The 56,719-nt window shown below is 67.2% G+C and carries 59 protein-coding genes, 2 tRNA genes and 1 pseudogene (1 of these 62 cut by a window edge); 37 read left to right on the top strand and 25 right to left on the bottom strand.

Annotation, left to right across the window (positions count from 1 at the left end; translation table 11 throughout):
• Positions 1-87 carry the 3' end of a hypothetical protein gene (locus ABD209_RS06160; protein WP_344063601.1) on the top strand. Its footprint begins 720 nt before the window's first position, so the window shows 87 of its 807 coding nt (coding positions 721-807); the start codon falls outside the window, past its left edge; its stop codon occupies positions 85-87.
• A gap of 24 nt (positions 88-111) precedes the next feature.
• On the opposite strand, the gene ABD209_RS06155 is transcribed toward ABD209_RS06160, so the two are convergent.
• The 7 genes from ABD209_RS06155 to ABD209_RS06125 form a co-directional block, all read right to left on the bottom strand.
• Positions 112-2,256, bottom strand: coding sequence for a M23 family metallopeptidase (locus tag ABD209_RS06155; RefSeq protein ID WP_344063599.1), 2,145 nt, complete (start codon positions 2,254-2,256; stop codon positions 112-114).
• 135 nt (positions 2,257-2,391) lie between these two features.
• Positions 2,392-2,703 carry a hypothetical protein gene (locus ABD209_RS06150; RefSeq protein WP_344063596.1) on the bottom strand — a complete coding sequence of 104 codons (312 nt, stop codon included), beginning with the start codon at positions 2,701-2,703 and terminating at the stop codon, positions 2,392-2,394.
• Positions 2,666-3,850, bottom strand: coding sequence for a hypothetical protein (locus ABD209_RS06145; RefSeq protein WP_344063593.1), 1,185 nt, complete (start codon positions 3,848-3,850; stop codon positions 2,666-2,668). The genes ABD209_RS06150 and ABD209_RS06145 overlap by 38 nt, the downstream gene beginning before the upstream one ends.
• Before the next feature lie 136 nt (positions 3,851-3,986).
• Positions 3,987-6,329, bottom strand: coding sequence for a type IV secretory system conjugative DNA transfer family protein (locus tag ABD209_RS06140; protein WP_344063590.1), 2,343 nt, complete (start codon positions 6,327-6,329; stop codon positions 3,987-3,989).
• A 966-nt stretch (positions 6,330-7,295) separates the two neighbouring features.
• Positions 7,296-8,165: a hypothetical protein gene (locus ABD209_RS06135; protein ID WP_344063587.1), complete on the bottom strand. Its 870-nt coding sequence runs from the start codon at positions 8,163-8,165 to the stop codon at positions 7,296-7,298.
• Positions 8,155-8,619, bottom strand: a complete 465-nt coding sequence (locus ABD209_RS06130) for a hypothetical protein (protein ID WP_344063584.1) — start codon at positions 8,617-8,619, stop codon at positions 8,155-8,157. The genes ABD209_RS06135 and ABD209_RS06130 overlap by 11 nt, the downstream gene beginning before the upstream one ends.
• Before the next feature lie 262 nt (positions 8,620-8,881).
• Positions 8,882-11,890 (bottom strand): hypothetical protein, encoded by a 3,009-nt coding sequence (locus ABD209_RS06125; RefSeq protein ID WP_344063580.1) that lies wholly within the window; start codon positions 11,888-11,890, stop codon positions 8,882-8,884.
• 1,836 nt (positions 11,891-13,726) lie between these two features.
• Here ABD209_RS06125 and ABD209_RS06120 point away from each other — a divergent pair.
• The 11 genes from ABD209_RS06120 (at position 13,727) to ABD209_RS06070 (ending at position 20,225) form a co-directional block, all read left to right on the top strand.
• Entirely contained in the window at positions 13,727-14,584 is an 858-nt protein-coding gene (locus ABD209_RS06120) for a hypothetical protein (RefSeq protein WP_344063576.1), read from the top strand.
• A 23-nt stretch (positions 14,585-14,607) separates the two neighbouring features.
• Entirely contained in the window at positions 14,608-15,117 is a 510-nt protein-coding gene (locus ABD209_RS06115) for a hypothetical protein (RefSeq protein WP_344063573.1), read from the top strand.
• Complete coding sequence (locus ABD209_RS06110; protein WP_344063570.1) at positions 15,117-15,428, top strand: hypothetical protein; 312 nt, start codon at positions 15,117-15,119, stop codon at positions 15,426-15,428. Before ABD209_RS06115 ends, ABD209_RS06110 begins: the two co-directional genes overlap by 1 nt.
• A gap of 22 nt (positions 15,429-15,450) precedes the next feature.
• The gene (locus ABD209_RS06105) at positions 15,451-15,987 is read left to right on the top strand and encodes a hypothetical protein (protein WP_344063567.1); all 537 of its coding nucleotides are present in this window, start codon (positions 15,451-15,453) and stop codon (positions 15,985-15,987) included.
• Positions 15,988-16,010: 23 nt separating this feature from the next.
• Entirely contained in the window at positions 16,011-16,952 is a 942-nt protein-coding gene (locus ABD209_RS06100; protein ID WP_344063564.1) for a hypothetical protein, read from the top strand.
• A gap of 134 nt (positions 16,953-17,086) precedes the next feature.
• Positions 17,087-17,278 carry a hypothetical protein gene (locus tag ABD209_RS06095; protein ID WP_344063562.1) on the top strand — a complete coding sequence of 64 codons (192 nt, stop codon included), beginning with the start codon at positions 17,087-17,089 and terminating at the stop codon, positions 17,276-17,278.
• A gap of 124 nt (positions 17,279-17,402) precedes the next feature.
• Positions 17,403-17,723 (top strand): hypothetical protein, encoded by a 321-nt coding sequence (locus tag ABD209_RS06090; protein WP_344063559.1) that lies wholly within the window; start codon positions 17,403-17,405, stop codon positions 17,721-17,723.
• A gap of 10 nt (positions 17,724-17,733) precedes the next feature.
• On the top strand, positions 17,734-18,111 hold the full coding sequence (locus ABD209_RS06085) for a hypothetical protein (protein WP_344063556.1): 378 nt from the start codon (positions 17,734-17,736) through the stop codon (positions 18,109-18,111).
• On the top strand, positions 18,111-19,190 hold the full coding sequence (locus ABD209_RS06080) for a DNA-methyltransferase (RefSeq protein WP_344063553.1): 1,080 nt from the start codon (positions 18,111-18,113) through the stop codon (positions 19,188-19,190). The genes ABD209_RS06085 and ABD209_RS06080 overlap by 1 nt, the downstream gene beginning before the upstream one ends.
• A 223-nt stretch (positions 19,191-19,413) precedes the next feature.
• Positions 19,414-19,716, top strand: a complete 303-nt coding sequence (locus tag ABD209_RS06075; RefSeq protein WP_344063550.1) for a hypothetical protein — start codon at positions 19,414-19,416, stop codon at positions 19,714-19,716.
• Entirely contained in the window at positions 19,713-20,225 is a 513-nt protein-coding gene (locus ABD209_RS06070) for a DNA methyltransferase family protein (RefSeq protein ID WP_344063547.1), read from the top strand. The genes ABD209_RS06075 and ABD209_RS06070 overlap by 4 nt, the downstream gene beginning before the upstream one ends.
• Here the strand turns inward: ABD209_RS06070 and ABD209_RS06065 are convergent.
• A complete protein-coding gene (locus ABD209_RS06065) occupies positions 20,222-21,130 on the bottom strand; it encodes a TolB family protein (RefSeq protein ID WP_344063544.1) in 909 nt (302 codons plus the stop codon). The two genes, ABD209_RS06070 and ABD209_RS06065, sit on opposite strands and share 4 nt — an antisense overlap.
• 139 nt (positions 21,131-21,269) lie before the next feature.
• Here ABD209_RS06065 and ABD209_RS06060 point away from each other — a divergent pair, with 139 nt between their 5' ends.
• The 12 genes from ABD209_RS06060 to ABD209_RS06005 all read left to right on the top strand — a co-directional run bounded on the left by ABD209_RS06060 (position 21,270) and on the right by ABD209_RS06005 (position 31,186).
• Positions 21,270-22,295, top strand: a complete 1,026-nt coding sequence (locus tag ABD209_RS06060) for an Eco57I restriction-modification methylase domain-containing protein (protein WP_344063542.1) — start codon at positions 21,270-21,272, stop codon at positions 22,293-22,295.
• 32 nt (positions 22,296-22,327) lie between these two features.
• Entirely contained in the window at positions 22,328-22,750 is a 423-nt protein-coding gene (locus tag ABD209_RS06055; protein WP_344063540.1) for a hypothetical protein, read from the top strand.
• Positions 22,751-22,798: 48 nt separating this feature from the next.
• Complete coding sequence (locus ABD209_RS06050; RefSeq protein ID WP_344063538.1) at positions 22,799-22,987, top strand: hypothetical protein; 189 nt, start codon at positions 22,799-22,801, stop codon at positions 22,985-22,987.
• The gene (locus ABD209_RS06045) at positions 22,984-23,838 is read left to right on the top strand and encodes a DUF5131 family protein (RefSeq protein ID WP_486348460.1); all 855 of its coding nucleotides are present in this window, start codon (positions 22,984-22,986) and stop codon (positions 23,836-23,838) included. The genes ABD209_RS06050 and ABD209_RS06045 overlap by 4 nt, the downstream gene beginning before the upstream one ends.
• Positions 23,835-24,350, top strand: a complete 516-nt coding sequence (locus ABD209_RS06040) for a hypothetical protein (protein WP_344063534.1) — start codon at positions 23,835-23,837, stop codon at positions 24,348-24,350. Before ABD209_RS06045 ends, ABD209_RS06040 begins: the two co-directional genes overlap by 4 nt.
• Positions 24,347-25,027, top strand: coding sequence for a nucleotidyltransferase domain-containing protein (locus ABD209_RS06035; protein ID WP_344063532.1), 681 nt, complete (start codon positions 24,347-24,349; stop codon positions 25,025-25,027). The genes ABD209_RS06040 and ABD209_RS06035 overlap by 4 nt, the downstream gene beginning before the upstream one ends.
• A 201-nt stretch (positions 25,028-25,228) precedes the next feature.
• Entirely contained in the window at positions 25,229-26,494 is a 1,266-nt protein-coding gene (locus ABD209_RS06030; RefSeq protein ID WP_344063530.1) for a hypothetical protein, read from the top strand.
• A gap of 92 nt (positions 26,495-26,586) precedes the next feature.
• Positions 26,587-27,012: a helix-turn-helix domain-containing protein gene (locus ABD209_RS06025; protein WP_344063528.1), complete on the top strand. Its 426-nt coding sequence runs from the start codon at positions 26,587-26,589 to the stop codon at positions 27,010-27,012.
• On the top strand, positions 27,000-27,974 hold the full coding sequence (locus ABD209_RS06020) for a tyrosine-type recombinase/integrase (RefSeq protein WP_344063526.1): 975 nt from the start codon (positions 27,000-27,002) through the stop codon (positions 27,972-27,974). Before ABD209_RS06025 ends, ABD209_RS06020 begins: the two co-directional genes overlap by 13 nt.
• On the top strand, positions 27,971-28,672 hold the full coding sequence (locus ABD209_RS06015; RefSeq protein ID WP_344063523.1) for a hypothetical protein: 702 nt from the start codon (positions 27,971-27,973) through the stop codon (positions 28,670-28,672). The genes ABD209_RS06020 and ABD209_RS06015 overlap by 4 nt, the downstream gene beginning before the upstream one ends.
• An 18-nt stretch (positions 28,673-28,690) precedes the next feature.
• Positions 28,691-30,268, top strand: a complete 1,578-nt coding sequence (locus ABD209_RS06010) for a DUF7007 domain-containing protein (RefSeq protein ID WP_344063521.1) — start codon at positions 28,691-28,693, stop codon at positions 30,266-30,268.
• Between the two features lie 216 nt (positions 30,269-30,484).
• Positions 30,485-31,186, top strand: coding sequence for a hypothetical protein (locus ABD209_RS06005; protein ID WP_344063518.1), 702 nt, complete (start codon positions 30,485-30,487; stop codon positions 31,184-31,186).
• Here ABD209_RS06005 and ABD209_RS06000 read toward each other — a convergent pair.
• Together ABD209_RS06000 and ABD209_RS05995 are read right to left on the bottom strand one after the other, a co-directional pair.
• Positions 31,183-31,494, bottom strand: coding sequence for a hypothetical protein (locus tag ABD209_RS06000; protein WP_344063515.1), 312 nt, complete (start codon positions 31,492-31,494; stop codon positions 31,183-31,185). The two genes, ABD209_RS06005 and ABD209_RS06000, sit on opposite strands and share 4 nt — an antisense overlap.
• Entirely contained in the window at positions 31,478-31,801 is a 324-nt protein-coding gene (locus ABD209_RS05995; RefSeq protein ID WP_344063512.1) for a hypothetical protein, read from the bottom strand. Before ABD209_RS05995 ends, ABD209_RS06000 begins: the two co-directional genes overlap by 17 nt.
• Positions 31,802-31,848: 47 nt before the next feature.
• Here ABD209_RS05995 and ABD209_RS05990 point away from each other — a divergent pair, with 47 nt between their 5' ends.
• Entirely contained in the window at positions 31,849-32,331 is a 483-nt protein-coding gene (locus tag ABD209_RS05990) for a hypothetical protein (protein ID WP_344063510.1), read from the top strand.
• Here ABD209_RS05990 and ABD209_RS19755 read toward each other — a convergent pair.
• The 4 genes and pseudogenes from ABD209_RS19755 to ABD209_RS05975 all read right to left on the bottom strand — a co-directional run bounded on the left by ABD209_RS19755 (position 32,328) and on the right by ABD209_RS05975 (position 34,060).
• Entirely contained in the window at positions 32,328-32,777 is a 450-nt protein-coding gene (locus tag ABD209_RS19755) for a tyrosine-type recombinase/integrase (protein ID WP_425564584.1), read from the bottom strand. The genes ABD209_RS05990 and ABD209_RS19755 overlap by 4 nt on opposite strands.
• Before the next feature lie 373 nt (positions 32,778-33,150).
• Positions 33,151-33,297: pseudogene (locus ABD209_RS19750) on the bottom strand (tyrosine-type recombinase/integrase); the annotation flags it as partial.
• A 200-nt stretch (positions 33,298-33,497) separates the two neighbouring features.
• Positions 33,498-33,854, bottom strand: a complete 357-nt coding sequence (locus ABD209_RS05980; protein WP_344063505.1) for a helix-turn-helix domain-containing protein — start codon at positions 33,852-33,854, stop codon at positions 33,498-33,500.
• A 132-nt stretch (positions 33,855-33,986) separates the two neighbouring features.
• Positions 33,987-34,060, bottom strand: a tRNA-Ile gene (locus ABD209_RS05975).
• 283 nt (positions 34,061-34,343) lie between these two features.
• Here ABD209_RS05975 and ABD209_RS05970 point away from each other — a divergent pair.
• The 3 genes from ABD209_RS05970 to ABD209_RS05960 all read left to right on the top strand — a co-directional run bounded on the left by ABD209_RS05970 (position 34,344) and on the right by ABD209_RS05960 (position 36,232).
• Complete coding sequence (locus ABD209_RS05970) at positions 34,344-34,904, top strand: LysM peptidoglycan-binding domain-containing protein (RefSeq protein ID WP_344063502.1); 561 nt, start codon at positions 34,344-34,346, stop codon at positions 34,902-34,904.
• 156 nt (positions 34,905-35,060) lie between these two features.
• Positions 35,061-35,882, top strand: a complete 822-nt coding sequence (locus ABD209_RS05965) for a transporter substrate-binding domain-containing protein (protein ID WP_344063499.1) — start codon at positions 35,061-35,063, stop codon at positions 35,880-35,882.
• A gap of 277 nt (positions 35,883-36,159) precedes the next feature.
• Positions 36,160-36,232: transfer RNA gene (locus ABD209_RS05960), tRNA-Asn, on the top strand.
• A gap of 120 nt (positions 36,233-36,352) precedes the next feature.
• Here the strand turns inward: ABD209_RS05960 and ABD209_RS05955 are convergent.
• The 5 genes from ABD209_RS05955 to dusB all read right to left on the bottom strand — a co-directional run bounded on the left by ABD209_RS05955 (position 36,353) and on the right by dusB (position 42,488).
• Entirely contained in the window at positions 36,353-36,874 is a 522-nt protein-coding gene (locus ABD209_RS05955; RefSeq protein WP_344063496.1) for a hypothetical protein, read from the bottom strand.
• Positions 36,874-38,778: a DNA primase gene (gene dnaG, locus ABD209_RS05950; RefSeq protein WP_344063493.1), complete on the bottom strand. Its 1,905-nt coding sequence runs from the start codon at positions 38,776-38,778 to the stop codon at positions 36,874-36,876. Before dnaG ends, ABD209_RS05955 begins: the two co-directional genes overlap by 1 nt.
• A 112-nt stretch (positions 38,779-38,890) precedes the next feature.
• Complete coding sequence (locus ABD209_RS05945) at positions 38,891-40,171, bottom strand: deoxyguanosinetriphosphate triphosphohydrolase (protein WP_425564583.1); 1,281 nt, start codon at positions 40,169-40,171, stop codon at positions 38,891-38,893.
• The gene (locus tag ABD209_RS05940) at positions 40,171-41,106 is read right to left on the bottom strand and encodes a YdeI/OmpD-associated family protein (RefSeq protein WP_344063490.1); all 936 of its coding nucleotides are present in this window, start codon (positions 41,104-41,106) and stop codon (positions 40,171-40,173) included. The genes ABD209_RS05945 and ABD209_RS05940 overlap by 1 nt, the downstream gene beginning before the upstream one ends.
• Positions 41,107-41,252: 146 nt before the next feature.
• Entirely contained in the window at positions 41,253-42,488 is a 1,236-nt protein-coding gene (dusB, locus tag ABD209_RS05935) for a tRNA dihydrouridine synthase DusB (RefSeq protein ID WP_344063488.1), read from the bottom strand.
• Between the two features lie 292 nt (positions 42,489-42,780).
• On the opposite strand from dusB, the gene ABD209_RS05930 reads away from it, so the two are divergent.
• From ABD209_RS05930 to ABD209_RS05920, 3 genes are all read left to right on the top strand, one after another.
• Positions 42,781-43,470, top strand: a complete 690-nt coding sequence (locus tag ABD209_RS05930) for a sugar-binding protein (protein ID WP_344063486.1) — start codon at positions 42,781-42,783, stop codon at positions 43,468-43,470.
• A 12-nt stretch (positions 43,471-43,482) separates the two neighbouring features.
• Positions 43,483-44,322, top strand: coding sequence for a sulfurtransferase (locus tag ABD209_RS05925; RefSeq protein ID WP_344063483.1), 840 nt, complete (start codon positions 43,483-43,485; stop codon positions 44,320-44,322).
• Positions 44,323-44,413: 91 nt separating this feature from the next.
• Entirely contained in the window at positions 44,414-44,704 is a 291-nt protein-coding gene (locus ABD209_RS05920; protein WP_344063480.1) for a DUF6703 family protein, read from the top strand.
• Between the two features lie 12 nt (positions 44,705-44,716).
• Here ABD209_RS05920 and ABD209_RS05915 read toward each other — a convergent pair whose 3' ends face one another.
• From ABD209_RS05915 to ABD209_RS05905, 3 genes are all read right to left on the bottom strand, one after another.
• Positions 44,717-46,078, bottom strand: coding sequence for a WD40 repeat domain-containing protein (locus tag ABD209_RS05915; protein ID WP_344063477.1), 1,362 nt, complete (start codon positions 46,076-46,078; stop codon positions 44,717-44,719).
• Complete coding sequence (locus tag ABD209_RS05910; RefSeq protein WP_344063474.1) at positions 46,075-46,605, bottom strand: SigE family RNA polymerase sigma factor; 531 nt, start codon at positions 46,603-46,605, stop codon at positions 46,075-46,077. The genes ABD209_RS05915 and ABD209_RS05910 overlap by 4 nt, the downstream gene beginning before the upstream one ends.
• Before the next feature lie 87 nt (positions 46,606-46,692).
• Positions 46,693-47,502: an esterase/lipase family protein gene (locus ABD209_RS05905; RefSeq protein ID WP_324385671.1), complete on the bottom strand. Its 810-nt coding sequence runs from the start codon at positions 47,500-47,502 to the stop codon at positions 46,693-46,695.
• 181 nt (positions 47,503-47,683) lie between these two features.
• Here ABD209_RS05905 and ABD209_RS05900 point away from each other — a divergent pair, with 181 nt between their 5' ends.
• The 4 genes from ABD209_RS05900 to ABD209_RS05885 are packed head-to-tail and all read left to right on the top strand — an operon-like array spanning position 47,684 to position 50,928.
• On the top strand, positions 47,684-48,655 hold the full coding sequence (locus tag ABD209_RS05900; RefSeq protein WP_344063469.1) for a metal ABC transporter substrate-binding protein: 972 nt from the start codon (positions 47,684-47,686) through the stop codon (positions 48,653-48,655).
• Positions 48,652-49,461, top strand: a complete 810-nt coding sequence (locus ABD209_RS05895; RefSeq protein ID WP_344063465.1) for a metal ABC transporter ATP-binding protein — start codon at positions 48,652-48,654, stop codon at positions 49,459-49,461. The genes ABD209_RS05900 and ABD209_RS05895 overlap by 4 nt, the downstream gene beginning before the upstream one ends.
• A complete protein-coding gene (locus ABD209_RS05890) occupies positions 49,454-50,530 on the top strand; it encodes a metal ABC transporter permease (protein ID WP_344063462.1) in 1,077 nt (358 codons plus the stop codon). Before ABD209_RS05895 ends, ABD209_RS05890 begins: the two co-directional genes overlap by 8 nt.
• Positions 50,527-50,928 (top strand): Fur family transcriptional regulator, encoded by a 402-nt coding sequence (locus tag ABD209_RS05885; protein WP_344063458.1) that lies wholly within the window; start codon positions 50,527-50,529, stop codon positions 50,926-50,928. The genes ABD209_RS05890 and ABD209_RS05885 overlap by 4 nt, the downstream gene beginning before the upstream one ends.
• Here ABD209_RS05885 and ABD209_RS05880 read toward each other — a convergent pair.
• The gene (locus ABD209_RS05880; protein ID WP_344063455.1) at positions 50,918-51,688 is read right to left on the bottom strand and encodes an isoprenyl transferase; all 771 of its coding nucleotides are present in this window, start codon (positions 51,686-51,688) and stop codon (positions 50,918-50,920) included. The genes ABD209_RS05885 and ABD209_RS05880 overlap by 11 nt on opposite strands.
• Before the next feature lie 42 nt (positions 51,689-51,730).
• Positions 51,731-52,498 carry a DNA repair protein RecO gene (recO, locus tag ABD209_RS05875; RefSeq protein ID WP_344063452.1) on the bottom strand — a complete coding sequence of 256 codons (768 nt, stop codon included), beginning with the start codon at positions 52,496-52,498 and terminating at the stop codon, positions 51,731-51,733.
• Positions 52,499-52,656: 158 nt separating this feature from the next.
• Here recO and ABD209_RS05870 point away from each other — a divergent pair, with 158 nt between their 5' ends.
• Positions 52,657-53,286: an alpha-ketoglutarate-dependent dioxygenase AlkB gene (locus ABD209_RS05870; protein WP_344063449.1), complete on the top strand. Its 630-nt coding sequence runs from the start codon at positions 52,657-52,659 to the stop codon at positions 53,284-53,286.
• A gap of 83 nt (positions 53,287-53,369) precedes the next feature.
• Entirely contained in the window at positions 53,370-54,380 is a 1,011-nt protein-coding gene (locus tag ABD209_RS05865; protein WP_344063446.1) for a DUF2157 domain-containing protein, read from the top strand.
• An 84-nt stretch (positions 54,381-54,464) separates the two neighbouring features.
• Here ABD209_RS05865 and leuA read toward each other — a convergent pair whose 3' ends face one another.
• A complete protein-coding gene (leuA, locus tag ABD209_RS05860; RefSeq protein ID WP_344063443.1) occupies positions 54,465-56,249 on the bottom strand; it encodes a 2-isopropylmalate synthase in 1,785 nt (594 codons plus the stop codon).
• Positions 56,250-56,719 lie beyond the last annotated feature (470 nt).

Below are 56,719 nucleotides of genomic sequence, written 5' to 3'. Positions count from 1 at the left end.
TTGATTCTCGTTTTATCCACCTTGGGCAACGCGACACCCATCTCAACTTCTCCTTCTGTCCGCGGTCGACGGCCTCGGGCAGACTAGGTGAAGTTGCCGCCTAACGGGAAGCTATTTGGGAGAGATCGTGAACGTGGTCTTTGGCCCAAGCTGACCCGTATGCCAGGCTCCCGCAGCGTCTTGCCAGTCAGGCCAGACCGTGTAGGTCCCAGCGAGCGTCCAGGCCGTTGACGAGGCGCACGCCTTCGCCTGGCCGGCGGCGAGCGTGATCGCCTTCGCGCACACCTTGTTGACCGTCTTCCCGGCCGGATCGGTGACTCGTAGCGCCAGCAACTTCACGGCGATCCCGGCGGACGTCACGTTCTTAGCCGTGAACGACTGCGTGATGGCGACGCCGGTGTACCAGCCGTTTGGCGCAGTCGTCCGGTTCGCGGCCGAGGCGACAATCGGCGGCGCGGCGGCCAACGTGAAGGTCTGGTTCGGCCCCAAATCACCCGTATGCCAGTTCCCGGCACCGTTGTAGTCCTGCCAGTCAGGCCACAGCGTGTACGTCCCCACCGAACCCCACGGCGTCGACGACGAACACGTCTTCGTCTCCCCCGGCTGCAACGTCAACCCGGTCGCACACACCTGGTCATAGTTCTGACCCCACGGATCCCGCAACGCCAACGTCAAGACCTTAATCGACATCGCCGCGCCGGAGAAGTTCTTCACCGTGAACGACTGCTTGATCGGCACCTGCGTAAACCACCCCGAAGGAGCCGTAGTGACGTTCGCCGAGACCGCCCCCAACGCTGGGACCGCTGCCAACGTGAAGGTCTGCTTCGGCCCCAAATCACCCGTATGCCAGTTCCCCGCACCGTTGTAATCCTGCCAGTCAGGCCACAGCGTGTACGTGCCCACTGACCCCCAGGGCGTCGACGACGAGCACGTCTTCGACTCCCCCGGCTGCAACGTCAACCCCGTCGCGCACACCTGGTCATAGTTGACACCCCACGGATCCCGCAACGCCAAAGTCAGGACTTTGATCGACATCGCCGCGCCGGACAAATTCTTCACCGTGAACGACTGCTTGATCGGCACCTGGGTGAACCACCCGGAAGGGGCCGTAGTGACGTTCGCCGAGATCGCCGCCAGAGCCGGAACCGCCGCCAGCGTGAAAGTCTGCTTTGGCCCCAAATCACCCGTATGCCATTTACCGGCACCGTTGTAGTCCTGCCAGTCAGGCCAGATCGTGTACGTCCCTACCGACCCCCACGGCGTCGACGACGAACACGTCTTCGACTCTCCCGGCTGCAACGTCAACCCGGTCGCGCACAACTGGTCATAGTTGACACCCCACGGATCCCGCAACGCTAACGTCAAAGACTGGATCGACAACGCGCCGGAACTGACGTTCTTGACGGTGAACGACTGCTTGATCGGCACCTGGGTGAAGAGCCCGGAAGGCGCGGTCGTGAGCAATGGCTGGGACGCCACCAGAGGCCCTGACGGCGGCGGAGACCCTGGGAGTGTCGAACTGACGATGCAGCAGGCAGCAGCACCGCTGTTCGTGACTACCCGATTGCCGCTCAGATCGTTCCAGTAGCCGTAGTAGTCGGAGCCCGAGCTGTACACCCGGTAGTTGCCGAACTGCAGCCCTGACACCGCCGACGCAGCCCCGTCCGCCAGGATCGTCAAGTGCACGTGGTTAAAGGTCGCGCTGCCACCACAGGGTGTCGCTGTCCCGGCGTCCCCCAAGTAGGTGCCCGCCTCGACCCGCTGACCCACTAGACCACCCTGCTGATTCGTCAAGTGGTAGTACGTCGACCGCCACCCATTCCCGTGGTCAATCCCCAGGTAGAAGCCACCCGAACACGTGACCTTGTACACAGTCCCTGCCGCGACAGCAACCACCCGCGAGTTAGCCCCCGCTACCGGACCGAAGTCGATCGACCCACGGACACCAACGTTGTTCCCGTTCGACGTGTGCGGGGCACCGGCCTGCCAACGCTGCCCATTCTCAAACGGCAACTGCCACAACGGCGTCGCCCCAGCCCTTGGCGCGACTCCGCCAACCTTGGCGCTTGCCGTGGCCTGCGTCCCGTTCGGGGTCGACGATGGGCCGGCCACCAGCGTCGACGACAACCGGGCCTGGTTGGCCTGCACCGGTCTCGCGCTCGCACTTGACGACCCGGTGAACACCAAGGCCACCAGCACGAGCAACGTCGACACGAAAGTCGCCCAAGACCGTAAAACGCGCACAACGAACTCCATCGCTCACCTGGCGTCGAAAAGGCCGACCGCCATCCGGCACGAACCTAGAACCGCCAGTGTGTCCCGTCAACGACCACATGACGTGGCACCTGTCCCCCAATCGGGGGACAGGTGCCTGCCTGCGGCTGTCTAGGATCAGACGCCGGCGGACCAGGCCAAGATGACGTCTCTGACGTCGATGCACCGGTCCGGCAACCCTTCCAGCGCTTCGCTGACCTCATGCGGACCCGGCAGACCGAGCGGCCAGCCGGTCGACGGGAGCGAACCGACCCGCATGAAGCCGCACCCCGCTCCGGTGCACTGCTGGATGACGATGTCCCGCTCCCCCTGATGTTGCAGCGCAGCCCACAACTTCATGTCGTGCCGGTGCACTCGGACGTTCTCGTGACCGGACGGTGCTGTCGTCGCGTCAACGGTCGTGCTGCTGGTCGTCAACACGTTCGGCATTGCCTCCGAACCTTTCCCGCCGGTACCGGCGTAGCTCCGAACGCCCCCGACGGACATGCGGGGCGACCGGTGGTGTATCGAAGCCGGCGTGACGCAACAGCCATTGCGTCACATCCGGTTTCGGTCCGTCACCAAGCCAATGCGGCAAGCCGTAAAGAAGACGGGCGTTCCCGATGATCGCTTGTGCTGTCTTCGGGTCTTTCGGGCCGGCCACCTCGAACGGGTCCGTGACTGACGCCCACTCCCAGCGGTTGTCGTTCGGGCCGGTCGGGCGTTGCACATCAAACGTCAGGAACTCCGGTGCCGCATGGTGCGGGCCGGGAAACCAGTCGTCCCAGCGGACAATCGCCATCCGTTCGTCGACGCCTGCAGTGACCCGGTCCATGCTTTTGAACGCGGCGCGGCTGATCGACTTCTTCATCGACCGGTGAATCACCTGACCGAGCCGGTCATGGGACCGGTCGGGGCGGCGAGCGTCAACGAAAACCACCATCGTCGCCTTGGTCTTGTCTTGCGCGAGAAACTGCGCCCACCGGTCCGCCTTCTCCGCGAACGGCACCCCCGCCGACGCCGACACTTCGACGACAACCCGCAACCCGTCAGCGCGCACCAGGAGCAGATCCCCCGCCCAGTTCCGGCCCGCCGGCACCTTGTCGTCACCGAACAACTGGTTGAACTGGGCCATGCTTTCCCCGAGCACACACGGCCAGCCGCCGTACTCGGCGCACCGCAGGCCGAGCTCGGAGGCGAGAATGTTGTGCCGGTCCGCCTGAGGGCCGTTGCGCCACGGGACTCCCGCGGTCAGCGCGAGCCACTGCTGGTACGTCACCTGCGTTTCGATGTCGCCGAGCGGTGCCGTCCACGCCGTCCGGTACAGCGGCGGCAACCGCAACCCGGTGATCCCGGTCAACAGTCGTCCCCGCGCGAGCAGCCCGGCGCTGAACAGTATGTCGTCGGACAACTTCCCGAAAACCTCACCCGTGAAGGCGGCGATCTGCTGTCCGCTGATCGTGCGCCACATGCCGGTCACCCCGAGCGCCCTCAGCAGCCCAGGACGTTCCACCAACATCGCTCTCGCCACGTCATCGGCAAACCGGATCTCAGAACGGACCGGGCGCACCAGCCGCGCATGCCGGGTCAACTCCACGTCCCGCCGACCCACCCAGACTGCTGAATGGTGGGTGTCCCAGATGCCCGTCCAGTACGGGTCGAACCGGTGCGGAGCCGCGTATCTCGTCACCGGGTTCCGGCATGGCAGGGACGCCAGCGGCATCCCGAGACCGTCATCCATGACCCGGACTGAATCCTTGGTCGCGCAGGAACTGCCCGGTGTCTTCCGGCCAGAACCCGCCCTTGCACGCCACCGGCGGAACCGGCTGCTGACCAACGCTCGCCCGCACAATCAGGTGGAACCGCTCCAAGTTCCGCAAGTCCGCGCCCGTCCACGCCGAACCGTCCATCGTCAGGTCGTCAACGGCCTGCCGGATGATGTCCGGGTTGTTCTGCGCCATCCAGAACATCGTCCCGAAACCGAGAACTGTGGAACGGACTTCCGCCGGCAACTGCTCCGGGAACTGCGAGGCGAACGTGTCGACAACACCGTGCGCGCGGCCCTGGTTGCGCGTCCACGCGATCACCCGTGCGCTACTACCGGAGAGCAGCGACAGCTCGTCCGAATACAGCCGGACTTCCCGGCCTTGCGTCTGCCAGTCACGGCACCGGGACCGGATTGCGTGGTACAGGCCGTACATGAGCATCGCCGACAAGCACTCCGTCATCACCTCGTCCGGGGCCTCCCCACCGCGTGACGCCGGGCCGGTGTTGATGACGAGAACCTCATGCTTGTCCAGGACTCGGGCGAACGTCACCTTCTGCCGGTCCGGGGAGAAAAACCCGGACGCCGACAACAGCGGGGCGAACTTGCTCAACGGGGCCTCCTGCAAGGTTGCGCGCTGAGCCCTGGTCACCTTGTCGCCGTACAGCAACGCCAGCCGGGAAACGGCATCGACAAGCTCCGGATCCCTGGTGGTGTTCGCCCGCTGCGCCAACGCCGCCGCCAACGCGACCCCAGAGTCGTCGCCGCGACCGCCGAGCAGGATCGCCGACGCCTCCACCCACGACATCCGGGTCGGAAGCTCCGCTGTGTCCGCGTCCTCATCGGTGACGAGAACCGCCGCCGGAAGCAGCGCCTTCAACGTGTTCTGCGACCGGGCCGCGATCGCATCCTCGCCCCAGTAGTAGACGAGCGCCGACACGAGAAACTCGGCCTGCTTCACCGCGCTCGTGTTCGGCAACAACTCGATGGCCCTGGTGTTGTTGTCCGCAACTTCGACCAGGTGGCCTCGCATCCTGAAACGGCGCATCCAGTACCGGTACGCGACAAACCCGTCGCCCTTGTTCTCGAACGCGATCATCGACATCCGCTTGCCCCGTTCGCGCTGGCACAGGTCGTACGCGAACAAGTTCTGCACCAGCACCGACTTCCCGGAACCGGGCAGACCGAACGCGCACACCCCGGCCCAGCGGTCCCCCTCACTGATGTGCACCGCCTGCTGACCGACCCAGCCGATCACCGGACCGATCGGTCCGCGCAACGCCGGAGGAACCTCCCGCACCGCTGTCACCGACTGCGCCGAACCGGAGCCGTGATGCGGGGAAACCACCCCGGTGACCATGCCCGCGTTCACGAGGAAAACGTCCTCAGCCAGCGGGTAACCACCGGAACGGCCCGGCTGCACCTGACCGTTGATCGTCCGCTCCCGCGTCGGTTTCCCGGGCGGAACCCGGCGCACCTGCGGCCTCGGAACCACGCCGGAGGCGAGAGATCGGACCAGCACGTCACGACGTGACCCGCGCAAACCTGTCCCCGCGACGAGGGCGACCGCCGCGCCAGGGACAGCAGCAGCCGCCGCCGCCAACCCCGGAGAGTGCAGCAGCATGTCGACGGCGGTCGCCGGCGCAGCACCGATCACCAACCCCGCCGCAGTCAACACCGCCCGGCCCGGCACGGACTTGCCCACCGCGTCCACGTCGAAACCTGGCAACGCCGATGTCAACGATTCGACCACACCTTGCGCGACCGACGCGTCGTCACCGCCGGCGAACACGGACGCGACCAACGCTTCTGGCTCCCGGCTGTAATGAACCGCCCGAGTCACATCCTGGTGGTCGAACCACTTCCGCGCCCACGACAACTCGCTCCGTTTCGGAGCCCGCAGACTGACCGCCACCCAGTAGCCGACCGGCAGGCCACCGCGCGCCAGAAACTCCGCGACCGCCGCCGGGTTGCCACCTGCCTGAGTCGCGCGGCCACCGCCGTTCGGGCGGGCCACCAGGCGCGCATACCCGCCCCGGATCAGTGACGGAACATCATCGACGAGCTCCAACTTCGCGCCCAGCGAGTCATTCATGTTCGCGGCCAGCAGGCGCGTCGCCTGACCTCGGTCCGGGCAGAGGACGAAACAGGAGAAACCATCCTCCTCACGCATCGCCAGCAGGGTCGCCGACCCCACCTGGATGATCGACTTCCCGACAGAGCGGACGCGTTCCGCCACCCACGTCGGGTCAGGTGCGCCCGACCCGATACGGGTCACCGAGTACACGACCTGACCTGGAGATTCCTTCATGTCTAGCCCCATGCGGCAACCGGGGATTATTAGCGGCCGAAACAGGTGGCGGAAACCCGCCATTTCTGCAGATCCCCGGTGAACCGTGCCGCCAGCGCCGCGCCAGACAGTTCCCGACGGGACCATTGGAAGGTCGGGTTGAGCGCATGTTTGGGGTTGTTGTGGTTCAGGTGATGCTGTTTGGTGCGGTTTGGTGGTGAATGAAGTTGCTGGGGTTGGGGTGCGCTGAACGGGTGACTTTGCGGGTGGTTGAGGGTGTCGGGGGTCGGAACTGGGTTGCGTAGTGAAGGGTGCTTTGGGTGGGGCCGGGGTTGAGCGTGGGTGTGCCGGAGTTGAGTGACGCTGGGAGGTGAAAGGTGAGGCGACGGTGCGGGCAGTTGTGGAACGGTTGGGAGCGGAGAAGGAGGCTGAATCTGGGTGACGGTGTGCCGGGGTTGAGGTGACGTGAACGCCTTGTGGTGACGATGTGACGGAAACCCGCCAACGCTGTGCGTCGAGAGTGACGGGAAACCGCCAGATGCGCAGCGAAACTGGGTCAAACGACAGGAACGTGAGCGCAGGAAAACCCAGTTAATCGTGACGGATAACCGTCAGGACGAAACCGGAGCCACAGCGAAGCCAAGCAAACGGATCGAACCAGAACGAGACAAGCCGGCAAACGAACCGGACCGTAACGGGACCACGAAACCGGCAGCCAAAAGAGCGACCCGTGAACAGTGCGACCAAGACCCGTAGGGTCAGAAACGCAACGACCACACAGGTAACACGACGAAACAAACCAGGCCACAAACAAGACCCCGAAGGGGTCCACAACGAACACCCCGAAACCTGTCAGGAACACCGCCGACGGCAAGGCCCGAAGGGCCGCGCCGGAGGCGTCTTCACTGCGCCGGCAGTAACCGCCATTCGCGCCAAGCCAACCCGCTGCGGCTACCGCCGGACCCGCCCCCGCCGCTACCGCGCCGGTCAGAACTCGGGAACCTCGCCAGTCTCGCGAAGCCGGGCGACGATCTCGACGTACTCGGGCTCGGGGAACGGAGCACCGCGCAGCCACCACTCGCGGGTTCCGTCGGCCCGCTCAATCGCTGGCCCGTCGAGACGGTGTCGTTCGCCATCCACCCACCACTCGCGAAAGCCGTCCGCAAGCTCGATCGCTGGCCCGTCGAGGCGGTGCTGTTTACCGTCGGCCCACCACTCGCGGCCTCCGTTCGCCCGCTCGATTGCTGGTCCATCAAGACGATGCCGCTTGTCCTCGACCCACCACTCCCGGGAGCCGTCTGCCCACTCAACGGCTGGACCGTCCAGACGGTGCAGCTTGCCGTCCGTCCACCATTCGAGGAAGCCGTCCGTCCACTCAACGGCTGGCCCGTCGAGACGATGCCGCTTGCCGTCGACCCACCACTCGCGGAAGCCGTCCGGCCGTTCGATTGCTGGCCCGTCAAGACGGTGCCGCTTGCCGTCGACCCACCACTGGCGGTCTCCGTTCGCCAGCTCGGTTGCTGGTCCGTCAAGGCGGTGTAGCTTCCCGTCGACCCGCCACTGGCGAGTCCCGTCCGCCAGCTCGACTGCTGGTCCGTCAAGGCGGTGTACCTTCCCGTCGACCAACCACTGGCGGAAGCCGTCAATCCCCATCATCGCCGGCCCGTCGATACGGTGCCGGATGCCGTGGACCAACCACTCGAACGTACCTTCGTCCAGCAATTCGACGGCCTCCGGGTCGAGTCCCGGGATCAGGTCCAAAGCGGGACCATCGGTCCGGTGCAGCCGCCCGTCAGCGTCGTAGTAGCGACGCCACGGGTAGGTGTCGCTGAATGTGCACCATGGATCACCGGTCATGGTCGTGATGATGCCGGTACGCCGATGTCGACACGCGAAAACGGCGGCTTTCCGTCACCCGCCCGGCGGTAGCCGCACCGACAGCCAGCCAGCCAGCCAGCCGATGCCGGGCCAGCGCGCCAATCCGAAACCGCCAGGAAGCCTCGACTGCTGGCCCGTCAAGACGATGCCGCTTACCGTCGACCCACCACTGCCTAGTGCCGTTCGCCAACTCGACTGCTGGCCCGTCGAGACGGTGTAGCTGACCGTTGAACCACCATTCGCGAGAGCCGTCCGCCCACTCGGCCGCAGGCCCGTCGAGGCGATGCTTGCGTCCGGCTACGTCGACATACCTGGTCCTGTGTGGACGACGTTCCACTCGGACATAGCCGCCAGCCGGATGCGGTGTTACGCCGTCCTCGGCCCAGCCGGTGCCGTCCATGCCGGTCATGTGTCCGGTCGGAATCGTCGTCACGCTGTGAGTCCGTCTCCCCTCGACCACGTTGACTGCCCGATGCCCGCGAAATGCGAGCGTCCGTACCCCGTTTCGTCCCCTCCCCAGGGGTGTCTGCTGGCACGGATTCAAGAGCGGCAGGCTGAGGAAGCACCCGCCGGTTGGTCTGCTCTCGTACAGTCAACATAGATTTCCCTCCTTCCAAAGGGTTTCTCGGTCTGGTCAACCAATCCCAAACAGCACCAGGCTCGAGAACCGCACACGCGGCCTCAAGCCCCGACCGTCAGGGCGGGGTGGGTGACGCGTCGTCGTCGGTGGAGTCTTCCTGGACAGCGCCGATGACGACGTCTAGGGCCACGATCACCCCGCGAAAGTTCTGTCCGTCAACCATCGCCTGCTGGACGATGCTGATGTTCCCGGACGGGGTTTTTCGGCGCTGGAAACGTCCGTCCGACAGGTTCGAGCGGTGCACCGCCTGCCAGGATGCCTCGCAGCCGTGACCGTTCAAGCGCGGGTAGCGCCGGGTCACTTCGTTGTGGGCCGCTCGTGCGTCGAAAACGACATGCCGGTGCACTGTTCCGTCACCGCCTGTGCGGACCATCAGCGTGCCGATCCGGGGACCGTTCGGGCGCGGACCTTCACCGGGACGGGTCTGCCAGCCGAGGCGAGCATTCACTTCGTCGGCATCCAGGTCGCCGCACGACGTCGTCGATGGGGCCTGGCTGGGGGAAGGCGAGGCGATGTGCGCGCCACCGGACGTCAGCAGCGCCGTGATGTGCTCCATGAAGTCGACGCCGAGGTCGTAGTCCTTCTTCGACGCGACGCTGATCCGGGCGAGCTCTTTCAGTGAGCCAGCGGCGAGAACGATCCGTCGGATGTGGTCGGGAGACACTTTCACGGACGACGCCCACTCTTTAAGCAGGATCAACGGCAGGTAGAAGTCGGCGGCGAGGTTGCACTGCCTGGTGTTGCCGCCGGACCCTCCGGTCTGCCGAACGAACCGCTGGGCGGTGACTTCTTTCAGGTCACGCATGTCGGCGCGCATCTGCTCCCAGCTGGACGCTTGGGCGCGCTGGGCGATGAACGTGATGAGCCCGCCGGTGACCATCGACTGCGGGCAGTCGCCGTCGGCGAGTTCGACAATCTTGTCGGTCGGAACCCGGGACGGGTTGAGGAAACCCGGTTCGACCCGGATGTGAATGATCCTGTTGAGGATGGAGACGTTCGACAGGGCCTGTTCAGCGGAAACGATCGTCTGCGCGATCGGCAGGTGTGTCTGCGCGGATTTCAGCGACGGGGAGGAACGGCGGCGCGCGGTCCCGTTGTGCACGTTGCGCAGCAACTCTTCGATCATGTTCTCCATGCGTGCCTGCGCGCCCTTGTCGGGGCCGTTCGGGGCGACGTCATCGGTGACCCAGATCGGGGCCATCGACACGGCAAGCTCCGTCGCTAGCGCCGTGTCTTTCGCGGATCCCGGTAGACGCTGGTCGGACCACCGGCCACCGTCCGGCTGCCAGAAATGCATGACGGCACCAGCGGACCACGACTTCCCGAGCCCGGACCCGCCGGAGAGATACATCGGTGCCCGGCACGGCAACGGCACACAAGGTCGTAGTGCAGCCGCGAGGAAGATCGCGGCGTGCAACGGGTCGCTCCACACCTGGTCGGCGCTGTCAGCTGGGAGGAAGGCGTCGACAACCGTCTCGATCGCGGTCTTCGCCTCTTTCGCGGTGGTCGGCATCTGGAAACCGAAGTCGTTCGCGCCGATCAGGTCCGCTTCGGTGATGCCGCAGCCAGCGACGTCGTGGTCGAGCATCCCGTCAGCTCCGGCGACGCATTCGCCGGCAACGAACACCATCCCGTCGTCTTTAGTCGGCACCCAGCCCATCTGCCGCCAGCCGGGCCGGTACACGGTTTCGGTGGCACGGTAGGAGCGCATCGCGCCGAGAAACTCGTCCTCTCTCGGCGGGAACAGGCCAGGGTCGGACCCGATAGATGTTGCCGGCATCGTGACCCGTCCGCCGTTCGGGAGCATCCATTTGCCGGGCAGCGTGTACAGCATGTTCTGGTCGCCGCGCACGTCAAGGTGGTGCGTGTCACCGGACTTGGTGCGCCACGAGAACTCGACCGTGACCTGGCATTCGCCTTGCTTCTCGTGGACCGGGATGATCCGGCCCGTCTTCATTTCGACGGGATCCACTTGCCGGGGGAAGACGACATCGACGATCCGGGCGACGTACGGGTACACGGTCTGCCACCGGGTGCCGCCGTTGCCGTCATCGACTAGCTTCTGGGTCGTCAGAGTCTCCGGGTTCATCCGCCAGCCGCTCGGCGGGTTCAGAACGTCCAGGTCCGGGAAGGTGGTTGTGGCGCAGTCGCGGACGCTGTCCAAGTCACCGCCGCGCCCGAGAACGTCGTCGACGCCGTCCTTCTCCTGGTATCCGTCCATCGTCGCCAACCGCAACAGTGTCGGGTTTCCGCCACGACCTTTGACGAAGTCGCCCAGCTTGACGGCCTCCCGGGCGACGTTCGGGTTCCCGTCGACGTCACCGTCCAGCGCGAGGTAGACGGTGACGTCCCGCAGGTCGATGGAGTTCCACTCCGCGTGCTTATGCCAGTTTCCGGACCCGACGATGCAGATCACGAGGGCGCGTTCGTCGTCCGCGATGGCTTCCAGCATCGTCCGGACCGCGTCCCGTGCGTCGTGGGTGGTCAGGCCGGCGGTCACGGTTAGGGCGGACGGGGCGACACCGGACTCAATCAGCATGGCTGTCAGAAGCGCCATGCCTTTCAGGAGCCCCTCGGCGATCCAGACGGTCTTCGGCATGCTGGTCGTCAACCAGGACGGCGGGGTCGCCGGGGACACTCCGAGACGGGTCGCGTTGTCGACCAAGTTGACGTACTTCGCGACCTCCTGCTTGCGGCCCTTCTTCGTGAAGACCGGGTAGGCGGGATCGGGACGGACTTGCAGGGACGACATCGGGACGTGGTCTCGAATGACCCCGTTGCCTCGGTCCAGCCAGTACATCGCGGTCGCTGCCGGGGTGTGCCACGGCATCGTCAACGCGGTCCCGCCGCTGCTCACCACACCATGCAGCTGTTTACGGCCCGGATTCCGGGCGTCCAGCGCCAGCGCCTCGATCAGATCGTCGACGCTACCGGCGGTCAGATCAGTGCAGCCTTGCGCGAGCAGCACCAGCGGGGCGATCCCGGAAGCGATCGCTTTCAGCGCGCCAGGGCCGGTGACGGGGCCGTAGTCGGAGACATTCCACGAGGACAGGGAGGCATTCACGGTGGTTCTTACCCGGTGACCACCAGTTTAGCGGCCGGTTGGCGAGTGTCCGCCCAAGAGATGACAAGCGCTGCTGGGTGGGAAAGGATAGCCTTAGCACCGCTTGCAGCCCTGCCCCAGGGCTGCTGGTGGCTCAAACGTTATGCCGCCCAGGGCTGTTCGGAAAGACTTGATACCCCGTGTCCTCCCAAGCAACGGGGTTCACACCGGCAGACGCCGCTGCCACGTGGACCCAGACGCTCATTGAGCCGCTGCTCTCCTCTGCCCGGCGCGCCATCGCCGAGGACGCAATGACTCGGGTGTGCACGCATCACCCGCGCTGGGCGGTCGCCTTTTTCGGCGGGTTTATTGCCGACATGGTGGGTACTTTCCCGCCAGAAGACCCGTGGCGGACCCTGTCCGGGAGGGTCGGATCTGAGGTTTTCGGGCCACGTCCACCGGCCACAACGGGCGCTGTGACGGCTTCCGGAGCACCGTTCGGGACATGGAATGACAGTGCCGACCGGCTCCCGTTGATCTACCGCCTACCCGGCGATGACCCGCAAATGGTGGCGGTCGCCGACCCGCTCCCGGACGTCAGCGCGGGGGTGATTGCGGCCTCCTGTTACGGGTGGCGTGACGCCGTCAAAGCGCTCACTTTCGTCCAGTTGTCGTCCCCGCCAGCGGGGGAAGCTCCACCCGCGAAATGGCTCCCAAGATGGTCCGGAGCCAACCTGTACGCGGTCGCTTCGCAGGCCGCACGCTGGGTCGTTCACCGCCGCCGTTCGTACGCCGGACATGACGATGTGTGGCCTCTCGAATCGGCATTCCGGTGGGCGTGGCGGGCCGACAGAATCGCCGCCGACGCGCCCTGGCCGGAGGCTGATGTGGACACCCAGATCGCCGAAGAAACGCAAGTCTGGGACGTTGTTCCAGGGTTCGGTCCAGACGACTTCTGAGGCCGGTTTCGGCCACCTCGACGACCCCTGTGAAGCGCCCGTTTTCGGGCCTCGGAACACCCCGTCAGAGACGCCTTTTGCGGGTGCCGGAGACCCCCTCGAGAACACGCCGTTTCTGGGTCTCGGGAACGCCCTCCGGAGGCCCGTTTTCGGGGTCTCCGGCACCCGTCGGGAGGCCCTCCAAGAGCGTCATTTCGGACCTTCGGATGGATCGTTTTGGGCTCGAAAACAGCCCGTTTTCGGGGTCTCAGATGGCCTCCCGGACCGGCTTTACAGGTCTTCGGAGACGCCGTTTCGGGTGCCACAACAGCCCGCGAAACACCCCATTTCGGGGGTCTCAGATGGTCTTCGGACCCTCTCCGGAGGGTGCTGCGAGGGCTTCGAGAGGCCCCGAAAACCCGTCAAACGGCCCTCGCAGGCCCCGATTTTGGGCTCCAAACGTGTGAACAAAATCACACGACCCACTTTCCTCGTTTTCCTTGACTTCTTGCCAGCTGATCGTGTATCACGCGCGCGCATGCCGAGGGGTATACTTGTATGTGTCTCGCGGACGTATGGCCTCCGAGGCCGTTTTTCACCTCGATCACCTCAGCCTTACCCCGGCTGTTACGGCGCAAACGTGCAGGTCAGAGGCCGTTTTTCCCCGATTGACCATTTTACCCCGACTGCACACCCTATATATATATACATGTAAGGGAACATAGCCGAACGTGTACTCTCCTATATATATATATACATCAACATCACTAAAATATGTGATATAGGTAAAACAAGGCTCTGACCTGCGGTTTTCCAAAAATCGCAGATGGGTAAGCCCGAGGTAACCGAGGTGAACGACTTCATCGGCCTCTCAGCGGGTTCGCCGCTCGATCAAGTCACTTGCCGCATAGGGCTAGGTGTGACGACCGAACCGCTCAGTGCCTCGCCCCCCAGGCGGCACTACCTGACCGAGCCAGGGCAAGTGCTCCTCGCTCCCGTGGACCCCGTCGAGATGCTCGACCGGATCGCCGACTTCTGCCGCGATTCCGGTGTCGCCGTGAGCGACCTCGTGGTGTCGCGTATCGGCGCGTTTCCGGTCCCCGTCAAAGCCGCCGGCGGCACCCCCCAGGACTACCCCGAACTGAACGCGGAACTGGCTTGGCACCCGGTCTTCTGGCTGCCCCCAGAAATGACTTTGCGGGCCACCCTCACCGACGACGACGGGACCATCTGGATCGAGACCGACGACGAGTGGGCGACGAGGGTTTTGCTCACCCTCGAGCTCGCGAAAATCTACGATCCGGAGACCGGCTGGATCGACATGCTCGCCATCGCCGGGATCGACCTTTCGGTGCCCGCGGACGCCGCCCGTTTCGAAACCTGGATGGCCGGCGGCGCGGACGAAATCCTCGACGCTCTCGAAGTCGGCGACCTGCTGCCCGGGGACCGCGCCCTCGAGTGGGAGGTTGCGACCGCCGGCGCGATCTTGGCCCGGACCATGCCTGGCGCGTACGCCGTCGCCGGGTTGAGCTTGGCCCAGCTGGCGGACGACTACGCCCATGACGGGACCGACCCTGCCTTCGCCTGCTACCGCCTGTCGGTCCTCGGCGGTTTCGCCTACCGCGACAGCGACGACCCGGACGCCATCGACGTCTTCCGGTCGGTGACCAACGACCCGGACGGCATCCCCGACCCGCCCGCCACCTTCGACCGGATCCGGGGCGCTCTGACCCGGCTCCGCGACCAGTGGGCGTACGCCCTGCCCGCGACCGCCTGACCCCGCCGCACACATCCCCAGCCATGGCAACGATCACCGCCTTCGACGCCGCCGCCCACCCTCGCGGTGCCGGTGGCCGGTGGACGACCGTTGTCCGGCCAGAGAGCCGCGAACTTCCCGTCCCGTCCGGCGTCGAGTTCGCCCAACTCGGCGAAGAGCATTACGCCCGGCTGCGCGGTGACCGTGACCCCGGCGAGGTGACGCTCGCCGAGATCGACGAGTGGTGTTCCGCTCCGCCGTCGGCGACGTTCGTCCTCGCCACCGTCAACGCCCGACCCGACCTGACCCCGCAGGACGCGTCCGTCCTCGCCGGCCAACTACGCCGGGACGCGGTCACCGCCGCCTGGATCGACGAATCCCCGAACGACGCGATGACCGACCTGGACATCGCTGGCCGCACCGACCTGATGCTCGCCGACGACCGGGAGCACCGCGACACCGACGGCGTCGATTTCGACTCTTGGGGCCGCGTGAACGCCGACCTGCTCCGAGACCGCGTCGAGACGCTGCTGCGCACCTTCCGAGGCTGCTAATGCCCGCCGACCCGGACCTTGCCGGGTGGCTGGCAGCCCATCCGTGGACGGTCACCGGGGCGGTCCTGGCGGCGACCGCCGGGCTGCTGGTCCTGATCGCCCTGCGAGCGTTCGGCTGCCTGATCCGGCTGGCGTTCATTACCGCCGTCTTCGCCGGCGGTCTGGCCCTGATCCGGCACCTGTCCCCCGGCATCACCTGGAAGGAGATCGGGGCGTACATCGTCGGCACCGGCCTACTGGTGGCACTCCTCGACGACGCAACGAAACCTCCTCCGCCCCGCGTCACCGTCTGGGTCCGGCACCGCGACTAAACCCGCCGCACACATGCCGGGCATGACTGCGAATCCTTCGATCGGCCAGCCCCGCGACGTTGGTGGACGGTTCGGGCGTAAAACTCACGCCGAGCAACCAGGGACGCTTACCGCCTGGTCGGACTTCGACGAGGTGGATGCTGCCGCCTGGCAGCAGCATGGCGTCCCGCACGAGATGGCCCGTGACTGGCGTAACGCCGGCTTCACCGCGTTCGGTGCCTCCGACTGGCGTCGGCACTGGTTCGACCCGTCCGCTGCCGCCCAGTGGCGTACTGCGGGCATCAGCGCCGCTGACGCCCAGCATTGGCGTCGCCTCGATTTCACCCCGGATGCCGCGTTCGTCTGGCTGGCGGTCGGGCTTGCCCCGGACGAGGCCGCGTCGTGGCGTGCCGACGGCATCCCCACCCCGTCCGACCCGAACCGGATGGCGTCGTCGGTGACGGGCGAGACCGACCCCGGTTTCACCGATCTGACGTACCGCAACGAGGTCGACGGCTATGCCGCGTACGCCCACATTCCGGCCCCGTTGTCCGCCGACGAACCCGACTGGCTCGCGTGAACCCCGCCGCACACATGACGGATATGGCTACAACGACCCAGAACCGCATCCCGCCGGGTGTCCGCACCGGCGGGCAGTTCGCGTCCAAGATTCACGCCGAACCGGCACCCCTGGATTTCGTCACCGACGAGGACGCCGCGATGCTGCTCGACCAGGCGAACAGGTCGGCGAGGTTCGGCACGGCATTGCACAGCGGTGGCCGGCACGAGGACGCTGAAGACGCCGCGATGGAGTCGGTCTTGACGTACCTCGCGGCTGCCGCGAATCGTGGCGGGCATTCGACCAACCCGCGCGGCTACGTCCACGCTGGTGCCCGGTCGCACGCTGCCCGGCTCCTGGACGGACGCACTCCGCGTGAGACGGCAGCGACGGCGAAATGGCGTCGTGCGGTCGCGGCGAAGCAGACGGAGCTGGGCCGACGGATCACGGTCGCCGAAGAGGACGCGATTGCCGAAGAGGTTCGCCTGTCCCTGGACGCGAAAAACCGTCCCCGCGCCGGCTACCACCGGTTCGCACGGGAAGCCTCGCTGAACGCGCACATGGAGGCGTACGGCGACCACGGCGTGCCGTCCACATCGCACGAGTCCGATCCCGATTTCGCGGACGGTTCTCTCGGTGACCGGATCCTGTCCGGCGGCGACAACGCCCGCACGAAGAAGGCGCTGCTGTACCCGGCGTTGGCGCAGTACCGCAACGCTCCGATGCCGGCGTCCGAGACGATCGACAGCAAGTCGGCGACGGCGCTGCGCAAGCGGATCGTCGACTCTGGCGGCGCGCTGGCTGCTGCTCGGGCGTGGGAGTCGGGCGACAGCGACGGCGTCCTGCTGTTTGCCCCGTTCGGCGATTTGGACGCCCGGCAGCAGCAGGACGTCGTCGACGTTTTCACGTCTCGCCCGCAGTACGCGGACGACCTGTGGGGGTCGGCGTTGACGATCGCGACCAGGCGACGGGCTTCAGCGGCATGAGTACTTTCGATGAGTCGAAACACCGGCGCGGGCGGGGCGGCGAGTTCGCTAAGCAGGCGCACGCTGAGCCGTCTGTGGCCTTGAGCGGCCCTGGGCCGGTGGATCGGGCCTCTCGGGCCGTCCTGGGACGTCTGATGCGCCTGGACGCCCGTCCTGGGGTCGCAGCGCGTGCCGCCGCCGATCCGTGCCCGTTGGTGCGTCTACGCGCCCTGGACGGCGGTTACGACCTCCCGGACGACACCCGCCGGCAACTGTCCCACGACCCGCAAGTGTCGTGGGTGGCGGGGATTCTCGCCGGCGAACCGCTCACCCGGTGTCCCGCATGACCGCCGCACACATGCCGTCCGAACGGTTTCGGCCGCTAAAACGACCAACTTGCCGCATGGGGGGTTGGTAGAGACCAAAAGTGGCCTACGGGCCGGAAAGTGAGCGCACACAATGCGTAACCCAATGTTCGTCGCGCCGATGGCGGACGGCACCACCCTCGACCTCAAGGGTGGCTGGGACAACCTCATGTCCAAGCTGCCGGCCTCCATCAGCAGCATCCTCGACCTGACCACACTGATCGCCGTCATCATCATGGTCGGCGCGTTCGGCATGTGGGCGTGGGAGAAGCGCAAAGGCCAGGGTGGTGGTCAAGGCTCCAGCAAGCTGCTGTGGACCGGTTTCGCGGCCATGATGCTCGCCGTCCCGAAAGTCGTCTTCCCGGCGGTCCTCTACATCGTCGACATCGTGGGCGGGATCGTCGTCTCGATCTTGAACTCGCTGTGACATATCACCGATGTCCGCCCCGGTTTTCGATTTGACGCCGCTGACGCGCGAAGCCGCGTCGGAGCGCCGGATCATCATCAAGACGTTCGACTTCAACCGGTTGAACTTCCAGGTCGCATTGATGGCGTTGCCGGTCGCGGCGCTGGTTGCGTCGATATCGATGATCGTGCTGGGGAAGTACGCGGTGTTCGTCTTCGTTGCTGTCGAGTTCGGCGTGTTTTGGCTGGTCAGGGGCAGGTCGCGGAAAGGTCTGCACCTGACCAACCTGCAGCGTCTGCGGGATAAGAGGAAAGTGAAAGACGGCTTCTACATCGGGGACACCCCGTTCAACCCGGACGCTTCCACGTGGGAGCGGCTCCTGCATTACGACACGACCCCGGACCCGTAATGCCGGCGACCGTCCTGCACGGCAACTGCCTCGAGCTTCTCCCTACGATCCCGGACGGCAGCGTCGACGCGGTGGTCACGGACCCCCCGTACGGGCTCTCCGACATCACCGCGAAGCAGACCGTCCAGGCGTTGACGGCGTGGCTGTCCGGGGACCGGGATTTCCTGCCTGCCGCCAAAGGGTTCATGGGCCACGACTGGGATGGCTTCGTCCCACCACCAGCAGTCTTCGACGAACTGCTGCGTGTCCTAAAACCGGGCGGGCACATGGCGGTGTTCGGGTCGCCCCGAACGATGGATCTGCTCGGCATGTCAGTCCGGCTGGCTGGCTTCGAGCTTCGCGACACGCTCGCTTGGCTGTATGGCAGCGGGATGCCGAAGACGACACCGCTGAAACGGCAGTTCGCTAAACGTGGTGACGACATCACCGCGACACACTTCCACGGCCATGCGACTGGCCTGCGTCCCGGGTTCGAGCCGATCCTGCTGGCCCGGAAACCGTTCACTGGTTCCGCGCTGGACAACCTGGTCGCGCACGGGACGGGCGCTCTCGATATCGCTTCGGCCCGTATCCCGTTCACTTCTGACGCCGACCGGCAGGAGACCACCACCAAGAATCGGCACGGCGATTTCGGCACGCAGCACGGCTTGAACTCCGTGTACGGCGACTACGCGATGCTCGGTGTCCGCTCGAACTATTCTGCCGACGGGCGCTGGCCGTCGAACGTTGTCCTCGACGAGGGTTCCGCCGCTCAACTGGACGCGGCAAACCCGATCAACACCGCCGCCCAGGCCGGTGTTTCCCGCTTCTTCTACTGCGCCCGAGCGTCCGCCTCGGAACGTCCCTCCACACCTGACGGGACAGCGCACGTCACCGTCAAACCGTTGGCGTTGATGCAGTGGCTCGTCGACTTGGTTGCTCCGCCGGGGATCGCGCACATCCTCGACCCGTACGCCGGGTCGGGCACGACCGGTGAGGCCGCATTACGGTCCGGTCACGATGTCACGCTGATTGAGCGTGAAGCGGCTTTTCTGCCCCTTATACAGCTGCGGCTCGATCGCACGTCAAACGCGGCTTGACCAGCGTGAACTGTGTCTTGTCCACCGGTTAGTGGACTTGATTTGCACGGTCCACAACTTCAGACTTTGCCCTGTTTGCTTGTCGGTCTCCTGCCGTACACATGGAGATCGTTCGAGGGTGCTGGACAGGCAGCAACCCCGATGCCTGAAGGAGCGGTGGGGCGTGGTGGGCACTGCGACAGTGTCGGCGCAGCGGAGACTGTTCGACCGGTTGACTGCGGAAATGGGTGACCTGCCGTCCCCGTCACGGGTGTACGCGACACCGCCGGAGCCGACCCGGTTCGTGGTCGCGTTCCGGGCACCGGAGACGTTCGTCGTGGACGCCCTGCGCGTGTCCGCCGTGGACGCGCTCGCCCTGCTCAACTGCCGCCTAATCGACCTCGAACTGACGGTGTCTGGTTCCCGGGTGATCGTCGGGGCGCTCGTCGACGGTGCCGTCCTGAACCCTCGCGTGATCGCTTCACAGTTCACGGAACTAGTCATCGACACCCACCCTGGCCTGCGTCCCCTCGGGGCGGCAGCGTGAGCTCTCGGGCGCACACACTCGGCGAGGTATTCACCGCTGACCGCGAAGTGACGGCGATGCTGGATCTGATCCCTGGAATCACCAGCGACCTGGATGCGACCCTATTGGAGCCCTCCTGTGGGACCGGGAACTTCCTTGTTGAGGCGTTGCGCCGCAAACTGGCCCCGCATGTCCCGACGGGTGAGTACACGGTGTTACGAGCTCTCGCGTCCCTGTCAGGTATCGACATCGACCGCAGCAATGTCGAGACCACCCGCACCCGGATGCTCGAAACTGCCCAGGCGGCGATACGTGGCGGAAATCCGTCACACGCATTCCTACGGGCCGCGGACGCGATCCTGTCGTCCCAGATCGTGTGCGGGGACTTCCTCGCCCCTCACCAGGTGGTTCTCGCCCGACACTCCCCTGGCCCGAAGCAGGCGTTCACGCGATCGTGGTGGCGGCTTACCGACACAGCGCCGTACGCCATCGACCCGCCGGTCAGTTACCGCGACCTGGCCGTCCTTTAGCGCCAGTCGAGGACGCGAGCCGTTCCGTCGACGTTCCGGCGTGTCCCGCCGTTGATGCCGACCGTCCATGCGGTTGAGTCCGCGCCCACCGCTTTCCGGTAGGCGATCCGGTTCCCGCGGGGGCTGTAAATCGGGTCGTACTGGCCGAGGCCCTTTTTCGCAGCAGTCACGTTGGTGATCCGGCGTCCGTCGATCGTGTACCGAGCGATCACCGTCGTTGCGCCCGAGGTGCCGTTCGCGTAGGTGACGCCGGCGATCTCGCGTCCGTTCGGGGACAGGTCAGCGTCCCACACCCCGGTGATCGTGGACAGCGTTGCCCCGGTGGCGACAGAGATGATCTGGGTGCTGTTCGTTGTGGTGACGTTCGGCCAGCCGGCATCGCATTGGTCGGACACCAGAAGGCGCTTCCCGTCGGAGAACCAGACTGGCCGGTTGATCCGGTGCCCGACTGGGCAGGCACCGCTGAGGGCGGCACTGGCGTCGGTGACGTACCGGGGCGTCCCGCCGGTCGATTTGACGATGGCGATGTCACGGAACGGCTGCTCATCCAACAGGCCCGTCGAGTAGGCGATCTGGGTGCCGTCGGGAGACCATGCGGGGTTGTCGTCCCAGGCGTCGTGCGTGGTGATCCGTGTCGGGTTTCCGCCATTCACAGGGACGGTGAAGATGTCGACATTCCAGTCGCCGGTCCGGTGCCCGGAGAACGCGACCGTCTTACCGTCGGGGGAGATGTCGGCGTCGAGGACGAGGTAGCCCGCGGCGAGTGTCCTGCCGTTGAGGAGCGTCCCGGTCGCCCCGGGACGTGGGGGCGCGAGCAGCATTCCTCCGTCAGGCTGCTGTGCGGACGCCGGGGCGGTGCCGGCGATCAGGGTTGCGGCGGTTACGGCGGTCAGGGCGCGGATCATGCCCGGTCATGTGTGCGGCGGCGTACGGCAGCTGATCGCCGTACACATCACTGATACGAGGCCGCCCCCGGTGCCGACGAGCAGGTCCGCTGGGGACGGCCTTAGCCAACTGTAAAACCGCGCCGCCCACATATACGGCGTGCAGTTCGACGCGATCATCGGTAACCCGCCCTACCAGGTCGTCTCCGGTGTTGCCGGGGTCCATCCACAGCCGCTCTATCACCGCTTCGTCGAGCACGCGCTCGACCTGAACCCTGCCCATCTGGTGTTCCTCATCCCGGCCCGCTGGTTCACTGGCGGGAAGCGCCTGGACGACTTCCGGGACCGGATGCTCGCCGACCGGTCGATCGCGGTCATCGTGGACCACCCGCTGCCGTTGGACGTCTTCCCGGACCACCAGATCGACGGTGGGGTCGTCTACTTTCACCGGGACGCCCGCCATGACGGGGACTGCCGGTTCGACACCCGGGTCAACGGGATGGTCGTTGCGTCCGCCACGCGTGACCTGCGAACCCATGACCTGCTGGTCCGCGACCCGAGAGCCCTACCGATCTTGGTGAAGGCGGCTCCTGCCGACCTCGCCCACTCGCTGACACCGTGGGTGTCGCCGCAACACCCGTACGCCCGGCTGTTCACGACGAACTATCTCGGCTCCCCCGCACCGTTTCCCGGGTCTGTGCCGATGCTTCGGAGTTCCGGGGTCGTTCACGTCGACGCGGTCCTCGTCACCCGTAATCACGCGAACCTGTCGTTGTTCACTGTCGTCATCCCGAAGGTGTACGGCGCGGGAAAGCAAGTGCCGGACGCACTCGGTCGGATCGCGTCAATGGTGACGGGTGCCCCGGTTGTGCTGCCTCCCGGGATCATCTGTAACCAGTCGTTCCTCGTGGCCGGCGCGTTCGCCACCGAATCCGAGGCGGTCAACTACGCCGGCTTCCTCGCCTCGAAGTTCGCCCGGTTCCTGATCGCGCAACGCAAGAGTGCCCCGCATCTGACGCCGGACCGGTTCCGGTGGGTGCCGCGCCTCGACTACACCCGACCGTGGACGGACGCCACCTTGTACGCCCGGTTCGGTCTCACCGACGACGAGTCCAATCACATCGACGCGTCCGTGAAGATCCGCTCCATCGACATCTCCCATCTCGCTGCCGCCCGGGCAGCGTGAAACCTGTCCGGCAAGCCGTACACATCACCGGCATGGTTCCGGCTGACCTGCACGATCTCGCCCTACACAGCTTCATCGACGCAATCGAGGCACGCCCGTCGGTCGCCCCGCTGCTGGTTGCCGACTGCGGTACCCATGTCATGCAGATGGGTCTGCCGTTCGGGCACACCGTGGAGACGGTTGTCTCGATGATGGCGGACAGCGGTTTCCGGTGCCGGTCGGTGCAGTTGTGCGCCGAAGGGACGGCGTCCATTGACGGGCACCAGGTCGAGCCGGTGATGATCGTGGTCCGGCTGGCTCCGCTGCGCGCGGCGGTTCTGTTCCGCCCGTTCACACGCACCCCTGACGGCGTGTCTTGGCAGCCCGGGCGGACGGTGCGGATGCGTCCCGAGTTGAGTCGTGAAGCCGTGGCACTGTCTGCGTTGCTGGTGTTCTCGCCGGCCTCGTCGAACTGAACCGCGCCGTACACATTCGGCCCCGTGCCTACTGACGCTTTCTTCTCCTTGACCGTCGCCGTTGCTTCGGCGTTCGTTGCTTTGCTGGTTTCCGTCTTGGATCGTGGCCTGCATCTGCGTGCCACGCGTCCGAAAGCCCGCCGAGCAGTCAACGTGGTCACGGCTGTCGCGCTGTTCGCGACCGTGATTTTCGCCGCGAATGTCGTCGTCATCACGGTGCTCGACCGTCTTTCCTGACCGTACACATCACCGGCATGACGCTGCGTCTTTGGGATCCGGTCCTCCACCGGGACACCCCGCTCCGGTACCGGGACACGCGGTTCGTCCGCGTGATGGCCGACCTGTTCGCGGAAACAATGTCCGGTGTTCGCCTGGCGAACATCTTCGATGTCATCACTCGACGTCCCGACATCACGTTCCTGGTGCCGACCCACTTCCCGTCCCCGGTCGGCGCTCTGCCCAGCAACGTCATCGTGGGCCTGAACCTCCCGGACGAGAACGCCCGCGAGGCGCTGCTGTCGACTCTCCCGACGTTCCGGTACGCGATCCTGCGGCAGAACCCGACCGGCCCGGTCACGTTCTGCCGATGCGACGGCGCGAACCTCGAACGTCAGGCCCACCCGTTCCTGGTTTCCTCGAACTGCCCGTTCCACGGCCCGAACAAGGCCGAGTGGGTCATTGCGGGTGCGGACAAGGACCGAATCGGCTTCCGCCCGATCCACCCGGAATGGCTGCGTTACCTGCGTGACCTGTGCGCGGTCACACGCATCCCGTTCCTGTTCACCGGCTGGGGTTCTTGGGTGCCGGACGAGTACGTCATCACCCAGGATGACCTCGACTCCGGTCGTTTCAGCCGCGACTTCTTCCGTGCCGGTGAGCGCCGGAGTGGGCAGAAGCCGACCGGTCAGAACAAGAGCCGGTGCGTCATGCACCAGATGGGTGCGACGGCGCTGCACCCGGGAAACCCGTTTGACCCGTGGGCTGCCGGCCACCCGGGCTGGCACACCGTCATGCAGCGGTCAGCGAAGGCGGGTCGCGTCTTGGACGGCGTCGAACACGACGCCTATCCGAAGGGGCCGAACCGGTGAGCCGTCCACAACGCACCATCGCCCTGATCGGCCCGATCGACGGTTATGCCGGCAATAATCAGGCAGCTTTCGCTGCCGCCACTTCGCTCCTTCAGGCGCGGGGCTGGGTGGTCGTCCCGCACACGACTGCCCCGATCGACCGATTCACAGTCGCATCCGAGGTGGAGCGGATCATGTCCGCTGGCCGTGTCGCGGTCCTGCCGGGCATCGACGACGACACCTGTGCGTGCGCCCTGGTCGTCCTGGCAAAGGCACTCGGGGTGCGCGCCGACCCGCTGGACCGGTTTGCGGACGAACGTCAATCGTCTCGATCGTTCGAGTCGATCTGGGTGCCCGCAGATGAGTCGGAGTTGTGGGCACAGGCTGGCTACGTCCCGGGCGACGGTTATGGTCGCAGGACGACGGTAGACGGGGACGACGAACTTGCATTGACGTCCGCTGACGGATATCCGCTCGGGGGTCAGGTCGGCTGGAATGCAGGGTTCGCTGCCCCGTACACATCCAAGGCATGACGACTTCCCCGTTGATCTCCGCTCCGCGCCTGTTCACGGCTGTCGTCGGCTCGCACGCATATGGTCTGGCGACGCCGACCTCCGACGTTGACCTGTTTGGTGTCTCGGTTCTGCCGACGCGACGTCTGGTCGGCCTCAACCCGCCACGCGCTGAGGCGTTGACGTATCACTCGGTTGGGGCTGAGCAGGACATCACCGTGCACGAGGTGGGCAAGTTCCTCGCTCTCGCGTTGAAAGGCAATCCGTCGGTCGTGGAGACGTTCTGGCTGCCCGAGTACCTCGAGGTGTCTCCCTCCGGCCGGGCGCTGCTGTCGCTGCGGCGTGCGGTGTTGTCCGCTCACGCGGTCCGGTCGTCCTATCTCGGTTACTGCGCCGCGCAAGCGCACGGGGCTAAACACAAGGCGGAAGCCCGCCGTCCGAAGTTCGGTACGCATCTGTACCGGCTGGCTGAGCAGGCGCGTGGCCTGTGGCTGACGGGCGACCTCACTGTCCAGGTGTCCGACCCGGACGGTGCTCGTGCGTTCGGGCAGCAGGTCGCGGACGGTGACCTCGATGTGGTTGAGGATCTCATATCCGACCTGAACGACGTCTTCGACCGCCCCACACCATTGCCCGGCACCCCAGACACGATCACCGTCAACCAGTGGCTCCTCGACCTCCGGAGGGCGACCTTCTGAATGTCCAGGATGCCGCCATTGCGATCGGCGACATCATCCTGCTTGGGGCTACTGGCACCCGTGTTAGCGGAGCAGCGTCTGGAAGCGCTGCGATGGACCGACCCTCGTGTACCTCGTTAACGGCGACCAGGGTGGACCCTCGATCTCTGCGGTCCCAAACTTCCCAGAGTGCCCCGGAACTGGGCCGCACACATCACGGACATGACGCAATCACGAGTTCCACGTGGCGTGACGGCCGGCGGTCAGTTCAAGGCGACGGGCCGAAGTGAACCGTCCCCGCTCGACGGGCCGGGCACGTTCACCGACTACGACCTTTACGTGGCCTTGGACCGCTACACCGGGGTGCGAACGTCGAACGGAGACAAGGCCGTTCTCACCGCGTACCGGGACGCGGGTTGGAGCCCGGAGCTTCTGCAGAGAGCCCACAGTTTCGGCCTGTACAAGTGGTCTCTCGGCCGTCCAGGGTTCGTCGAGAAAAATCCGGATGCCGTTGATCGGATCGTGGCTTTGGAGGGCGCTCCAGCTCCTCGGATCGGGCAGGACGCCGTCAAACGCGCCGTTGAGAAGGCTTCGCCGGACGACATTCGTGCAGCGGTCACGTCGTGGCACTCGCATCAGGATGTTGACCGGTTCCAGGCGGACCTACTAGTCGCCGGCAATCCGGACCGGGAGAACGCGCCTGACGCTGAACGCTATCTCGCGTTGATTCGCGGCGGTGTGCCGGACAGCACATTGGACAACAAGAGGTTCGAGCAGTATCCGGTCGAGGATGTTGTCGCCGCCCACCAAGTTGAATCCGAGTCATGGAAGGCCGGCAATCTTCTGCGAAGAGGCTGGACGGCTGCGGACGTCACGACGTACGGCAAGGGCGTTGTTCGCATGTGGGCCGAGAACCGTGACGAACTGCGGTCATCCAATCTGACGCCGCAGGACGCGCGGACGTGGGCGCGTGTTGCCGGATCGAAGTTCACGCCTGCGCTGGCTGCCGAAATGCAGTCTGCTGGTGTCACTCCGGAAGAGGCGAAGGCGCAGCGGCAGGCGAATCCGAAATGGTCCGGGGCGCAGGTCGCTTCGTCGCTGATGCACGCCCCGGTCTCCGAGCACATCGCCAAGAAGGTCTCTTCCGAAATGCTTACCCGGGTCGCGGCCAACCCGCGTCTGCTGTCTGCGGTCGACACGGCGTGGACTCCGCACGAGGGCATCAAGAACGAGGACGTCGAGTGCATCGAACGTCTGGTCGCGGACGGCACTGTGGATCCGAAGTTGATCGGTTCCGCGTCTCGTTCCGGTATCCCGTTCGCGCAGATGCGTCCGGATCATTTCGAGTCCCCGATGCGGATGTGGAACGCCGGTGCGGAAGGCCGAGAGGCGTTTGACGCTCCGCATCGGGACGAGTGGATTCGCCGTGGCCGCAGAGGCGGGCGTCTGGTGTGGCCGTGGACAGCGGACGACTTCCTCGCCGATTGATTGGACCTGACCGTCCGATCCCACATGTCGGCTAAGCGCTCGGCGGATACGTCACCCCCTGTGGAGTTGATCGCCTCGGCAATACTTTTCTCGTGCCGACCACGGATGACGTTCTCACCTGGCTGGATCACCGGGACCGTGGTCGCCACGTCCCGGTGACAGTCACGTTCGGTGACGGCCATTCCACGGTGGAGACGAGGTTGCCTCCAGCCGTCGCGTCCCTGATCTATGACGTGCTCCGCTATGCCGGGGATTCGGGTGCAGCGGTGGTTGTCCCGACGAACCGGGACGTCTCGACGGCGGAGGCCGCGCGGCTACTGGGGATGTCCCGTTCGACGGTGGTCCGGTTGATCGCCGCCGGCCAGTTGCCGTCGACGATGGCAGGGACGCATCGCCGGATGCGTTTGGTGGATGTGCTCGATTACCGGCGTCGGGCACGGCAGAGTGCGGAGGAGGCGGCGACGGCGGCACGACTGGCGGCGGTTGCTGAGGAAACCCCGGCCCGATGGCGAGCCTGATCGGTTTCCGGCCTGGTGGCGCTCTCGTCGAGACGTACCTGTCGACGTTCACGTCTCCCGCGTCCGCCCGGTCGATGCGTGCCTCACTTGATGCGGTGGCCCGGGAGGTCGCGTACGCGGAAGATCTGGAGATCGGCGCTGACCCACTGTTCCCGCCGAGGGAACGGCTCGACTGGGTGAACCTCGACTATCCCGCTGCCGTCTATCTCCGCTCCCTACTGGTGGGTCGGTGGTCGCCGGCGACCGTGAACCGTCATCTCGCGGCAGTGCGTGGCGTGGTCCGGACGGCGCGCTTGTCGGGGTTGATGGAGCCATCCCGCGCGGACGCGGTCGGCACCGCTTTGACGTCGCTCCCCCGGTCATCGTCCGGCCCGGTCGCCGGCCCGTCGGTGACGCATGGCGGGTTGAAGGCGATGTTCGCGGACATCGCAGGCCGTGACGGTGATGTGCATCGCCGGGACGCCGCGATGCTGGCCTTGTTGACGATGTGCGCGGTCAGACGTTCGGAGCTTGCCGCTGTCGACGTTGACGACCTGGCTGGTTCTGAGCTTGTGATCCGGCACGGGAAAGGCGGCAGGCAGCGCCTCGTGTTCCTGCACGGCGGGGCGTTGCACGCTGTCGAACACTGGCGTTTGGTGCGGTTTGATGGTCCTGGACCGCTTTTGGTGACGTTTGGTCGCGGCTGCACCTCTGAACGCATGACCGGACACGGAATCTGGAAGCGGGTCGGCTTCCTCGCAGACCGGGCGGGCGTCCCTCGGTTTGCCCCGCATGATTGCCGGCGGTGGGCGATCACTGAACTGCTGTCCGCCGGCCAGGACGTGATCGCGGTCCGTGACCTTGCCGGGCACGCGTCCGTGGATACGACCTCCCGGTATGACCGTCGTGGCGTGGAGGCGGCACGGCAGGCGTCAACGCATCTGCACATCCCCTACGTCGCGCCGCACACATCCTGGGCATGACGACGTTTGACGAAGGTCAGCATCCGCGTGGAACTGGCGGAAAGTTCGCGGCCAAGCAGCACGCCGAGCCGGCAGAACTTGAGACGACCCAGAGCTTCCCCACCTATTCCCGCGCCGAGGACACCACGGACGATCTCGGTGGCCCTGATCTCGGCCTACTGCATCCGGCACCGCGAGCGTCGATTTTCGCCGGCGCGAACCCGAACCGTCAGTCGGTCGGCCTTCCCGGGCATTGCGAGTCGTGCGCGCAGCACGGTCATGTCGCGGCGCACCCGGACTTCGGTTGCGGTGATGTCGGGTGCGACCTCGACCACGATGAGTACGTCCCAGAAGTTTCCTCGTTCGATGACGCCCGGATCGACGCGCTGATGGCGGAAGCTGACCAAGCGTTCGAGCAGCAGCAGGCGGCGTCCCGGCGCATGACAACCCGATCTGTTCAGGCGACCGCGGTCATGGTCCGCTCGATCTATCCGGACGCTGCCGAGTTCACGCTGGAACCGGACGATGAAGGCGGCTGGTCCGTCACTGCCGGCGACCACGACTTCGCCGACCACGGTGACGAGGTCTGGAACACGACCCGGCTCATCGGTTTCCGCTACGACGACTTCACCGACCTGTTCGGCGTCGATGTCGACGACCATCGCGGACGGGTCGAGTCCGTCAGCGTGAATATCGACAAGGTGATCGCCCGAACCTGAGCCGCACACATAGCGGCCGTGACCACTTACACGCAGTCCCGGCAGCCCCGCGGAACCACGATCGGCGGGCAGTTCGCCGGCCACCGGCACGCCGAGTCGAAGGAACTGACCGATACCCCCGGCACGTGTTCCGACTGCGGTGCGTCCGCTCCGGTCGGGGACATGACCGGCGGCAAGTGTGCCCTCTGCCTTCTATCCGATTCGATCGACAGGGTGGATCCCACGCCGGTCCGTGAAGATGTTCGCGCGGACGGTGGCAGGGAGGGACTGATCGTCACCCAGCACGGCGTCACCAAACTTCAGATTCGGGACCAGCACACGGGCGAGTTGATCTCGCACGGCACCTTCGACACTCCCGGTCAGGCGCGCACGGAACTGGTGCGGTTTGACCAGGCGCAGGACGGGTCGTTGGTTTACGGCACCGTCGGACCGATCAAGCGCACCCCGTGGGGTGAACCGCAACACATTGAGGAGACCGCGCCCGGCATAGTCCAGGTGTCGACCGCAAGCCACGGTGGTATCAAGTTGTCGCCGGAGCGCAACGGAATGATCCCGCCCGCGTTGCGTAACCCGTCCGGTTGGTACGAGGAGGACGCCGAGTCGCACATTGTGGCGATGGTGCACCCGGAAGGCTTCGTCTACAACCGTCAAGGTGACATGGAGGTCATCCGCGCGGAAGCGGTCACGTCCGTCAAGGACTGGTTCCCGGACAAGTACGAGAAGGCGACCGGTGAAACAATCCCGGTGTCCGAGTCCTACATGAAGCGTCGGGAGGCGGAGCAGGCCGACAAGGCGGCATTCCGTGCCGCGCACCGCGATGAGTTCGTCGGAACCCAGCACACGGACACGCACGCAAAATGGCTGCCGGTCACGCAGGCGGTCGCTTGGGCCACGAAGGACGCGACCGGCGAGGAACGGGCCTTCCTTGTGCCACGCCGCGAGGCCGTCAAGGACGGCATGTTGATTGACAACCTTGTGATCGACCCGAACCGTCACATTGATGTCACCGACATCGCCAAGCTCGGGAATCGGCCAGAGGTGAAACCGGCGCTCATCCACGACTTCGGTGTCAACTACGACGGCCTCACGGCGCGGCAGCGGGCGCGTGCCGAGGCGGAACTGTCGAAGCGGTACCGGTTCCCTGACGGCTCGGTCGGCACCATCGTCGACGACTTGCGTAAGCGTGGCGTGACCGGCAAGCAGGCGGTCGCGTTCTCGAATCGCCCGTCGACGAGTTACATCGTCAGCTTCGAGGGTGGCGCGTTCCAGGATGTCTCGCAGGCGGCGTGGAAAGCTCTCGATATCCCAGATGTCACCTCCGACCGGGACAAGGCGCACATCGAGCTCGCGAACCTGAGCCGTCGGCTTGACATCGCCCACCGTGATGTCGACATCGCCGCGTTCCGGAAGCTCAACAACCAGGCCAACGCGCTGAAAGAGCGGGTCCGCGACATTACCGAGGCCGAGGCCGGGCAATGGCCGAACGAAGCGGAGAAGACGGAGATGCGGCATGTAGCGCTGAATGCCCGGCTCGCAGAGCACGGCATCGACGCCGACGACCTGCGTTCGCTGCCGGAGGTCGATTCGGCGCGCTGACCGTATACATCGCCGGCGTCATCGTAGTTGCCTCCGGGAGCCGCACACATCTATGGCATGACTGTTCAAGCTCGCCACCCGGAAGGCACCTCGTGGGGTGGCCGGTTCGCCCGCCAAGTCCATGCAGAGCCACGGCCTCTCGATGTCGAGCCGCCGTCCCCGTGGGAGGAGATCGCTCCTCCGGCGCAGCGTCCTATCGCTCCGCTTGAGACGGAGGTGGAGGAATGCATCGCGACGTTCGCGAACCGGTGGGGTGGTGACGCCACGAACATCTACCGGCAGCAGGCGCTGGAGTGCACAACTCCGCAGGGCCGCGTTATGTGGGCGAAGTTGCAGCGCGCTCAAGGTGATGGCTCGATCGGGATCGCCGTCTCCCCACAGGAGGCGGATGATCTGGCGAGGCGAGGCTGGCTGCCGGAAACGGTCGCCGTCATGCACGCGTATGGCGCGTCGGCGAACCAGCGCCCCCTTGACGATGCCGCTCTGGCGGGTGTCACCCAGCTTGAAAGGAACCGGACGGAGCAGATGGTGACTGCCAACCCGCAGTTGATGCACGCGCTCCGGGTCGGCGGCTGGTCCCGTCAGGCGGTCCTGCAGGGGTCGCCGGCGCAGTTGCGGGGTTTCCTTTCGCACGCCGAACATTCGACGGCGGCTGGCCGATACGTTGAGCTCGCGGAGATGGTCGGACCGAAGCAGGGTGCCCGTGCCCGGGAGGCGATCGAGTTGGGCTGCGAGGAGATCCGGTTCATCGAAGGCAGCGATTTGCCGTTGACGGACTTGGTGTCGGTGCAGCGGTCTAATCCGTCGGCGTCTGTTGACGACGTCCTTTCGGCGGTCGGTAACGGGCACACGCGGGACACGGTGCAGCGGTTCGGCATTCACGTTGCCGCCCGGATGAAGCTGGCGCTGCTCGGCTAAGGCGCTTCGCCGGTCGCACGGAGCCGTTCAACGATCGCGGTGTGCGCAGCTTCGGACATCGGCGCGCCTTCGAGCCACCACTCGCTCGATCCGTTCTCGCGAACGACGGCCGGGCCGTCAAAACGGTGCGGCCTCCCGTGTTTCCACCATCCGGCGCTGCCGCGGTCCTGCCTCGTGATCGCGGGTCCGTCGAGTCGGTGGCTCTTGCCGTCGGCGTCCAGATAGAGCGTGTTGTGGTCGTTGGTGATGACACGGACATAGCCACCGGTCGGGTGCGGCGTCACGCCGTCCTCAACCCACGCAGGCATCGGGCGCTTCGCCTATCGCCCGGAGCAGGGCGACGATCTCTGTGTGCTCGTCTTCCTCGAACTGGATGCCGTACAGATGCCACTCGTTGCCGAACTTTGATTCGACCGCCGGCCCGTCGAGTCGGTGCAGCGCGCCTCCGGTGTCCCGGTACCGACGTTCCCCGGACCGCCACGTTTCTCTCAGCACCCATCCCCCGGTCGGGTGTGGCCCGCCGCCGGGAGAGTGCCAGTGCACGTCGACGATGTCCGTGGAGATCGGGCGGTACCAGCCCCGCGCGGGGTGGCGTCGAAGCTTGGCGAGCAGCACACCGGTGATGTGTACGGGAACGGTTTCCGCCCGTACACATACCGTGCGTGAACGCCTACTACACGCCGCTGCGCTTGACCCGCGCCCATAAGCTGGCGCTTTTAACGAGCGACGAGCCGACCCGAGTGATCGCGGCGAAACTTGGCGTTGACCTAACCCATGCCGCAGAACTGCGTCGTCGCGCCGGCTGGCCGCACCCGGCACGCTGCCGTCGGGCAGTCGGCATGATGCAGCAGCGCTCGGTGGCTGAAAGCCCCGCCCGGGCGCAAGTCGAATGCCCGGAATGTGGCACGAAGATCGCGAGTAGCCGCATGTCCACCCATGCGGGGTCGGCGGCGTGCTCGAAAGCGCAGAAGGAGGGCCAAGGCGCAATCCGGCAGAGTCGCCCGGACTTCTCAAAGGCAGCGATCGCGGAGCGCCGCCGGCGCGTGATTGCGTTGTTCGAAGGAGACGCGACGACGGCGCAAATCGTGGCTGCTGTAGGAATCTCGCAAACTGCGGTGAACAAGATCCTGCGAGGACATCGTTAGCCGAAAACGGATGCGGAGACCGCGTTCGCCGCTGTTCGCTTGCTCTGGTCGACGACGTGCGCGTACCGCTGGACCATCGCCCCGGAGCTCCAACCAAGCTGGGCCATGACGACGGGGATCGGGATTCCCGAGCCGAGGAGGCTCGTGGCCGCGAAATGCCGTTGGCTGTGTACCCGGTAGTGGTCCACACCTGCGGTCGCGAGGATTGCGCCCCAGGCACCCCAGTCGGTGCGCGGTCCGATCGGGCGTCCGTCTTCCGGGTAGCAGAAGACGTAGCCACTGGCCCGCCACGGGTTACCGANCCCGTTGCGGGCACGTGGATGCGTGTCTGGTGCAGGTGTCCGGGCAGGGCTCCGGGCAGTCCCGGGTGTGGCGTGTGCACGGGGCCGGGCACCGCGTGGTCCGGCATTTCCGTTTCGCGCACGCGACCGGGTCGGTGCAGCCATGCCGCCACGGGTGCCGGGCGAGGGAACCGGACACGGTGATGGTTGCGGCATCCAAGTCGATGTCATCCCAGCGGAGCGCGAGCACTTCCCCTTGACGCATCCCGGTGGTCAGGCCGAGGAAGAACCGAGCTTCGAGCCAGTGTCCTTTCAGCCCCGCGACGATGGCAGGAATGTCGGCTTGCCGGATGGTGGGCACTTCGGTCGGTTCACCGTAAGGGGTCCGCGCGTAGGTCGCGGGGTTGCGGGTGATCCGTCCTTCCCGGACCGCTTCCGAAAGGCAGGACCGCAAGGTTCGTCGCACGGATGACGCGGTACTCGCCGATACGCCTGGGCCGCTTTCGCTGACCATCCACAGCAGCAGCTGTTCGATGTCTTTCGTCGTGACCGAACGCAACTGCTTCGAACCGAGTCGATGCTCGATGTAGCACCGGTAGTGCGATTCGTACCCGAGTGTGGTTCGCGTCTTGCGGTGATGGGTGCCGGTGGTCAACCACAGGTGGAACCACTGCCCGAGGGTCACCCGGTCGGGATCAGTCAGTCCGGCATCTTTGTGACGCTCAAGTTCGGCGACAATCTGCGCGACCTCTTTGCGGGTGACCCGCTTGATGTGCCGGCGGCGACGCTTCCCGGTGACCGGGTCGGTGCCGAAGTTGACGATGCAGTGCCACAGCCCGTCGCTGCCTTTGTAGATGACGGGACGCCCGCGCGGGGCTCGTGTGCTCAACGTCCCGACCGGGTGTAGGTGTCGAGATCCTCGCGCAGGATCTTCGGGATCGAGTTGAACCGCTGCACCGGAATCTGCCCGCTCCGGATGAGCCGGTTCATCGTGGACCTGGACACGCCGAGGCATTCAGCCGCTTCTGTCACAGACATAACGGGCCGCATGACTCGTGGCCCGTCTTGTGCTTTGGCGGCGAGAGCCAGCCGGTCGGCGATGGTGCCCAGAGTCCGTAGTGCCTCGGCGACGACACCCATCTGCCGGTCGTAGTCGCGCTGCAACTCGGAGACGTCGACCGATCCGCCGGGCAGCAGTCGAAGTGACGGGGTGGAGGGCGTGTTCGCGGCCATGCCCGTCATGTGTACGGCGGCACCTTTCATGGCTCACCGTGTGTCACAGCGGTTCGTTTAGGCACCCTTTTCGGCACCCCTTCTCGGTCTCGACGGTGAGAAATCACTACTCAAACCGTGTCTGACCTGGCCTTTTACCAGTGGGGCGTGTCGGGCTTGAACCGACGACCGGCGGATTATGAGTCCGATGCTCTGACCGACTGAGCTAACGCCCCGTGCGCTCGACCGCTCCGGCCGAGCCGACGGTCAAGCGCGCGGTGAGTCTAGCCTCGGCTGCGCGAAGGACGATCATCCGGAACGTCGCACGCGGTGGGGGTGAACGGCATACGGCAGGGGCGACCAGTCGCAGCTGGAGGCGTGCGGGCAGTCGGCACTCAGAAAACTCCCAGGGTGTCCGGCGCGCGCGGGCGGGTACGGTCCGGTACGTTCGGCCCACGGGTCATAGGACCCGGAGCCGGCACCGACCGGTGCACAACCAATGGAAGGCACACCCAGATCATGGGATTCCTGGACGAAATCAAGGACAGTCTCGGCTTCGACACTCCCGAGGAGAAGGCGAAAAAGCAGGCCGAAGTGGCGGCCAAGGAGGCCGCCGACGCGCGCAAGCACGCCGACGAGGTCGCCGCCAAGACGCGCGATGAGGCCGCGAAGGCTCAGCAGGCTGCTGCGGACGCCGAGAAGCGCGCGCAGGAGGCCGCGCAGAAGGCCGGAACCGCACCCGCGCCGGCACCCCCGGCCGCTCCCGACCCGGCTCCGGTTCCGGAGCCGACGGTCGCTCCCGCTCCCGACTACACCCACTCGGTGCCGGTCCCGGAGGAGCCGATGAACGCCCCGGCCGAGCCGGTGGCCGCACCCAAGCCCAAGGCGCCGGAGGCGAAGGCCGCCCCCAAGAAGGACGACGACGAGAACTACCGGACCTACACCGTCAAGTCCGGCGACACGCTGTCCGAGATCGGCGAGAAGTTCGGCGTCTCCTACACGAAGATCGCCAAGCTGAACCACATCGAGAACCCTGACCTGATCTTCCCGGGCCAGAAGTTCAAGATCCCCAACCACTGACCAGGGGGCCTCGCCTGCGGGCTGCCGAATGGGGCGTCCGGGGTGACGGACTTGGGTCAGTAGCGAGCGCGGTGGAGCCAACTCCACCGCGCTCGTCCTTTCCGCCCGTGGGAGGATGTAGACACCCGCACCTGAAGAACGGATCTCGTTGCCCCCGTGAGCATTCCAACCCTCGGGCGCTACCGACGTGCGGCGCGGATCGCGCTCGCCGCCGCTGTTGTGCTCGGCGTGAGCGGGTGCCAGGGCGCGGAGAGTCCGAGTATCCGGATCGGCGTGGGCATTGACGAACCCGGCATGAGTCTGCTCAGCGCGGGTGTCTACTCCGGCTTCGACATCGACGTCGCCAGTTATGTCGCCAATGCCCTCGGCAAGACCGAAATCACGTATGTCCGCGCCACACCCGCCCAGCGGGACGTCCTCCTCACGACCGGGCAGGTCGACATCGTCGTGGCCGCGTATGCCATGACCGACGCGAGTGCGCTCTCGGTCGCCTTCGCCGGCCCCTACCTCACGACCGGTCAGACGCTGCTCGTGCGCCGCGGCAGCCGAATCGCCGGGTCGGACGACATGCCCGGGCATACGCTCTGCACCGGCACGGGGACGCCCGCCGCGCAGCGGATCGTCCAGAAGTATCCAGGCGTGCAACTGCAGACCTTCGACTCGTATGCCCGGTGCGTCGCGTTGCTCGACACCGGCCAGATCGATGCCGTCACCGGCGATCAGGTCGTCCTCGCCGGCTTCGCCCGGCAGCCGCAGTATGCCGATGAGTTCACCCTCGTCGGCAAGACCTTCTCCACTGAGTCCTATGCCGTTGGCCTCCCTAAGGACGACAGCCGCCTGTGCCGGCGGATCACGACCGCACTGACGAAGATGGTCAGTTCCGGCGCCTGGCAACGGGCCGTGGACAAGAACCTCACCCCGCTCGGCGTGCGGTTGGACGCGAAGCAGAATCCCCCGAAGCTCGCCTCCTGCCGATGACGAGGCGCCGACTGCGCGGACGTGAAAAGTTCCTGATCGAGCCCTGTCGCCCACGCGCTGGCTGGGGAAGTCGTGTAACCGACTTCGTCATTGGGCTGCGGAGACTGCCTTGTCCTCCATCGAGTCAGACGACCCTGACCACCGTTTGTTCCACCGCGCTGACACCAGCGCTGGGGAGCCAACTCCCCGGCGCCGGCCGTGCCGTGGCCATGGCGAGTTTCTTGACTCCGGGTGCTCTTTGCTATGGTTTCCCAGCGCCGCGAGGCGTGCCAGACGATCCCCTGTAGCTCAACTGGCAGAGCATTCGGCTGTTAACCGAAGGGTTGTTGGTTCGAGTCCAACCGGGGGAGCTCCACAGTCGGCTGACCGGCACGGATGCCCGCGGTCCGCACCCTGCGCACATCCCGCGCGGGATTGATTTCCGATTCCGGTTCCATCGTCGCCATGGAATGGCCCGTTGCAGCCCGTCCTCAGAGGCCGACTTGCTCGCGCAGGTGCGCCCGGGTGGCGTTGACGGCCTCGCTCACGCCCGGATCACTCAGCCGGACACCCTGGCCTAGGATGGTCTGGTCGTGCAGCGAGCCGTCGGCGAGATTTTTGCGGATAACTACGCGCGCCTTGCGCGACTTCGAGCCGAGGTCGACCGCCTCGGAGATGACGACCGAGGCCTGGACACGCTCACGGAAGGCCGGAAGCACCTGGGCGGCCTCCCGGAAGACCCATTGCTGCGGGCGGGCACCATCGACAAACGTCACCGTCAGGGTGTAGTTGTCGTGATCCCACTTGCCGTTGTCGACCAGGTGCCACGGGCGGGCGAGCACCTCGCCGGTGGGGGGAACGGCATACAGGCGGGCGGTGCCGACGACGACCCACGTGCCGGTGTCGTCGCGGGTCGCGGCGACGACGCGCTCCTTAGCCAGCAATCCGAGCCCCGACGCGACCTCAGCGGGCAGCGATGGCGCCGTGTCCTTGCGCCGCAACGAGAATCCCATCAACTCACCCTCTCACGAAGGTCCGCTAACGCTCGTTGGCGATCTTGCAGACGCATCGACACGGCCCGAACTTGTGCCGGGTCGGCATCGGGGTCGGACGACAAACGCCGGATCAGGGACAGCGAGTCGGCGATCTCCCGGGTGATGGAGACCTCGCGCACCCGCGCCACCAGCGAGGCGACATAGCGCGCCTCCGGCAGCCCCGACGACGGGTCGAGGGTCACCGGCAGGGATGCGACCGCGAGGGCGGACACGAGCGGTTGTGCGGCCAGCGGCGCATTGGTGGTGACGGCCTGCACCCACTGGGCAAGCGTCATACCTTCGGTGACGACGACGCTGCGGACGGCATCGAAGACGGCGCGGTGCGCGGGAGCGACCCAGGACTCCGGTGCGATCGAGTCGAGCATCTCCCCCGTGATGACGTTCGGGTATTGGAGGAAGACCTGGAGCAGCTGGGCCTCGGCATTGACCAGGGGGTCGCGCATATTCGGCATCGGCAGGGCGGCCGCGAGCTCGTCCGCAGTGGGCTCCGCCGCCTCAGCGTCGCGACGTCGCGGCTCCTCGGGGGGACGCAAGGTGCCGGCCCGCCGCACGGCGTCGGCGAGTTGTTCGACGCCGACGCCGATCCAGCCGGCGACGGTCCGCTCATACTCCGGTCGCAAGCTCGGATCCTTAATCGAATTGATCACCGGCGCAGCGACTTTCATTGCCTGCACGCGCCCCTCGGCGGTGGTCAGGTCGAGTCGCCCGATCAGTGTCCGGACGGCGAACTCGAACATCGGCAGGGCGTCCTCGACCAGATGCTTGACCGCCTCGGGGCCTTTGCGCAGCCGCAGATCGCACGGGTCCATGCCGTCGGCGGCGACCGCGACAAAGGACTGCGCGGTCCAGCGTTGATCCTCCGCGAAGGCCTTCATCGCGGCCTTCTGACCGGCCGCGTCTCCGTCGAAGGTGAAGATGATCCGCGCCGGGTCGAGTCCGGGCTCGTCGCGCATCAGCCGGCGCAGCAACTTGATGTGATCGACCCCGAAAGCCGTGCCGCAGGTCGCGACCGCGGCTTCGACGCCGGAGAGGTGGGCGGCCATCACGTCGGTGTAGCCCTCGACGACGACGGCCCGCCGGCCGCCGGAGATCGCCTTCTTCGCCAAGTCGATCCCATAGAGGACCTGCGACTTCTTATAGATCGTCGTCTCGGTGGTGTTGAGGTATTTCGCCTCGATCCGGTCGTCATCGAAGATCCGCCGCGCCCCGAAGCCGATGGTGTCGCCCGAGGTGTCGCGGATCGGCCACATCAGCCGGCCGCGGAAGCGGTCGTAGCTGCCCCGGGCACCCCGCCCGACGAGCCCGGCGAGCGCCATCTCCTCCTCGGAGAAGCCGCGGCTGCGCAGCAGCCGGGCGAGTTCCTCACCGCCACGGGGAGAGAAGCCGACGCCGAACCGTGCCGCGTCGGCGCCCGTGAAGTCACGCGCCCGCAGGAAGTCCCGGGCCGCCCGCGCATCGGGGCTGTTGACGAGACGATCGGCATAGAGCTCTTGCGCGATGCGGTGGGCTTCGACCAGGCGCGAGCGCCGGCCGAGGCTCTCGCCACTGGGCCCGCCCTCTTCGCGGCGCAACTCCATCCCGAGCCGGGCAGCGAGGCGCTCGACCGCCTCGACAAAGGTCAGCCCGTCGACCTTCTGGACGAAAGCCACGACATCGCCGCCCTCGCCGCAGCCGAAGCAGTGATAGGTGCCGGCGCTCTCGCGCACGGTGAAGCTCGGCGACTTCTCGTCGTGGAAAGGGCACAGGCCCTTCATCGAGCCGGTGCCGGCATTGCGCAGGGTCACGTGATCGCGGACGACGTCGACGATCGACGTGCGTTCCTTCACGGCCGCGATGTCCTCGGCCACGATTCGCCCGGCCACTGCTCGCGGCTCCTTCCGGCTGCTGTCCGGTCAGTGTAGATAGTCGCCGTGGGCATCCGCTCCGGGCCATCCACAGGGCATGAGTGCCCACGCAGACGCGGGCGGGCGCGGATCAGGCAAGCCCCCAGGCGCGACCGATCGCCCAGGCGCGAACGTCGGTCAGGCTCGCGACCTGGTCGACGACGATGCGCCGCCGCGCCGCATCGTCGGGAGCGGCCCCATGGTCGGCCCGCAGGTCGATGTCCAGGCGCGTGGGGTCGGCCTCATAGCCAGCCACCAGGCCGGCTATCAACTCCTGTTGCCGCGCGTAGAGCGGCACCCGGTCCTCGGCGTGCATGACGAAATGCGCGGCGATCGCCTTGAGCACGGCACACTCCGCGCGTGTCTCGTCGGGCACGACGAGCCGCGCGTCATATCGGGCTAGCCGTCCCGGCCCGTACGCCACCCGGGTCGCCTCCTCGACCGCGCGCACGAAACGACCGATCAACCGCGACGTCATGTCTTTCAGCGCTGCGAGGTCCCTCCGGGTCCCGCCGTATGCCGTTGGCACCACCGCCAGGGCCAGGAGCCGCTCGTGCGCCTCCTGCAAAGCGTCCGCGGTCAGGTCCGCGGCATACGCGCCTTGGGCGACCGCGAGCACCATCGCGCGATGCCCCGGGTCGAGCAGGCGGGCCGGGGCAAGCCGGCCCGAGGCAATGGCGTCCTCGACGTCGTGCACGGAGTAGGCGACATCGTCCGACCAGTCCATGACATCGGCCTCTAGGCACCGTTCAGCCGGCGGGTGGCGTTCGCGCATCCAACGAAAGGCGTCGAGGTCATCGGCATAGACACCGAACTTTGCGACCCCCTCGAACTCCCCTCTCGCCCAGGGATATTTGCAGGCGGCGTCGAGGCTGGCGCGCGTGAGATTGAGGCCGGCGGGGCGGCCGTCGGGGTGCTCGCGCTTGGCCTCGAGCCGGGTAAGGATGCGCCAGGTCTGAGCATTGCCCTCGAAGCCGCCGATGTCGGCGCAGAGCGCATCGAGGGCGGCCTCGCCGTTATGACCGAAAGGTGGATGTCCCAGGTCGTGGGCCAGGCAGGCCGCGTCGACGACGTCGCCGTCGCAGCCCAGGGCCGCGCCGAACTCGCGCCCGATCTGGGCGACCTCCAGCGAGTGCGTGAGCCGGTTGCGGACGAAATCGTCGCTGTCCGGGGAGAGCACCTGCGTCTTGGCCGCCAGGCGGCGCAATGAGGCCGAGTGGATGAGCCGGCCCCGGTCACGCGCGAACTCGTCCCGGTCGGTGCGCTTGAGCGCCGGGTCTTCGGCAACCCAGCGCGCCCGGTCCGCGGCCCCATAGGGGTCGGATGGGGTCACCATGCCCGCTGGCGCGCTGGACGCTGCTGTCGCGGTCATCACATCCCCGGCATTGGCTGATCGGGCTCGTCAGGCGGCGATGCACCCGGCCGGTGTGGATCCGGTCGGTTCGAACCCGGCGGCTCGTGCGCCCCGCGCGCGGCGGCCCCGGCTGGCCCGCGCGTCCCGGGCGCGGCGGCCCCGGCCGGCCCTGGCGCATCGTGCGCCTCGGGCGCGGCGGCCCCGGCTGGCCCGCGCGTCCCGGGCGCGGCGGCCCCGGCCGGCCCTGGCGCATCGTGCGCCTCGGGCGCGGCGGCCCCGGCCGGCCCTGGCGCATCGGTCAACCCGAGCGCTTCTCGGTTACGCCGCACCCAGGTGGGCACGCTGCCATACCGCTGGGGCTTGATGAGCAGGCCATTGGCGCTGTCGGCGATCAACTCCGCCATCCGCTTGTCGCGGGTCGATTGCTGTTTGGCCGAGACGACCCAATGGAAGGCGGATCGTCGATAGGTCTCCGTGGCTCCGGCGAGCCACTGCGCCGCAACGGGACTAGCGGCGAGCAAGGCGGCATACGGCTCGGGGAGCGCGATATCACCGGGCTTCTCGTAGGCATAAATCCCGGACTTCTCGGGTTTGCGGCGTTCGTAGGCCGCACGTCCCGCAGGCTGCATCCGACCGGCCGCCGTCAACTGCTCGACGTGGGCGATATTGACGCTGCTCCAGATGCTCCCGGGCCGGCGGGGCGTCCAGCGCTGGCGCACGGTGTCGTCGTCGATGCGTTGCACGACCGAGTCGATCCACCCGAAACACAAGGCCTCGGGGACGGCCTGCTCCCACGTGAGGCCACGATCGGCGACGTGCTTCTTGCGCAGCCCCATCCACAGTTCCGGCGCGGTGGCGTGGTTGACCGCGAGCCACGCCCGGAACTCCTCCGGACCCCCGAAGAAGAGGGCCGGACGCTCGGGCGATCCACCCAAAGTGCCGATGCTGCTCATACGGCACACCCTGCCAGAGGGCACCGACAACCGCCCGGACCGCCCGCCGGTGCGCCTGGGAAGACCCTTGCTCGCGGGGGAAATGTTCCCGTGCGAGCAAGGGCTTTGCGGCATCGGGCGGGAAAGCCGTGAACGATCGCCGGCGCTCAGCCGCCGCTGACGGACTCCTCGGCCTCGGCGACGAGGGCCTGCTGGGCGGGGGTCAGGTCGCGCGAGTCGAGCCAGCCCTCGGGGAGCACGACATGCCGGGGGTTGCCGGCGCGGCCGCGCTGCCCCTCAGCGGGCTCGCCCGGCCAGGGCGCGGCGCGGTCCAGCCCCCCGACCAGGTCGTCCAGCGCCGCGAGCGAGTCCACGAGCGCCAGTCCGTTGCGGATTTCCGACCCCGCCGGGAAGCCCTTGAGATACCAGGCGATGTGCTTGCGAATGTCGCGGCAGCCCTTGACCTCGTCGTCATAGAAGTCCACGAGATAGCCCGCGTGCCGGCGCAGGGTGTCGACGACCTCGCCGAGCGTGGGCTGCGCGCGCTCCGGCCGACCCGCGAACGCCGCGGCCAGGTCGGCAAACAGCCACGGCCGGCCCAAGCACCCACGCCCGACGACCACGCCGTCGCAGCCGGTGGCCGCGACCATGGCCAGCGCGTCCTCCGCAGACCAGATGTCGCCATTGCCGAGCACCGGGATATCGGTCACGGCCTCCTTCAGGCGCGCGATGGCACTCCAATCGGCGACCCCGCTATAAGCCTGCGCGACCGTCCGCGCATGGAGAGCGACCGCCGCAGCTCCCGCGTCGCGAGCCAGGCGCCCGGCGTCGAGATAGGTCTGGTGCTCGGGGTCGATGCCCATGCGCATCTTGACGGTCACGGGCACGTCATAGGGGCTCGCCTCGCGGACGGCCGCCGCGACGATCGAGCGGAAGAGTTCGCGCTTCCACGGCAGGGCGCCGCCGCCGCCTCGGCGCGTGACCTTCGGGACGGGGCAGCCGAAGTTGAGGTCGATGTGGTCGGCGCGATCCTCGCTGACGAGGATGCGGACGGCGGCGGCGGTCGTCACCGGATCGACGCTGTAAAGCTGCGTCGATCTCGGCGACTCATCGAGATCGTGCTCGATCAGGCGCATTGTCAGCTCGTTGCGCTCCACCAGCGCTCGCGAAGTGATCATTTCGCTGACGTAGAGCGATGTCGCGCCGCTGGAGCGGGCCGTTCCGTACTCCCGGCACAGCCTGCGGAAGGCCCGGTTCGTAATCCCCGCCATCGGCGCGAGCACCACCGGCGAAGCGATCTCGAGCGGCCCGATCCGCAACGGTGGCAACGCCGCGGGCAGGCCGACGTCGCCACGCTCGGGGTGGTCGAGCCGGGCGGTTTCGAGGCGTGCGGTCGTGGACATGACCTGCCATTCTCCCATCCGGACGACCCTGTCGGGACCCGTGTGTAGGGTGAGCGCGTCCGGACCGACGGGGCCGGAACAAGGTGCGAAGACAGGGGCGGGCGATGAGTCGGCGGTCACCGGCATACGTGTCGATCCTCGGCGCGCTCGCGCTGCTCGCAGCATGCGACGGCTCGGCGGCACCCTCGGTGCCCGCGCCGGTCGGGACGGAAACCAGCACCGCGCCCACCCCCCCTCCGGCACGACATCCACGACGCCTGCACCAGCGACGTCGTCAGCACCGTCCGCATCGGTGCCCGACGGCTATCGAGCCGCCGTCCCCGGGCCGACCGTCACCGCCACCAAGGTCACGCGCGCGCCCCGGATCGATGGCGCCACCGACGACTGGTCCGGCTTCCCGACGTATGCCGTGGACACCCGCGTCGGCGGCTCCCGCTCGGTGAGATCCACAGCGTCCGCCACCTGGCGCCTGGGGTGGGACCGCGACAACCTCTACATCCTCGCGGTCGTCAAGGACCCGACGCTGACCCAGACGCATCCCTTGCGGCCGTGGGCGATCGGCTCGGGCGACAGCGTCGGGATCGAGATCGGGGCTTACACCAATCCCCTTCCCGCGGACCGCCTGGGATCGCGTGACACGCGCATCCTGATCGGCCCGACGGAGTCCGGCGGCACGCTGCGCGCGGTGGCGTATGCCGATGGTGCCGCCTTCGCGACCGGTGGCGTTTGGACGTCCGGAGCGGCCGTGGCCGTCCGCACGGCGAGCGGCTGGCGTGTCGAGGCGGCGATTCCGTGGTCCACGCTCAAAGTCAACGCGCCCGGGCCGACGGCCAAGCTGTCGATGAATCTCCTGCTCGCCGACGCGATCTCGAGCGGCGCTAAGCGCGGATCCCTCGGGTCGCTCTACTCCAACAATCCCCAGCGCATCTTTGCCGGCGCAAAGGCGCGATACGCCTGGGGTCGGCTCGCCCTGGCCGACTGATGGGATGTCGCCATGACGACCCTGATCACCCCGACCGCGCTCGCCGAGCGCCTCAGTCGCGGTGACCGGATCGTGGTCCTGGACGTCCAGTACAACCTCGTCGGCACTCCCGGCCGCGAGCTGTATGTCGTGGCTCACCTGCCCGGAGCCCGCTTCGTCGACCTCGACACCGAACTCGCGGGCCCGCCCGGCGCAGGTGGCCGGCATCCCCTGCCCGACGTCGCTGCCTTGGAAAGGGCCTTGCGCGCCAACGGGATCGACGACTCGTCGGCCGTCGCCGTGTATGACCAGGGCACCGGCCTGGGGTCGGCGCGGGCCTGGTGGCTCTTGACCTATGTCGGCCTCTCGGGCGTGCAGGTCCTCGACGGCGGCCTCGCCGCGTGGGTGGCCGCCGGGCTGCCGGTCTCGGACGGGGTGGCGGCGACTGCGACGCCAGGCACGGTGACGGTGCGCCCGGGAGCCCTCCCCCTGCTCGACGCCGAGGGTGCCGCCGAGCTCGCCCGGACGGGCCTGCTGCTCGACGCCCGCGCCGCCGAGCGCTATGCCGGGCGTACCGAGCCGATCGACGCGGTCGCCGGGCACATTCCTGGGGCGCGCAATGCCCCGATGTCCGACTACGTCGATCAGGACGGCCGGTTGCTGCCGCGCGAGGAGTTGATGGCCTTTTTCGCGGGCCGTGGTGTCTTCGAGCACGCCGAGGTGGGGGCCTACTGCGGCAGCGGGATCACCGCCGCCCACCTGGCCCTGGCGCTGCGACAACTCGGCATCACCGCGCCGGTCTATGTCGGCTCGTGGAGCGAGTGGATCACCGACCCCACCCGGCCGATCGCCACCGGCGACGACCCGACCTGAGGCTCCCCATCGACTCGGCCCACCCCACCGGCCGGGGTCGAGCCACTGGGGCATGGCAGGTGCCGCCGCAGCGGCGAACTACCCTTGCCTGGTGTCTCGCACCACCCCGACTCCCGTCGAACCTCGCTCCCTCAACGAACGACTCCTCGTGCGCCTGGACAAGCTGCCCCGTGCCCTCCCCGTGCTCGCGGTCTTCGGGCTGCTCGTCCTCGGGACCTTCGTGCCGTCATACGGGTGGATCGCGACGACGCTGGTAGCGGCCTTCCTCACGTGGATGCTCACCGTCAGCTGGCCGCGCCTGACCGGCGTGGAGAAGCTCATGCGCATCGCGGTGCTCTTCTTCATCGCCGCCATCGCGCTCGTGCAAGCCCGGCCGCGCTGAGGCTGCAGGCGATCACACCCCGGGTCGAAGGATCAGGCCGACCCATTCGCCGGTGAGGGCAGCGACCCGCGCCAGTTCGCCGGTCCGAATATTCCACGAGACCAGGTCTTGGCGCACGAGCGTGAAGTCACCCTTCGTGGTCTTGGCGTAGCCGCCATCGGCCAGGATCAACAGATTCCCCTCGCTGGTCGTGCCGACGGGCCGGATGCCAGCCTTACTTCGCGACTGGGCGATCGACGCATCGTCCGTCCCGGGCTGGCTGACATCAAGTAACAGCGCCGCCTCGCCTCCGCCCAGCGGCACGGCCGCGATCCCCTGATACGAGTTCAGTCCGCGCGCGCGCCACAGCGCATCGAGCGTGCTCTGCGTCGGCGATACCAGACCGGCGACAAAGCCCGTGCCGGGCAGGTTGCTGCCACCAATCCCCCACACCTCACCGATGCGCGGGTCGGTCACCGCCACCGCTGGCCCGTATGCCCGCTTAGTCGCATCCCAGGTGCGCACCTCCACCGGGCCGCCGGAGTTAGCACCACCGGACAGCACGATCTCATCAGCCCCGAATCTCGACGGGCGCTTGATGCTCGTGCCGCTGGCTACATCGACGACATAGAGGCCACCGTCCGAGCCCGCGAGTATCGTGCGGCCGCCGTCGACGAAGTTCGCCGACTCGATGGTGGGGTTGGCGATCGGGATGGTGTGCCAGGGCTTTGCCTCGGCGCCACGCGTCGCGTCGATCAGGACCACACCGTTCGGCTGGGCAATGGCAAGCATTGTGCCGTCCGGTGAAATCGCCGACGGCGAGAGATGGAAATGCGCATTGCCCGACGAATCCGAGGTGTCGCGGAGCGTGAGCTCGTCCAGCAGGTAGATATTGCCGAGCGACGTCACGATCCCTGCCTGTTTGGCCGTCGGCATGGCGAACGCCGCATCAATGTGCTCACCGGCCCGGAAGCCACCCGAGGTCGAGAACAGACGCGCGGACCGCACCAGATCGACCTCGCCCTGCACCGGACCCGACGTCGACCACGGCAGGCCGGTCATGTCCCCCGGATCGGGCAGACTCCACACCCGCGCGAGCACGGCCGCGTCCTGCGGCGACCCCGTGGCCGGCGTGCTCGGCGAGGTCGGGCCCGCCGGCGACGTCACCGACGGGCTATTGGTCAACGCATGCCCTTGCGTGGTGGGCGCCCAGAAGTCGCTCGCGACAACGGCCCCCGCGGTGGCAACGGAGCATGCGGCAGCGAGTGCGACCAGGACGCGCCGCCGGCGCACCTGCCGACCGTAGGCCACGGCCCAGGCCGCATCGGCGAGGTCGGTGTCGGGAATCTGGTCGCAGGCCTGCTCGAGCAGGTCATGCACGTCGTTGGTGGTCATTGCGAGGACTCCTGGGCCGAAGAGGACGTGGTGAGCGCGGGGAAATTCACCCGCAGATTGGCCAGCGCGGCGTGCGCCTGGCTCTTGACGGTGCCGATCGAGATGCCGAGGATCTCGGCGGTCTCGGCCTCGGTGCGGTCCTCGAAATAGCGCAGGACGATCACGGCCCGCTGCCGCGGAGCCAACTCCCGCAAGGCGGCGATCAGGTCGGCCCGCTCGGCGACCGCACCGGAGGGATCGGGCACGACCCGGTCGGCGGGCACGGCAGACGGGCGCTCGCGACCTGTGCGTCGCCAACTGCTGACGGCGTCGTTGTAAAGGATCCTGCGGACGTAACCGTCGGGGTTCTCATCCTTGATCCGCGACCAGCGGGTGGCGAGCTTGATCAGAGCCTGTTGAACCAGGTCCTGCGCCTGATGCTCATCACCACAGATCAGATAGGCAGCCCGCACGAAAGTGCGCTGCCGGGCGCGGACATAGGTCGCGAATCCCGGGTCGAGATGTGCCTGCACTGCTGGCCCCCCCATTCCCTGATCACGTTGATGCTGTCATGCGGTAAACGCGACGAGCCCGGGAGAAGGTTGGGCTGGGGGAGGAACTTCTTCTCCGATATGTCAGCCGACGACGGCCTTGCCGTCGCCCGTCAGCGCCGACGGATCGATCGGCGTAGGGTCGGCGAGTTCGGCAAGGATCAGGTCGTCATCGAGCGGCCAGTTCAGCGGCGTGGGGTACCAGCGGCGCAGGCTCTTCGGCGAGCGGAACGGCCGCCACTCTCCCATGGGCTGCGCGAGCCGGTCGGCCACCGCCCACAACGCGCCGGGGTGATGCCCCATGCCGATGTGACAGGCCTTGACCTCGATGTTCTCGTGCGTGCCATAAAGCTCGTTGAGACAGGCCTGCCACGGGACGATGCCATCGGTGCGTGAATAGATCGCGGTGGTGGGCACCGGCATCGGGTCGCGCAGGTGCTCCTGCTCCGGCAGATCCAGCTCGTCGGCGGCAACGTGCAGGTGGCTGTAGCGGTCGAAGATCAGCGACGCCATCGTGTCCTCGCGGTGGATCAAGCGGAAGGGCGAGGCGAGCGTGATGACCTGCCGGACGTCGTCGGAGTAGGCCCGGCCGAGCTGACGGGCATAGAGGCCACCGAGGCTCCAGCCGATGATCGAGATCGGCCCATGCTCCTGCGTCAACTGCTCGACGGTCAGCCGCATCGAGTCAACGATCTGCCGCGTCGGGCCGATATTGCGCCCGACTCCCCAGCCGTGCGGCTGGTAGCCGAGCGAGGAGAGATAGCGGCGCAGGATCGCCGTCGTGTAGTCACCGGCCATCAGCCCGGGCAGGACGAGGACGTGGTGACCGTCGCCGTGGCGAGCCTTTCCCAGGACGCGTCGGAAGGCCGCATATTCACCGAACTCCCCTGCCATACGGGGCACTTCCGTGAGGCCATGGACCAACCTTGGACGCATGCCACCAGTATTACTCGCGCGTCATCGGCCTGGCCGGAGGGTGTGAGCGTAATGACATCGACGTGACTCAGGTCACTTCTCCAGGGCAGGCCGGTTGCACGCGTCGCCGGCTTGACGCCACGACTACCGCTAGTTGAGAATGATTCTCATGATCGTATGCCGTGCGCACCCCACCCGCGTCGGCCTCGCCATCGCGGGTGCCGCCGCGGGGGCTGTCCTGGCGCTCGGGGGATGCACGTCGACCGGCTCCGACGCAGGCGGCCACCGGCTCTCGGTGGTCACCGGCTTCTACGCGACCCAGTACCTCGCCGAGCAGATCGGCGGTTCCCAGGTGCAGGTGATCTCCTTGACGCCCCCGGGCGCGGAACCGCACGACCTGGAGTTGACCTCGCGGCAGGTCGTGCAGATCGCGAAGTCCGACCTGACCATCACCTTGCCCGGATTCCAGCCGGCGGTCGACGACGGCATCCGCGCCGCCATGCCGCGCACGGTCCTCGATATCACCACGGCCGCCGGACTGCACCCCTTGACCGGCCACACCCACGACGGGGGTGGCGACGTCGAGCACGCCGAGACGGCCGAAGAACTCGAGGTCGACCCGCACTTCTGGCTCGATCCCGAACGCATGGCGGCCGTCTCGCGCGAACTGGTCGACACGCTGTCGCGGCTCGATCCCGCGGGCGCCGAGGACTTCCGTCGACGAGGGCATGCCCTGGACACGACCTTGGCCACGCTCACCCAGAACTATGTCGACGGGCTCGCCCACTGCGCCAACACCGACCTGGTGACGGGGCACGCCGCCTACGGTCATCTCGCGGCCTTCGTCGGATTCACTCAGCACCCAGTGGCGCTCAACCCCGACGCCGAGCCGAGCCCGGCCACCCTTGCCGCGATCACGACCTTCGTGCGCGAGCACCACACCCGCGTGATCTATACCGAACCGCTCGCCAGCCCCAAGGTCGCCGAGGTCATCGCCGCCGAAACCGGCGCTCGCACAGCGGTTCTCGACCCGATCGAAGGACTGACCGACGCATCGGCAGCGCGCGACTATCCCGGCCTGATGCGGGCCAATCTGACCACCCTCATCTCCGGGCAGGAGTGCACCCCATGACCACACCCGTCCTACAGATGCGTGACGCCGCCTTCGGCTATGGCGCGACGCAGGTCATCGCCGACGTCACGCTCACCATCGACCCTGGTGAGGTCGTGGCGATCCTCGGCCCGAATGGCGCCGGCAAATCCACCCTCGTCAAGGGGCTGGTCGGCCTGACCGACCAACTCGCGGGCAGCGTGCACGTCCTCGGCAGCGACCTGGCCGAGCTCGAACCCGGGCGGATCGGCTATGTGCCGCAACGGCATACGCTCGCGACTTCGGTGCGCGCCACGGTCGCCGAGATCGTCGCCATTGGCCGCCTGCGCTTCCGGACCTGGTGGCGGCCGTGGCGGCGCGATGCCGAAGGGGATCGGCAGGCGGTCGCCCGCGTCCTGGACCTCGTCGGCCTTGGCGATCGCGTCGGCTCCGATGTCGCCCAACTCTCCGGCGGTCAACAGCGGCGCGTGTTGATCGCCCGGGCGCTCGCCTCCTCACCCGACCTGCTCATCATGGACGAGCCGACCGCAGGGGTCGACACGGCCAATCAGATCGTCCTGGCGCGCGTGCTAGAGAAGTTGGCCACCGCGGGCACAACGCAGCTGATCGTCACTCATGAACTCGACGCTCTCGCCGAGGTCATCACTCGGGTGATCGTCGTCGACGACGGGCACATCACCTTCGACGGCGCACCGGATGACTATGCGACCCAGGGGCTTTCGCACGGTGGCCATCACCATGACCATTCACCCGCCGGTGGATCCGCCCGCCGGCGGCCGCACTTCGACGCCGGCCCGCTCGACCTGCGAGGAGATCACCATGATTGAGATTCTCGACTATGCCTTCATGCGCAATGCGCTGATCGCTGCTCTCCTGATCGGTGCCGCCGCTCCCCTGGTCGGGATCTTCCTCGTCCAGCGTCGGCTCTCCCTCGTCGGCGACGGCCTCGGCCACGTCGCGCTCGCCGGTGTCGCCATCGGCATCCTCACCTCGACCTCGCCGGTTTTGACGGCCCTGATCGTCGCCGTCCTCGGCGCCGTGGGCATCGAGTTGGCGCGCGCTCGCGGTCGCACCGGCGGTGATCAGGCGCTGGCGCTGATGTTCTATGGCGGCATCGCGACCGGCGTGGTGCTCATCGGCCGCTCCCCGCAAGGGACCTCGGCGAACCTCACCGCCTATCTGTTCGGATCGATCACGGCAACCACGCGCGCGGACCTCTATGCCTTCACCGCGCTCACCCTGGTGGTGGTCCTCGTCACCACTCTGCTGCGGCCGTGGCTGTTCGCCGCCGCCCAGGACGAGGAGTATGCCCGCGCGTCTGGCCTGCCGGTGACCGCGGTCAACCTCGCGCTGTCGATTCTCACCGCTGTGACGGTCGTGGTCTCGATGCGCGTGGTGGGATTGCTCCTGGTCAGCGCGCTGATGATCATCCCTAATGCCGCCGCGCAACTGCTGGCCGGCTCGTTCGGATCGGCGATCCGGCTGGCGACCACTCTTGGTGTGCTCGCGGCCGTCGGTGGCGTCGTGACGTCGTTCTATGCCGAAACTCCTTCCGGCGGAACGATCGTCCTCATCGCGTTGGCCTTCTTCGTGGTCGCCGACATGGCTCGGAGGCTCGCCGGACATTGGGCGCATCATCACGCGCCGGCCGAGCGCCACGACCACGAGCACGGCCCCGATTGCGGTCACCAGGCGGTGCCGCACGGCGACCACGTGGACTACTTGCACGACGGGCACCGCCATGCCCCCCACGACGACCACTACGACGAGCATCACCAGGACCAGCACAACGAGCCCGGCCCGGGTGCCGCCCCGCCGACGCGGGCCGCTCGGCCCAGCCATCGCGGGGAGCTGCCCGCGGAGGTGGGCGAACGGCATACGGGCGGGGCGGCGTGAGCACGCGGCGGCCGACCCGCCAGCAACAGGCGGTCGGTGACATCCTGGCGCGCCACGAGCACTTCCGGTCCGCGCAGGAATGGCATGCGCTGCTTCGGGATTCGGGCGAAACCGTCGGCCTGGCAACGGTCTATCGCACCCTGCAGTCACTCGCCGACGAGGGCGCGATCGATGTCCTGCTCACCGACGGCGGCGAGGCCGTCTATCGGGCCTGCAGCGAGGGCCATCACCATCACCTGGTGTGCCGCGACTGCGGGTTGACCGTCGAGGTCGAGGCACACGAGGTCGAGCGGTGGGCCGATATGACGGCGCGTGCGCACGGTTTCGAGGCGGTCACGCACACGCTGGAGATCTTCGGCCGGTGCGCGACCTGCTCGGCGAACGGCGTCAAGAACTGACGGCGTCCACCGCCCCGCCGTACCGGCGATCGCGTTGGACATAGGTGTCGATCGCCCGCCACAGGTCGCGCCGGTCGAAGTCCGGCCAGAGCGTGTCGAGGAAGACCATCTCGGCGTAGGCGCTCTGCCAGAGCAGGAAGTTGGAGGTTCGCTGCTCCCCCGACGATCGCACGAAGAGATCGACATCGGGCATCCCCGGCTCGGGCAGCGCGCGGGCCAGGAGGTTCTCGTCGATGCTGCTGGGGCGGAGCTTGCCGGCAGCTACGCGCTCGGCCAATTGCCTTGCAGCAGCAGCGATCTCGGCGCGCCCGCCATAGTTGACGCAGAAATACAGAGTGACGCCGGTGTTGTGCTGGGTCAGTTCCTGGGCGATCTCCAACTCCTTGATCACCGAGCCCCACAGCCGCGGGCGCTGGCCGACCCAGCGCATTCGCACGCCCCACTCGTGGAGTTGGTCGCGGCGGCGGCGGATGACATCCCGGTTGAAGCCCATGAGGAAGCGCACCTCGTCGGGGCTGCGCTTCCAGTTCTCGGTGGAGAAGGCATAGGCGGATAGGTAAGTCACGCCGACTTCGATCGCCCCGGCGACGACGTCGAGCAGGGCGGCCTCGCCGGCTTCGTGCCCCTTGGTCCGCGGCAGCCCGCGCTGGTTGGCCCAGCGGCCGTTGCCGTCCATGACGATCGCGACATGCTTGGGCAGGGCCGGTGCCGGGAACTGTGGGGGGCGGGCACCTGAGGGGTGCGGGAAGGGGGGCTTCACGACGTCGAGCCTAAGTCTCCTACCGCTGTTTGGGACGCAGGCCTAGGCGCGGTCGGCGCCAGCGGTCGTCAGAGTCGGCGGCGCGTCGCGCTCGACGTGCGGCAAGGAGCGCAAGCCCCGCTCCAGGTGCCACTGGGTGAACGCGGCCGTCAGGCCGCTCCCTTCGCGCCGGTGGTGCGGCAGGCTCGCGTCGGCGATTTCCCAGTCGCCGGCCAGCAAGGCAGCCAGAAGGTGGAGGGTGGCCCGCGCGGGGGCGACGGATCCCGGGCGGCGACAGGACGGGCATACGGACCCGCCGGTCGCGAGATTGAAGGCCGCGTGCGGGCCCGGGTCGCCGCACTGCGCGCAGTCATGGAAGCTCGGCGCCCAGCCGGCCACGGCGAGCGCCCGTAAGAGATAGGCATCCAGCACGAGCGAGGCGTCGTGGGCGCCCCCGGCCAGCGCGGCGAGGGCACCGTGCAGCAGCAGGTATTGCTGCAGCGCCGGCTCGCGCTCCTCGCTGAGCCGGTCGGCGGTCTCTAGGACGGTGGCTGCGGCGGTGTAGGCGCGGTAGTCCCTGGCGAGCTGCGCGCCATAGGACGCCAGCGACTCGGCCTGGGTGACGGTGTCGAGATTGCGGCCCTCGTAGCACTGGAGGTCGACCACCATCCCCGGCTCGAGGCGCGCACCGAATCGGCTCTTGGTGCGGCGCACCCCCTTGGCCACAACGCGCAGCTTGCCTCGCTGGCGAGTCAGCACGGTGACGATCCGGTCGGCCTCGGCGAGTTTGTGGGTGCGCAACACGATCGCTTGGTCGCGGTAGGTCGGCACCGCCCCATTGTGCCCCGCCATGTCGCTAACGCTCAGGAGGCCAGGCTTTGCACCATATGCCGCGGCCCGCAGGCCCATCGACCGGGCTCGCCGGCGGTAGCGACGCATCTCGCGCGCCATTCGGACATATGTACGATCCGCGCGCTACCATGGCCCGTATGACGCTCCAAGACGTCCTCGACTTCGGCGCCCCTGAGGTGGCCGGATCCTTCGGCGAGCTCGCTGCCGGCGTCGTGCGCACGCCGCTGCGTTTCGGGGCGTGGGTCGACGTGGCCCCCCGGTGGCTGCGCGCAGGCGATGAGCTTTTCGAGACCTTGGCAGGCACCGTGCCCTGGCAGGCCGAGCGCCGGCAGATGTACGACAACGTCGTCGATGTCCCGCGCCTGACGAAGTTCTACGGGGCGGACGAGACCTGGCCGCACCCGCTGCTGCGCGAGGCCTGCGAGGCTCTGTCCGCTCACTACCTCCCGACGCTTGATGAGCCGCTGGTCACCGCTGGCCTGTGCCTCTATCGCGACGGCCGCGACTCCGTCGCCTGGCACGGGGACCGGATCGGCCGCTCGCGCTATCAGGACACGATCGTTGCCATCCTCTCGCTCGGCGCGACGCGCACGCTGGCGCTGCGCCCGCGTGGCGGCGGGGCCAGTATGCGGTTCGTCACCGGCCATGGGGACCTGATCGTCATGGGCGGCTCGTGCCAGCGGACCTGGGAGCATGCAATCCCCAAGGTCGCCGAGAGCGTCGGCCCGCGGATGTCGATCCAGTTCCGCCCCGCCGGCGTGCGTTGACGTCCCACTCCGGCCCGAGTTCGTCGAGACGGGTGAGCAGGGATACTCATCCGGACGGCGCTGGCATACGGGACGATGTGCGTATGTCCGCACATCTGGTCGAACGCAGCAGCACAAAGGCAACCGGGCTGGTCGCTGCACTCGTCGATTCCGGGATCGTCGCGCCCGAGGATCGCTCTCGGGCCATCGCCATCCTTGACCATCAACTCGGGCGGACCGCCGGCGAGACGCCCCGCTCCAAGATCCTCGCCGAGATCGCCGGGTATGCCGGCGGCATCCTGGTTGTTGCGGCCGGCGCCGTCTTCCTGGCGGCGAGCTGGCGAGAGATGTCCCTCGCCACGCGCGTCGGCGCGCTGCTGCTCGGGGCGCTCGTCCTGGCGGGGGCCGGCCTCGGCGCACGCCTGACCGGGCGAGACACCCCCGAGGACGCCGACGTGCGTCGCCGGCTGGCCGGTGCCTTCGGCATCGGATCAGCGGCCTTGGCCACGGGTGCCCTCGGCACGTATATCGAACACCAGCACCACACCGGGGACGGCTGGATCGCCCTCGTCTTCGGCGCCTTCACCGTGCTCGCCCTCGGCTTCTACGTGCTTGCGCCCACGGTGCCCGGGCAGGCCGCGGTCGGCTTCGGCGTGGCAGCGACCGTGCTCAACGCGACCTCGGGCTGGAGCGACGGTCGCACCCTGATCAAGACGGTCATCCTGCTCGCCCTCGGGATCGGCTGGCTCGCCCTCGCCGAGCTGCGCTGGTGGCGCGAGCCCGACACCGCTCGGGTCGTCGGCGGCGCGCTCACCCTGCTCGGCGCCGAGACGCCCGTCTTCGAAGGCCGCATGCAGCCTCTCGCCTATGTGCTCCTCGCACTCGTGGGCGCCGTGGCGTTCGCCGCCTACGTCCGGGTGCGGGTGTGGCCCTACCTGGCGATCGGCGTCATCGGCCTGACGCTGGCTGCGACCCAGGCCGCCGTGGACTATCTGCCCGGTGCCGCTGGGGCAGCCGCCGGACTGCTCGTCGCTGGAGCGATGCTGCTGGCGACCAGCCTGCTCGCGATGCGCCTGCGCAAGTCGGCCGGGGAGTCCACTCACCCCACGGCCTGAGCTGCGGTGCTGCCGGTTCGGGCCGCCTAACGCGGGCGACCCCGAACCGGCCTTTCGGTGTCGGGAGGGAGCCGACTTTCGGGCCTACGGGCCGCCGCCGGGACGCGAGATGACCACGTCGTCCTCGCCGCGGCTGATCCGGTCGCGTTCGGCGCGGTTCATCGCCGACATGATGGCGCGCAGCGACGCCTTCACGATCGACTCATGCAGGCCCACGCCCCACAGAACGCGTTCTCCCACAGCACATTCGACGTAGGCCGCCGCTCGCGTGTCGACTCCCGAGGACATCGCGTGCTCGGCGTAGTCGAGCACGCGCACATCGACGCCGATCGTCGCGAGCGCCTCGACGAAGGCCGACAGCGGGCCATTGCCACGACCGGTGATCAGGTGCGGTTCGCCGTCGACGAGGATGGTCGACTCGATCTCGTCGACCCCTTCGTCGCTGCCCGTGATCGTCGAGCGGAGCGGAAAGTAGCGGCCCCAGCGGCTGGCTGCGTCCTCGCTGTGAAGGTATTCGTCCGCGAACATCTCCCAGATCTGCGACCCGGTCAGCTCACCGCCCTCGACGTCGGTCTTGTGCTGAACGACGCGCGAGAACTCGATCTGCAGTCGCTTGGGCAGATCGAGGCCGTGCTCGCTCTTGAGCAGATAGGCGACCCCGCCCTTGCCGGACTGGGAGTTGACGCGAACGACCGCCTCATAGGACCGGCCGATGTCGTGCGGGTCGATCGGCAGGTAGGGCACGCCCCAGTCGATCCCGTTGACATCGGTGCCCGCGGCCGTGGACCGCTTGTCCATGTCCTCGAAGCCCTTCTTGATGGCGTCCTGGTGGGAGCCGGAGAACGCCGTGAAGACGAGATCGCCGCCATACGGGTGGCGCTCGTGAACGCCCAACTGGTTGCAGTACTCGACCGTGCGTCGCACCTCGGCGATATTGGAGAAGTCGATCTGCGGGTCGATGCCCTGCGAATACAGGTTCATCCCCAGAGTCACCAGGCAGACATTGCCGGTGCGTTCGCCGTTGCCGAAGAGGCACCCCTCGATCCGGTCGGCGCCCGCCAGATAGCCCAGTTCGGCGGCCGCAACGCCTTCGCCGCGGTCGTTGTGTGGGTGCAGCGAGATCATCACGCTGTCGCGCCGGGTGATATGACGCGACATCCATTCGATGGAATCGGCATACACATTGGGGGTGGCCATCTCGACAGTCGCCGGGAGATTGATGATCATCTTGTGATCGGGCGTCGGGTCGATGACGTCAATGACCTCATTGCAGATGCGCGCGGCGAACTCCAGCTCGGTGCCGGTGTAGGACTCCGGGGAGTACTCGTAGTAGACCTTCGTGTCCGGGATGGTCTCCTCGAGCTTCTTGCACAGCCGCGCACCCTGGAGGGCGATGTCGACGATGCCGTCCTGCGAGAGGCCGAAAACCACCCGCCGCTGGAGCACCGACGTCGAGTTGTAGAAGTGGACGATCGCCTGCTTTGCACCGCGGATCGCGTCATACGTCCGTTCGATCAGATGGTCACGACACTGTGTGAGGACCTGGATGGTCACATCGTCGGGGATGTGACCGCCCTCGATCAGTTCGCGGCAGAAGTCGAAATCGGTCTGGCTCGCGCTGGGGAAGCCGACCTCGATCTCTTTGTAGCCCATCTTGACCAGCAGCTTGAACATCCGCAGCTTGCGCTCGGAGTCCATGGGGTCGATGAGGGCCTGGTTGCCGTCGCGCAGGTCGACCGCGCACCACCGAGGCGCCGCGGTCATGACCTTGTCGGGCCAGGTGCGGTCCGGGAGTTCGACCCGGATCTGGTCCTGGAAGGGAACGTACTTCGTGAACGGCATCGGGGTGGCTTGCTGCGGGTGGATCATCGCGGTGCTTTCGTCTCGTCTGCGGTGTCGGCCTACGGGCAGCACAACCTCCGCGACGAGGGGGGCCGAGTCAGGCCTCGCCGCGGCAGCGAAGGAGCAGCAATCCGCGCATAGTGAGGCCAGTATGCCGTTCTCCCCCGCCGCGCGCACGCGCGGGTCCGCTCCGTGGTCACCGCGTGTCGTTGCCGAGCGGGATCGGGCCGATGCCGGCGGCCACCTTTGCTATGCGTCTGAGATCGTGTCCGGTCTGACCGGGGGAATACCCGGCCAGGGAACGGCGTGCCTGAGCGACCGGGAGGTCGGTGCAGGTGTCGAATCCGAAGGTGAGCAGCACGAGCGGCGGGAGTGCCGCGGCGAGGAAGCCAAGGCGGCATCTGCCGCCGAGCGAGAAGTACGAGCTGTGGGTGTCGGTGCTGTCCGGGCAGGCCACGCAGCGCGAGGCGGCGGACAAGTACCGGGTCGACCGGTCC

The sequence above is a fragment of the Nostocoides vanveenii genome (assembly GCF_039531165.1).
Classification (GTDB): Bacteria; Actinomycetota; Actinomycetes; order Actinomycetales; family Dermatophilaceae; genus Nostocoides_A; species Nostocoides_A vanveenii.
Note: the sequence above shows the minus strand (reverse complement) of the source record. Positions and strands in the feature narration are given on the sequence as shown.

Coding starts and splice junctions, on each gene's coding strand:
- ABD209_RS06155 (WP_344063599.1), bottom strand. CDS start 2,256: ATGGAGTTCGTTGTGCGCGTTTTACGGTCTTGGGCGACTTTCGTGTCG.
- ABD209_RS06150 (WP_344063596.1), bottom strand. CDS start 2,703: ATGCCGAACGTGTTGACGACCAGCAGCACGACCGTTGACGCGACGACA.
- ABD209_RS06140 (WP_344063590.1), bottom strand. CDS start 6,329: ATGAAGGAATCTCCAGGTCAGGTCGTGTACTCGGTGACCCGTATCGGG.
- ABD209_RS06135 (WP_344063587.1), bottom strand. CDS start 8,165: ATGACCGGTGATCCATGGTGCACATTCAGCGACACCTACCCGTGGCGT.
- ABD209_RS06115 (WP_344063573.1), top strand. CDS start 14,608: ATGGCAACGATCACCGCCTTCGACGCCGCCGCCCACCCTCGCGGTGCC.
- ABD209_RS06110 (WP_344063570.1), top strand. CDS start 15,117: ATGCCCGCCGACCCGGACCTTGCCGGGTGGCTGGCAGCCCATCCGTGG.
- ABD209_RS06105 (WP_344063567.1), top strand. CDS start 15,451: ATGACTGCGAATCCTTCGATCGGCCAGCCCCGCGACGTTGGTGGACGG.
- ABD209_RS06100 (WP_344063564.1), top strand. CDS start 16,011: ATGGCTACAACGACCCAGAACCGCATCCCGCCGGGTGTCCGCACCGGC.
- ABD209_RS06095 (WP_344063562.1), top strand. CDS start 17,087: ATGCGCCTGGACGCCCGTCCTGGGGTCGCAGCGCGTGCCGCCGCCGAT.
- ABD209_RS06090 (WP_344063559.1), top strand. CDS start 17,403: ATGTTCGTCGCGCCGATGGCGGACGGCACCACCCTCGACCTCAAGGGT.
- ABD209_RS06085 (WP_344063556.1), top strand. CDS start 17,734: ATGTCCGCCCCGGTTTTCGATTTGACGCCGCTGACGCGCGAAGCCGCG.
- ABD209_RS06080 (WP_344063553.1), top strand. CDS start 18,111: ATGCCGGCGACCGTCCTGCACGGCAACTGCCTCGAGCTTCTCCCTACG.
- ABD209_RS06075 (WP_344063550.1), top strand. CDS start 19,414: ATGGGTGACCTGCCGTCCCCGTCACGGGTGTACGCGACACCGCCGGAG.
- ABD209_RS06065 (WP_344063544.1), bottom strand. CDS start 21,130: ATGATCCGCGCCCTGACCGCCGTAACCGCCGCAACCCTGATCGCCGGC.
- ABD209_RS06055 (WP_344063540.1), top strand. CDS start 22,328: ATGGTTCCGGCTGACCTGCACGATCTCGCCCTACACAGCTTCATCGAC.
- ABD209_RS06035 (WP_344063532.1), top strand. CDS start 24,347: ATGACGACTTCCCCGTTGATCTCCGCTCCGCGCCTGTTCACGGCTGTC.
- ABD209_RS06030 (WP_344063530.1), top strand. CDS start 25,229: ATGACGCAATCACGAGTTCCACGTGGCGTGACGGCCGGCGGTCAGTTC.
- ABD209_RS06020 (WP_344063526.1), top strand. CDS start 27,000: ATGGCGAGCCTGATCGGTTTCCGGCCTGGTGGCGCTCTCGTCGAGACG.
- ABD209_RS06015 (WP_344063523.1), top strand. CDS start 27,971: ATGACGACGTTTGACGAAGGTCAGCATCCGCGTGGAACTGGCGGAAAG.
- ABD209_RS06000 (WP_344063515.1), bottom strand. CDS start 31,494: ATGCCTGCGTGGGTTGAGGACGGCGTGACGCCGCACCCGACCGGTGGC.
- ABD209_RS05980 (WP_344063505.1), bottom strand. CDS start 33,854: ATGACGGGCATGGCCGCGAACACGCCCTCCACCCCGTCACTTCGACTG.
- ABD209_RS05970 (WP_344063502.1), top strand. CDS start 34,344: ATGGGATTCCTGGACGAAATCAAGGACAGTCTCGGCTTCGACACTCCC.
- ABD209_RS05955 (WP_344063496.1), bottom strand. CDS start 36,874: ATGGGATTCTCGTTGCGGCGCAAGGACACGGCGCCATCGCTGCCCGCT.
- ABD209_RS05945 (WP_425564583.1), bottom strand. CDS start 40,171: ATGACCGCGACAGCAGCGTCCAGCGCGCCAGCGGGCATGGTGACCCCA.
- ABD209_RS05940 (WP_344063490.1), bottom strand. CDS start 41,106: ATGAGCAGCATCGGCACTTTGGGTGGATCGCCCGAGCGTCCGGCCCTC.
- dusB (WP_344063488.1), bottom strand. CDS start 42,488: ATGTCCACGACCGCACGCCTCGAAACCGCCCGGCTCGACCACCCCGAG.
- ABD209_RS05925 (WP_344063483.1), top strand. CDS start 43,483: ATGACGACCCTGATCACCCCGACCGCGCTCGCCGAGCGCCTCAGTCGC.
- ABD209_RS05915 (WP_344063477.1), bottom strand. CDS start 46,078: ATGACCACCAACGACGTGCATGACCTGCTCGAGCAGGCCTGCGACCAG.
- ABD209_RS05910 (WP_344063474.1), bottom strand. CDS start 46,605: ATGGGGGGGCCAGCAGTGCAGGCACATCTCGACCCGGGATTCGCGACC.
- ABD209_RS05905 (WP_324385671.1), bottom strand. CDS start 47,502: ATGGCAGGGGAGTTCGGTGAATATGCGGCCTTCCGACGCGTCCTGGGA.
- ABD209_RS05900 (WP_344063469.1), top strand. CDS start 47,684: ATGATTCTCATGATCGTATGCCGTGCGCACCCCACCCGCGTCGGCCTC.
- ABD209_RS05895 (WP_344063465.1), top strand. CDS start 48,652: ATGACCACACCCGTCCTACAGATGCGTGACGCCGCCTTCGGCTATGGC.
- ABD209_RS05890 (WP_344063462.1), top strand. CDS start 49,454: ATGATTGAGATTCTCGACTATGCCTTCATGCGCAATGCGCTGATCGCT.
- ABD209_RS05870 (WP_344063449.1), top strand. CDS start 52,657: ATGACGCTCCAAGACGTCCTCGACTTCGGCGCCCCTGAGGTGGCCGGA.
- ABD209_RS05865 (WP_344063446.1), top strand. CDS start 53,370: ATGTCCGCACATCTGGTCGAACGCAGCAGCACAAAGGCAACCGGGCTG.
- leuA (WP_344063443.1), bottom strand. CDS start 56,249: ATGATCCACCCGCAGCAAGCCACCCCGATGCCGTTCACGAAGTACGTT.